Genomic DNA, 55749 nt, shown 5'->3' on the forward strand with positions numbered 1-55749 from the left:
CCGCCGGGCGATTTTTAAGCTAAGAAGTTATTGTCTTCTTAGCTTTTTTTGTATATGATTGTAATAATAACTTGAATATAAATGAAGAGAATTTCATATATAAGTAAAATGTAGTAAAAAAGTTCAGAAAGGGGGAGATGGGTTGATCGACTGGACAGCTTTTTTGGGAGAGAATTTTGATGTAATGGTGTACCGCGTTATATTAGCTACTATATTGTGTGGGTTGATTGGTTTTGAACGTGAGTTAAAGAAACACTCTGCAGGGTTCAGAACACATATATTAGTAGGTGTAGGTGCTTGTGTCATGATGCTGTTATCGGTTTACGGTTTCCAGCCGTACATTACTGATCATTATACAATCCGTTTCGACCCAGCTCGTATCCCCTCATATGTTATAAGCGGAATTGGGTTTTTAGGTGCTGGAACTATTTTAGTTCATGGTATGACAATTAGAGGTTTAACAACAGCAGCATCGATCTGGACTGTGGCCGGTTTAGGTCTAGTAATTGGTGCAGGCATGTATGCGCTAGCTATACTTGCAACATCAGTTGTACTGTTAAGCTTAATCTTCCTGAACTCCTTTGAAAAATTGTTTACTAAACAGAAGACGGCTAATTGGGTGCATTTGCAAGTGACTCAAGAAGTTCATTTAGGTGAAGTACTTAATATATTTGATGAATTTGATCTTCTTATTAAGCGAATGGAAATTGAAAGTGAAGATATACTTCAAAGAAATGTCTATATAGAACTTGAAAAGAACCAAAATTTCAATAAAAATGACCTTTTAGACCGTGTGAGCAAAATTGAAAATGTAACGTATATATTTGAGCGAAATTAACTAGTGACGCCCCTTACGCATAATTATGTGAGGGGTGTTTTTGTCTTAAATTAATGTTAATAAGTTTAAATCAAAATGTTTGCATCATAATAAATTGTGGGTATAATAAAAGTATAGTCAAAGATAGTCAAAGTCAAACTAATTGTTCTTTGATCTTTGTCTTTTTTATAACTGTTTTGAAGGAGGGTAAGCGGTGAGAAATATTTCAGACGTTATTGAAAATTACTTAAAAAAGGTGATTGAATCGAGTAATAGTGATGTCGTTGAACTAAAGCGTAGTGAAATTGCTGACCGTTTTGAGTGTGTCCCTTCCCAAATTAATTATGTTATTAACACCCGTTTTACTTTAGAAAAAGGTTATTTAGTTGAAAGTAAACGTGGTGGTGGCGGATATATAAGAATTATCCGATTAAAACCTAAATCTAATCAAGAGTTAATTAAAGAGATGGATTTAGTTGCTGAGCATCCCTTACCTCAGCAAGCAGCATTTGACTTAGTAGAACGTTTAAAAGAGGAAAACTTAATAACAGAACGAGAGAAGCGACTTATGTTCAAGGTTTTACATCGTGACATATTGGATATACCTTTACCAAAACGCGACCAAGTTCGCTCTAAAATATTTAAAGAGTTGCTAACAACGATAAAAATGTATGGTTGATTGGAGGGTCTATGATGCAATGCCAAAAATGCCATGATCATGAGGCAGCAGTTCATTACACTCAAGTAGTCAATGGTCAAAAAAAAGAAGTGCATTTGTGTGAACAATGTGCTCATGAAGAAGGTTATATGAATTTTACTAATGAAAGTTTGTCACTTCATCATTTTCTTACAAACATGTTTCCTTTCGACCAGGCGGTTAACCAACAACCTAAAGAACAAGTACAGCGGAATCAAGTGATGACATGTGAAGGTTGTGGCTTAACTTATGCCCAATTTAGAAGGAAAGGTAAGTTTGGCTGTAGTCAATGTTATGAAACGTTTGATTCATATTTAAATCCAATTTTTAAACGTGTTCATAGTGGTAATACTGAACATGTTGGTAAAATACCAAAACGAATCGGTGGTCAACTTCATAAACGTAAAGAAATTGATCAACTAAAGAAAGAGTTACAGCAACTAATCGAAGACGAGAACTTTGAAGAAGCAGCTCATATACGAGATCGGATTAGAACGCTAAATCAAGAAATAGATGAGTCAAATAAGGGTGGTGATGCTTAATGTCATTACAAGATTTTATTAACGATGCAATCAGCCCTTGGATGAATAATGAAGGTAATGATTCTGATATTGTGTTAAGTACACGTATACGATTAGCGCGTAACTTAGAACAAGTACCTTTTCCAACAAGTCAAGATCAAGAGTCACAACAGAAGGTGTTACAGCACGTTGAACAAGAGTTTAACGAACAAAGCTATGAGTCATTTAAACAGTTTCAGCTTGTCAAAATAGGTGAGTTAGAACCTATAGAAAAGAGAGTATTAGTTGAAAAGCATCTCATAAGTCCTAACTTAGCAGAAAACACTGAGACAGGCGCGGTGCTTATTTCTGAGAATGAACAAGCATCGATTATGGTTAATGAAGAAGATCATCTGCGAATTCAACTTTATTATCCAGGCTTTGAGTTATCTGAAGCTTTACAACAAGCACAAAAATTAGATGACTGGTTTGAGGAACGCACGCGTTATGCTTTTGATGAGCATAAAGGGTATTTAACGAGTTGCCCAACTAATGTTGGTACTGGTCTTAGAGCTTCAATCATGATGCATTTACCGGCATTAACAATTACTAATCAAATGAACCAGATCGTTCCTGAGATTAACAAGTTAGGGTTAGTCGTTCGCGGTATATATGGTGAAGGGAGCGAGGCTTTAGGTCAGCTGTATCAAATTTCTAACCAAATGACTTTAGGTAAGTCAGAAGAGGATATCGTTGAAGATTTAAAGAGTGTTGTTAAGCAAGTTATCGAAAGTGAGCGAAAAGCACGCGAATGGATTATGCAACAATCGGGTATACAGTTAGAAGACCGAATCTTCCGTTCATATGGAGTTTTAGCTCATAGTAGAATTATTGAATCTAAAGAAGCTGCAAAATGTTTATCCGATGTTCGTTTAGGTATTGATATTGGTTTGATTAAAAACGTATCAAAAAATATCTTAAATGAGCTTATGGTGTTAACTCAACCAGGGTTTTTACAACATTACGCTAAGAAATCGTTACACCCAAATGAACGGGACTGGTTTAGAGCTAACTTAATTCGTGAAAGATTACAATTAGAGCAGTATAAGAATTAGAAGGAGGTCATCAAATATGATGTTTGGACGATTTACAGAACGCGCACAAAAGGTTCTTGCGTTATCTCAAGAAGAAGCCGTTCGATTAGGGCATAATAATATAGGTACAGAACACATCTTATTAGGTTTAATTAAAGAAGGCGACGGGATCGCTGCTAAAGCTTTAAAATCTTTAAATGTAACAGCTGAACAAATCCAAGAAGAAGTTGAACAGTTAATAGGCACAGGCCAAAGTAACCAACAGACGATCCATTATACGCCAAGGGCGAAAAAAGTCATTGAGCTATCTATGGATGAGGCGCGTAAATTAAATCATTCGTATGTTGGAACTGAGCACATTTTGTTAGGTTTAATTCGTGAAGGTGAAGGTGTTGCCGCTCGTGTATTTAACAACTTAGGAGTCAGCTTAAATAAAGCACGTCAACAAGTGTTACAACTACTAGGTAGTAACGAATCAACATCTAACCAACGTCAACAGAAGCAATCTAACAGTGCCAATACACCAACGCTAGATTCATTGGCTCGAGACTTAACGACAGTTGCACGTGAAGGTGGCATTGACCCTGTCATTGGCCGTGGGAAAGAAATTGAACGTGTAATTCAAGTGTTAAGTCGTCGTCGTAAAAACAACCCAGTGTTAATCGGTGAACCAGGTGTAGGTAAGACAGCAATTGCTGAAGGTTTAGCCCAACAAATTGTAAATAACGAAGTACCAGAGATCCTCCGTGACAAGCGCGTTATGACACTTGATATGGGTACAGTTGTTGCAGGTACGAAATATCGTGGTGAGTTTGAAGACCGTTTGAAAAAGGTTATGGAAGAGATTCGCCAAGCTAGAAATATTATTCTATTCATCGACGAGTTGCACACATTAATTGGTGCAGGTGGTGCAGAAGGTGCTATTGATGCATCTAACATTTTAAAACCAGCCTTAGCACGTGGTGACTTACAATGTATCGGTGCAACGACGTTAGATGAGTATCGTAAGTATATTGAAAAAGATGCAGCACTTGAGCGTCGTTTCCAACCAATTCAAGTTGATGAACCAACTCCTGAAGAATCACAACAAATATTAGAAGGATTAAGAGATCGTTATGAAGCACACCACCGTGTAACGATTTCAGATGATGCTATTGAAAGTGCTGTCCGCCTATCTGACCGTTATATTACAGATCGTTTCTTACCAGATAAAGCGATTGATTTAATTGATGAGGCAGCTTCACGTGTAAGGTTAAGAAGTTATACAGCTCCACCAAACTTAAAAGAACTAGAGCAAAAACTAGAAGAAGTGAAGAAAGAAAAAGATGCAGCTGTTCAAAGCCAAGAATTTGAAAAAGCAGCGTCATTAAGAGATAAAGAGCAAAAGTTAAAAGATGAGCTTGCTAAGACGAAAGATGAATGGAAAGAAAAACAAGGGAAAGAAAGTTCTGAAGTGACGTTAGATGATATTGCACACGTCGTTTCAACTTGGACTGGAGTACCTGTATCTAAACTAGCTAAAGATGATAAAGAAAAGCTGCTTAACTTAGAAGAAACATTACACGGTCGTGTCATCGGTCAGGATGAAGCGGTTAAGGCTGTTTCAAAAGCAGTTAGACGTGCACGTGCTGGGTTAAAAGATCCGAAACGTCCGATAGGTTCATTTATCTTCTTAGGGCCAACAGGTGTTGGTAAAACTGAGCTTGCTAGAGCACTAGCTTCTTCAATGTTCGAAGATGAAGATGCAATGATTCGGATCGACATGTCTGAATATATGGAGAAACACGCGACGTCTCGTTTAGTAGGTTCACCTCCAGGCTATGTCGGTTATGAAGAAGGTGGCCAATTAACTGAGAAGGTTCGTACAAAGCCATACTCAGTAATTTTACTAGATGAGATTGAAAAGGCGCACCCTGAAGTGTTTAATATCCTACTACAAGTATTAGAAGATGGTCGCTTAACAGACTCTAAAGGCCGTGTAGTTGACTTCCGTAATACGGTATTAATTATGACATCTAACGTTGGTGCTCATGAGTTAAAACGTCAAAAATACGTTGGCTTTAGCGTAAATGACAATCAACAAGATCATAAACAGATGAAATCTAAAGTAATGGATGAATTGAAGAAAGCGTTCCGTCCAGAGTTTTTAAACCGTGTGGATGAAACGATTGTCTTCCATTCACTTGAAGAGAAGCATATTCAAGAAATCGTGCAACTAATGGTTAAGCAACTACAAGACCGCTTAACAGATAGTGACATTAACTTTACGTTGACCGAAAAAGCAATTAAACAAATTGCAGATGAGGGTATGGATTTAGAGTACGGTGCAAGACCACTACGCCGTTCAATCCAAAAGAACGTAGAAGACTTCTTATCTGAAGAACTACTAAGTGGTACAATTAGTACAGGTCAAGAAGTTAGAATTGATGTTAACGATGAAGGTGAGTTTTACATTGAATCTACAAAACCTCTAGAAAAAGAAACAAGCAAACAGTCATAGTGTTAAACAGCCGGATTGACCTAACTAATCCGGCTGTTTTCCATATTGTGAATGTTTAATCAACCATTAATTTGTATTTAGAAAGGGAGACAACCATCATGGCTAAAGCTAAAGTAATATTTTTCTGCCAAGAATGTGGTTACGAATCACCAAAATGGATGGGAAAGTGTCCAGCATGTCATCAATGGAATACATTAGTAGAAGAAAAAGTTTCTAAGAAATCTGAGCGACATGAAGTGGGAAGTAACCAAACGAGAAAACGTAAAAAGCCACAATCACTTAAGGAAGTTTCATCAAAAGAAGAATCACGTGTAACGACAAACATGGAAGAATTAAACCGTGTATTAGGTGGCGGGATTGTTCCAGGGTCACTCGTGTTAATTGGTGGCGACCCAGGAATCGGTAAGTCAACTTTACTTCTACAACTATCTTCTCAAGTGGCTAACTTAAATATGAATGTTTTATACATATCAGGTGAAGAATCGGAAAAGCAAACAAAGCTTAGAGCAGAGCGGCTTGAGGTTAGTGAAAATGACTTATTTATTATGGCAGAGACGAATTTAGAGTATGTGATTGATGCAATTGATGAAATGAACCCTTCATTTGTCGTCATTGACTCGATCCAAACAGTATATCATGATGCTGTAACGTCAGCGCCAGGTTCTGTTTCGCAAGTAAGAGAATGTACAAGCGCGCTTATGAAAGTGGCTAAGTCAAAAGGAATTCCGATATTTATAGTTGGACATGTGACTAAAGAAGGTGCTATTGCTGGCCCTAGATTGTTAGAACATATGGTGGATACCGTTTTATATTTTGAAGGGGAACGTCATCATACATTTAGAATTTTAAGAAGTGTTAAAAACCGTTTTGGTAGTACGCATGAAATGGGTATCTTTGAAATGAAAGAAGAAGGCTTAGTTGAGGTTAATAACCCATCAGAAATCTTTCTAGAAGAACGTTCACAAGGTGTTGCAGGCTCAACGGTTGTTGCATCTTTAGAAGGTACTAGACCGATGTTAGTTGAAATTCAAGCGTTAATTTCACCGACACAGTTCGGACATTCAAGAAGAATGGCTACAGGGCTAGATCATAACCGAGTTCCTTTACTTATGGCAGTGTTAGAAAAAAGAGCAGGGCTTCTATTACAAAACCAAGACGCATATGTAAAAGTAGCAGGAGGAGTTAAGTTAGATGAACCTGCCATTGACTTAGCTGTTGCAATTAGTGTTGCTTCAAGCTTCCGTGATCACCCGACTAGACCTGATGATGTGTTTATCGGTGAGGTAGGGTTAACAGGAGAAGTAAGAAGAGTAGCACGAATAGAACAACGCGTTCAAGAGGCATCAAAGTTAGGATTTAAACGAATCATTTTACCACGAAAAAATCTTGGTAGTTTTACAGCGCCAGATGGTGTTGAATTAGTCGGTGTTGATTCTGTTCAGGAAGCATTGAAAGAAGGTTTAGGTGAATAGTGTTACAAAACAAAAATATTTGTAACACAATTGACATACAATCTTGAGAAGTGATATAATAATTGCTATTTTATTTTGACGTATTTTCGGTGAGCATGGTATAATTTACAATTATAGTTAAAATCGCTAATTGACTTATGCTCACCGCTTTTTTTGGCGAAACTAGTAAACAGGAGGTGCATAGCGTGTTAAAAAGAATTATTCAGCTATTTATAGTAGTAGCTGGTGGTACGATAGGGTATGTATATTTTCCCGATCTAGCGTCTTTAGCAGGTTTTGAAGAGCCAAGTTGGCTTATTCCGTACATGGGATTAGTGTTAGGTGCAATCATATTATTTATACTAACGTTTTGGGTTGTTGATTATGTTGTTGATTTTCTTAAAATTATTGAAGAAAAACTTGTTAAAGCACCAGTTGGAGATTTATTGTTTGGAAGTTTGGGACTCATTGTCGGGTTAGTTACCGCATTTTTAGTTAATATTTATTTACAAGGGTTTGGTATTCCGCTTGTTTCAGAGATTTTACCGATCTTCGTAACAGTTATTTTAGGTTACTTAGGGTTTCAAGTCGGTTTTAAACGACGAAATGAGTTTATTGGCCTTATTACAAAAGGTCGTAATAAAGAGAAAGAAGCTGCAATGATGGGTGATGCTTCAGAAGATGGAAGCGTACGACCGAAGATATTAGATACTAGTGTTATCATTGATGGTAGAATTGCAGATATTTGTGAAACCCACTTTTTAGAAGGCTCAATCATCATTCCGCATTTTGTATTAGAAGAATTACAACATATTGCAGATTCATCAGATGTGCTTAAACGTAATAGAGGTCGCAGAGGACTAGATATACTCAATCGATTGCAAAAAGAAGTGCCTGTTGATGTTCAGATCTATGAAGGTGACTTTGAAGAAATTCAAGAAGTGGATAGTAAGTTAGTGAAGTTAACGAAACTGTTAGACGGTGTACTAGTAACCAATGATTTTAACTTAAACAAAGTTTCTGAGTTTCAGAATGTAACCGTATTGAACATTAATGATTTAGCAAATGCAGTAAAGCCAGTTGTTTTACCAGGTGAAGAAATGAATGTTCATGTCATAAAAGCTGGTAAAGAAGATAAGCAAGGTGTTGCTTACTTAGACGACGGAACGATGATTGTCGTTGAAGATGGTAAGTCGTTCATTGGTGATGCACTTGATGTTATTGTAACGAGTGTATTGCAAACATCAGCGGGGCGTATGATTTTCGCCAAACCGAAAGCGATGGAAAAAGCGCAATAATATACTTTTAAAGGGCTGACGCCATTCAACTTTTAAATGGTCTTGTCAGTCCTTTCTTATTTATATTTGAAGCCGAGATTATGTGTTTATATTGTTAAATTAGTGTAAAATAGGTGGTACATTAAGAAAGTTTTGCAAGAAGAAAGGGAATATATATGGAGAACTATCAAGCGATTGTATTAGCAGCTGGTCAGGGGAAGCGAATGGGCGTCGGTCATAATAAACAGTTGATCGCTCTAGGGGATCGTCCATTAATTGCACATACCCTTCAAGTGTTCGAAGGTGACCCATGGTGTTCAGCAATTTACCTCGTTGTTCATCCAGATGAACATAACGTTATGAAGGATGTTGTGACAGAGTACGGTTTTTCTAAAGTTGTTAAGTTCGTAAATGGTGGACTTGAAAGGCAGCACAGTGTAAAAAATGCCGTCGACACATTGAGTCAGGATCTCGTCACTTTTGTTCATGATGGTGCAAGACCATTTGTTTCAGAAGGTGAATTACATAAGTTGTATGAAGCGACGGTTTCACATGGAGCTGCATTTTTAGCAACACGTGTGACAGATACTATTAAACAAGTTGAAGGCCATGAAGTGAAGACGTTAGACCGAAGTAAACTTTACCAAGCTCAAACACCACAAGCTTTTACTTATAAATGGCTAACAGAAGCACATGATTACGCAGCAACAAAGGAAATGATAGCAACTGATGATGTGGCACTTTTAGAGTTGATTAATAAAAATGCCGCTGTCGTTGAAGGAAGCTATCATAATTTTAAATTGACGACACCAGAAGATATACAAAAGGCAGAAAATATGCTAAAAATAAATAGTCAAGGAAACTATAAGGAGGACCCTTCATTGTTTCGAATAGGACAAGGTTTTGATGTTCACCAATTAGTAGAGGGAAGGCCGTGTATCATCGGTGGTGTAACAATTCCTTATGAAAAAGGCTTGTTAGGCCATTCAGACGCCGATGTTTTATTACATACAATTGCTGATGCTGCATTAGGAGCGATCGGTGAGGGTGATATCGGAAAGCATTTTCCAGACACTGACCCACAATACGAAGGGTTGGACTCTAAAGAGTTATTACAAGAGGTTTGGGATAAAGTTGAACAGTCAGGCTACACGTTAGTTAATGTAGACTGTACCATTATGGCACAAGCTCCGAAGATGGCCCCATATATAGAAGAGATGAGAAGTACAATTGCTAACCTGTTACAAGCTGACCTAAACCAAGTCAATGTTAAGGCGACAACGACTGAGAAGTTAGGCTTCACAGGACGTAAAGAAGGAATTGCATCACAAGCGGTCATTTTATTACAACAAAGAGCTTAAGTTTTGTACAATATTGATAGGTAGATATAGAAAGGAGAACGACTCATGACGGAAAAAGTAAGAGTACGTTATGCCCCTAGTCCGACTGGGCATTTGCATATCGGAAACGCAAGGACGGCTTTATTTAATTATTTATTTGCAAGAAGTACTGGTGGCGAATTTGTCATCCGTATTGAAGATACAGACCAAAAACGAAATGTTGAAGGTGGAGACATTGGTCAATTAAAATACTTAAAATGGTTAGGGATCGACTGGGACGAGAGTGTTGATTTAGGTGGCGATTATGCACCATATCGTCAAATGGACCGTCTGCATATTTATAAAAAGTATGCCGATGAACTATTAGAAAAAGGTCTAGCTTACAAATGCTATATGACAGAAGATGAACTTGAGCAAGAACGCGAAGAACAACGTGCTCAAGGTAAAGTGCCAATGTATTCAGGTGCTCATCGCGATTTGACGCAAGAGCAAATTGAACAGTATGAAGCAGAAGGTCGTCAACCAAGCCTTCGTATTCGTGTTCCAGCAAACGAAACATATGCGTTTAAAGATATCGTAAAAGAAAAGATCACGTTTGAATCAAGTGATTTTGGTGATTGGGTTATTATGAAAAAAGACGGAACACCAACTTATAACTTTGCGTGTGCGATTGACGATTACTTAATGAAGATTACTCACGTTTTACGTGGTGAAGATCACATTTCAAACACGCCTAAACAGATGATGGTTTATCGTGCTTTCGGTTGGGAAGTTCCAACGTTTGCTCATATGACGTTAATCGTAAATGAAGAACGTAAAAAGTTAAGTAAGCGTGATGAAAGCATTATTCAGTTTATTGAACAGTACGCAGACTTAGGTTATTTACCTGAAGCGTTATTTAACTTTATTACGTTATTAGGTTGGTCTCCTCAAGGGGAAGAAGAGCTATTTACAAGAGAGCAGTTAACGGAGATCTTTGACCCTGAACGGTTATCGACTTCTCCAGCTGTGTTCGACCCACATAAATTAAAGTGGATGAACAACCAGTACATTAAAGAAAGTTCATTAGAACGCGTTGTTGACTTAACGCTCCCACATTTAATTGAAGCGGGCAAAGTTGATGAAGGTATGAATGAGTCAACTCGTCAGTGGGTAGAAGAGTTAATTTCTCTTTACCATAACCAATTAAATTACGGTGCGGAAATTGTTGAGTTGACTGAGTTGTTTTTCCGTAAAGAAATCAACTATAATGAAGAGTGTATGGATGTGTTAAATCAAGAGCATGTTCCTAGTATGCTTGAACACTTTAAGTCAGAGTTAGAGCAATTAGATGAACTAACTCCTGATGATGTAAAAGCTGCAACGAAAGCTACACAAAAAGCAACAGGTAATAAAGGTAAGAAACTTTTTATGCCAATTCGTGTCGCAACAACTGCGCAAACACACGGGCCAGAGTTGCCTAATGCCATTACTTTATTAGGTAAAGAAACTGTTTTACATCGTCTGGAACAATTAATTAATAAATTAAACTATTCGGCATAACATGTTTCAAAGTCGTTAATATAATATACAAAGCGTTGATGAGGAGAAGTAAAACGGATCAAGCTAAATACAGAGAAGGCTACATTCGCTGAGAGTAGCTTTTAGTTTGACGTTTGAAATGCACCTCAGAGCCTTCACTTGAATTGAAGTAGAGTGAAGCGGTTAAGTACCGTTAAACACTTCGAAAGTTGAGAGGGATACCTCTAAACAGAGTGGAACCGCGTTAATTAAGCGTCTCTGTCTATTCCATATAGACAGAGGCGCTTTTATATTGTCATTCACTTATATTCATAAGTCGCCTCCAACTTCATGGCTTTGCATCGTAGAAAAACATAAACAAAGGAGGGATTGTATGTTCAAGTTTTTCAAATTGCTTAAAGATGATGTCGATGTTGTATTTGACCAAGACCCTGCTGCAAGAAGTAGAATCGAGGTCATCTTAACATATGCTGGAGTTCATGCGGTTTGGTCACACCGTGTTGCTCATGGATTCCATAAACGTAAAATGTTCTTTATTGCCCGGGCGATTTCCCAAATTAGCCGATTTTTCACAGGTATTGAAATTCACCCAGGTGCACAAATAGGTCGTCGATTCTTCATCGACCACGGTATGGGGGTTGTAGTCGGTGAAACTTGTGAGATCGGTGATAATGTCACTATTTATCAAGGTGTGACGCTAGGTGGAACAGGAAAAGAAGGCGGAAAACGTCACCCGACATTAAAGGATAATGTTTTAGTCGCAACAGGTGCGAAAGTGTTAGGTTCAATTACGATTGATGAACATTCCAAAATCGGAGCAGGTTCTGTCGTCTTAAAGGATGTTCCGAAATATTCAACGGTTGTTGGAATACCTGGTAACATCGTCGTTAAAAATGGAGTTAAAGTGAAAAAGAACTTAGACCACCATAAACTACCTGATCCTGTTTCAGAGAAGTGTGATCTGTTAGAACAAAAAATTGCCGAACTACAAGCTGAAGTTAAGGAATTGAAAGGAGCTGACCGTCATGACAGTTAAATTATATAACTCTTTAACACGCTCAAAAGAAACGTTTAAACCAATTGAAGAAGGAAAAGTGAAGATGTACGTCTGCGGTCCAACAGTATATAACTACATTCACGTAGGTAACGCCAGACCAGCTATTGTCTTTGATACGATTCGCCGTTACTTTGAGTATGTCGGTTATGATGTTGAATACGTATTGAATTTCACAGATGTCGACGATAAGTTAATTAAAGCAGCAGAAGAAATGGGAGAAGAAGTGCCCGAGATTGCTGACCGTTTTATTAATGCGTATAAAGAAGATGTTGGTGCTCTTCATGTAAAAGAAGCGGTTCATCACCCGAGAGTAACTGAAACGATGGATGAGATCCTGCAATTTATTGAAGGATTAATTGATAAAGGGTATGCCTATGAAGCGGATGGCGATGTTTATTTTAAAACACGTGCGTTCGATGAGTACGGAAAATTATCGCATCAATCAATCGATGACTTGCGTTCTGGTGCACGTATTCAAGTGGGAGAAAAGAAAAATGACCCATTAGACTTTGCACTGTGGAAGCAAGCGAAAGAGGACGAGATTGCTTGGGATAGTCCTTGGGGAAGAGGTCGTCCGGGCTGGCATATTGAGTGCTCGGCTATGGCGAAAAAATATTTAGGTGAAACAATTGATATTCACGCTGGTGGTCAAGACTTATCTTTCCCACATCATGAAAACGAAATTGCCCAATCTGAGTGCATGAATGATCAAACGTTTGCGAATTATTGGTTACACAACGGTTATATCCAAATCGATAACGAAAAAATGTCAAAGTCACTAGGTAACTTTATTTTAGTCCATGACCTAGTTCGTAACCATAATCCTAACGTCGTTCGCTTCTTCATGTTAAGTGTTCATTACCGCAACCCTATTAACTTCAATGGTGAATTACTAGCGAGTGCGAAAAATAGCTACGAACGTATTAAGACGGCATATGACAACTTACAACACCGTCGTGAAGCGAGCATGAACCTAACTAATGATACAGAGCAATGGAAAGAAAAAATTAACCAACATGTCGAAACATTTAAACGTGAAATGAATGATGACTTCAATACAGCTAATGCTATCTCTGTACTGTTTGAGCTTGCTAAAGAAGCTAACATTTACATTGACCAAAAGCAGACATCAACAGAAGTAATTGATTATTTTATGAGTACTTTTGACGAACTAACGTCTGTATTAGGGTTTGAATTAGCAACCGAAGAGCTGTTAGATGAAGATATTGAAGCTTTAATAGAAGAGCGTATACAAGCGAGAAAAGACCGTAACTTTAGTCGAGCTGACGAAATTCGCGACGACTTGGCGAATAGAGGAATTATTTTAGAGGATACACCTCAAGGAACGAGATGGAAAAGGCAATGAGTCAAGATTTAAAACCGCATCTTATGAAGAGTTTGACGCTAGCTTACATGGGAGATGTCGTATATGAAAAATATGTACGAGAATATATTATTCAAAAAGGCGAAGTAAAGCCGCAAGCATTGCACACGTTGGCTGTGTCTTTTGTATCAGCAAAGGCACAGTCATATGTGCTACTTCGTTGGATAGAAGATGGCATGTTAACCGAACAAGAAGAAACGATAGTTCGAAGAGGTCGAAACGCCAAGTCTAATGTCCCTAAAAACACAGACCCACAAACGTATCGATACAGCACTGCGTTTGAAGCATTGATGGGATATTTGTATTTTAACGAAGAGTTTGAACGGTTAGATCACCTTGTATTTCAAGCAATTATGGATATTGAAGAAAGGAGATGAGAGTTGTGAGTGAAGAATGGATTACTGGTAAAAACCCTGTTATAGAAACGTTGAAGTCAGGACGTTCGGTTAATAGAGTGCTTGTGCTGGAGTCGATGAAACCCCAAGTGCAAAAGCAAATTTTTAACATTGCCAAACAACAAGGTGTATACGTACAAAAAGTGCCTAAGCAAAAGCTAGACTCAATAGGAGAACACCACCAAGGTGTAGCAGCCTCTGTAGCGGCTTATGACTATGCTTCGTTGGATGATCTATTTCATATAGCTGAAAAAAGACAAGAAGCTCCTTTCTTTCTTTTATTAGATGAATTAGAAGACCCACACAACCTTGGTTCTATTATGCGAACAGCTGATGCTGTTGGTGCACATGGTATCATTATTCCGAAGCACCGTTCTGTACAACTAACACAAACAGTAGCAAAAGCCTCGACAGGTGCTATTGAACATATTCCTGCCGTAAGAGTTACGAATATGAACCAAACGATAGAAGAACTTAAAGCACGTGGAGTGTGGATTGTAGGAACGGATGCGAAAGGTAAGCAAGATTATCGACAGTCTGAATATGATATGCCAATTGCATTAGTGATTGGTAGTGAAGGTAGCGGCATAAGTCGTCTCGTTGCCAAAAATTGCGATTGGCTTGTCCATATGCCGATGAAAGGTGAAGTAACATCTTTAAATGCTTCTGTTTCAGCAGGAATTCTTATGTATGAAGTATACCGCAAACGTTATCCGATAGGGGAGTAACCACTATGATTGTACTAGTTGTGGATGGTTACAACATGATCGGTGACTGGCCTGAATTAAAAAGATTGCGTGATCATGACCTTGAAGCGGCAAGAAATCGTTTAATAGAAATGCTTGCTGAGTATCAAGCGTATATTGGTCATCGAGTTGTTGTCGTGTTCGATGCTTACACTGTAAGAGATGTCGAGCGCCATTATGATCAATTACAAGTTGAAGTGATCTACACGAAAGAGAAAGAAACAGCAGATGAGAAGATCGAAAAGCTTGTAAAAGAAATTATGAATGTGAAAACAAAGGTGTATGTCGCTACATCCGACTATGCTGAACAGTGGACAATCTTTTCCCGCGGAGCATTAAGAAAGTCAGCGCGAGAATTGTTAATCGAAATTCAAGCAATTGATGTCGATATAAAAAAAGACCTTGAAAAACAAGCAGAATTTCAACCGAAAGCAAAAATCCCATTAAGTGAAGACGTGTTGAAAACCTTCGAAAATTGGCGAAGAGGCAATAAATAGCGAGATTTAGTTGACTGAAAATTCGCAACTCCTGTATAATAACCTTATATTTACACTATTAGTAATATAAGACCTCAGTTTTAATAGAATTATGAGGGGCGTTTAACCTCATGACTTGCTGATGTACGATAGGTCTGGTTCATTACGGGAGGAATCTGTGTGAGTAACAAACAAGAAACGAAGAACCATCCTAATTATTCTCAGTACGAAGATGAAAGGGTAGTTGAGTTTGTTCAAGAAGGCGAAGTACAAGCTTTAGAGTACCTAATTAATAAGTACAGAAGTTTTGTTAGAGCGAAGGCGAGAACGTACTTCTTAATTGGGGCGGATCGTGAAGATATTGTACAAGAAGGAATGATCGGGTTATATAAAGCGATAAGGGATTTTCAAAATGACAAGCAATCTTCATTTAAGATGTTCGCTGAGCTTTGTGTAACACGCCAAATCATAACAGCGATTAAAACAGCGACGAGGCAGAAGCACATTCCTTTAAACTCCTACGTATCATTGGACAAGCCAGTCTATGAGGAAGATTCTGACCGTACATTAATCGATATTATCGCAGAAGATGAAATGTCCGACCCTGAACAATTGCTCATTAACCGAGAGAAATACGGTGACATGGAAATCAAAATGAGAGAATTGTTAAGTGACCTAGAACGAGAAGTATTACACTTATATCTTGACGGCCGTACATATCAGGAAATCTCAGTGTTATTGGACCGTCATGTAAAATCAATCGATAATGCTTTACAACGAGTAAAAAGGAAGTTAGAGCGTTATTTATCAGTTGGAGAGATCTCATTATAAGCCTCTATCCTAATTTGACATAATCATACTAGCGTGGTAGATTATTAAAAGTGATAAAATAGGTGATAAGAAGAGGTAGGACTATGCGTAAAAAGGTCGCATTAGCATGTACAGAATGTAATCAACGTAACTATACAACAGAGAAAACAGCTCAAACCTCTGAACGAATAGAGATTAAAAAGTTTTGTAAAAGGTGTGGTCGGCACACGCTTCACCGTGAAACGAAGTAGTGTCGGTATTGGTGTTAGGGGGGAAAAACATGATTAGCTTCTTAAAAGATGTCAGCCGTGAGATGCGAAAGGTTAGTTGGCCTAAAGGTAATGAGTTAACTAAATATACAATCATTGTTATTATGACGGTTATATTTGTTACTATTTACTTCACTATTGTTGATTTAGGAATAACACAGATTTTAGAGCTTTTCTAAGAGTTTGACGATTGAAAAGTATCATAATGTGATATAATGTTAAAAAGAAAAACCCGCATGGTCGGGTTTTTTATATTGGTTTAAAAATGGTTTTGTTTTAAGACCTTTTATATAAAAATGAGAGTGGAAGTAATAGGAGGGAAGGCATAAAGCCATATTAAATGGAGAAAAATTGGTATGTTGTACACACGTACTCTGGTTATGAGAACAAAGTTAGATTGAATTTAGAGAAGCGAATTGAATCGATGGGAATGGAAGATAAAATATTCCGCGTGATCGTGCCAGAAGAAGAAGAAACAGAAGTGAAGAATGGTAAAAAGAAAACATCAATGAAAAAAGTGTTTCCAGGCTATGTATTAACGGAAATGGTGATGACAGATGACTCTTGGTTTGTTGTTCGTAACACGCCTGGAGTAACTGGATTTGTTGGTTCAACTGGTTCAGGGTCTAAGCCAACACCACTTCTACCAGAAGAAGCGACCTATATCTTGAAACGTATGGGCGTTCAAGATAATGCTCAGGAAATTGATTTTGAACTGAAGGAAACGGTTAAAGTGGTCGATGGACCGTTCGCTAACTTTACAGGAACAATAGAAAATATTGATCTAGACAAACAAAAAATTAAAGTGCATGTTAATATGTTCGGGCGTGAAACACCAGTAGAGCTTGATTTCACCCAGATTGAAAAATTATAATCAATCACTTGCATATTCTGAGGAAAGATGCTAAAATTTTTATGTTTCGTATGGCTTGAAAAAAGCTGTTGTAAATAATGAGTGGGAGGGGCATCACACATGACCCCAGTTACCACATCACGGACTTTAAGGAGGTGTGTCTCGTGGCTAAAAAAGTAGTAAACGTTGTGAAATTGCAAATTCCTGCAGGTAAAGCTAACCCTGCTCCGCCAGTAGGTCCTGCATTAGGTCAAGCTGGTATTAATATCATGGGATTCTGTAAGGAATTTAACGCACAAACACAAGATCAAGCTGGTATGATTATTCCGGTTGAAATTTCGGTTTATGAAGACCGTTCATTTACATTCGTAACCAAAACGCCACCGGCTGCAGTTCTTCTGAAAAAAGCAGCTGGTATCGAATCAGGTTCTGGTGAGCCTAACCGTAACAAGGTGGCTACTGTTAAGAGTGATCAAGTACGTGAGATCGCGGAAACAAAAATGCCTGATTTAAACGCTGCTGACGTTGATGCGGCAGTACGCATGGTTGAAGGTACTGCACGTAGCATGGGTATTACTGTAGAAGACTAATACCTAGTCAGTTCATTGATGCGAAATTGGGTTGCGAATGTATTTTCGCAACCTTTATTACGCCTAAAAGCGATAAGACGTTCAGTGAGGTGTAAAAGCCAATACACACACTGTCTTCGCCTAAAGGCTCGTCATGAACGAGTTGACTTTAGTGGGAGGTTCAACCGTTAAAACCACATTGAGGAGGAAGTTAAAATGGCTAAAAGAGGTAAAAAGTATCAAGAGGCTTTAAAGCTTGTTGATCGTACGCAAGCATATGATGTTAACGAAGCAATTGAGTTAGTGAAAAAGACTACAGTTGCTAATTTTGATGAAACAGTTGAAGCGGCTTTCCGTCTAGGGGTTGACCCTAAGAAAGCTGACCAACAAATTCGTGGAGCGATGGTTTTACCACATGGTACTGGTAAAACACAACGCGTTTTAGTAATTGCTAAAGGCGATAAAGCTAAAGAAGCTGAAGCTGCAGGTGCAGATTACGTAGGCGATCAAGAATACATTGATCAAATCAACAAAGGTTGGTTCGAGTTCGACGTAGTTGTAGCAACGCCTGACATGATGGCTGAAGTTGGTAAACTAGGTCGTGTATTAGGGCCTAAAGGCTTAATGCCTAACCCTAAAACAGGAACTGTAACTTTTGAAATCGAAAAAGCTGTTCAAGAAATTAAGGCTGGTAAAGTTGAGTACCGTGTTGATAAAGCAGGTAACATTCATGTGCCAATCGGTAAAGTTTCTTTCGATGACCAAAAGTTAGTTGAAAACTACGTAGCTATTACAGAAACTTTAGTAAAAGCAAAACCACAAACATCTAAAGGCACTTATATGCGTAACGCTTCTGTCTCATCTACTATGGGTCCTGGAATCCGTGTTGATGTTTCAAGTTACGCTAAAAAATAATTGACTTTAGTATTGTTTATGTTTTATAATAGTTTTGTTGTAAAACTTAATGATAATTATACCGTAGACAGTAGGAGCGGATTCCGCTTAAATATTCCTGCCGAGGTGTGTTAACGTATATTTTGTACAAGTTCGGATTGTGCAATTATGTCTAACCATGCCTCCATGTCTACATGGAGGCATTTTTTGTAGGGCGAAAACACCTAATCGGTATGATGATAAATAACTAGGGGGTGGAACGATGAGCAAAGGTCAAGTACTAGAACACAAAAAGCAACAAGTTGAGATGATCGCTGAAGGTTTTCAAAACAGTAAAACATCCGTACTTGTTGATTACCGTGGCCTAAACGTTGATCAAGTAGGCGAACTTCGCCAACAACTACGTGAAGCAGGTGTAGATTTCCGTGTATACAAAAACACAATGACACGCCGTGCTGTTGAGCAAGTTGGTTTTGAAGAGTTAAACGATGCGTTAGTTGGTCCAACTGCAATCGCATTCTGTGAAGATGATGCAGTGGCGCCAGCGAAAGTGCTTGGACAATTCGCTAAAGAAAACGAAGCACTTGAAATTAAAGGTGGCGTAATCGAAGGTCAAATTGCAACTGTTGATCAGTTGAAAGAACTTTCTGAGCTACCATCACACGAAGGTCTTGTATCTATGCTACTTAGCGTATTACAAGCTCCAGTTCGTAACTTCGCATATGCTACACAAGCAATTGCGGACCAGAAGGACGAAGAAGAAGGCGCTTAATATAGCAGCCTAGTCGAGATTAATAAATAAAAAAACTTAAGGAGGAACTTAATCATGACTAAAGAGCAAATCATTGACGCGGTTAAAGAAATGTCAGTTTTAGAATTAAATGAATTAGTTAAAGCAATCGAAGAGGAGTTTGGTGTTTCTGCAGCAGCTCCAGTAGCAGCAGCAGGTGCAGCAGCAGGTGCTGAAGCTGAGGAAGAGCAAACAGAATTTGACGTTGTATTAGAAGACGCAGGTGCTTCTAAGATCAAGGTTGTTAAAGCAGTTCGCGAAATCACTGGCCTAGGCTTAAAAGATGCAAAAGAGCTAGTTGACAACGCTCCTGGAACAATCAAAGAAGGCGTTGCTAAAGAAGAAGCTGACCAAATGAAAGAACAGCTAGAAGAAACTGGCGCGAAAATCGAATTAAAATAAGTTTATGAATAAGTTAAATAAGCTCGCTGATCTTTTCAGCGAGCTTATGTTTATTGTAAGAATATTTACAAAATCAAATGTAAATGTCTTATCTGATTAGACTTTTCTTCAAGAAGGTGAATGCTCATGAGTGATCACTATTATACTAATAATCCTCAAAAAGAAAGTAATCCATTTCATTTTCAGACTACAATTAATTCTTACAACTTGAATTTCCAAACAGATGACGGTGTGTTTTCGAAAAAGCAAATTGATTATGGTACACGTGTGTTATTAGAGCATTTTGATCCACCGGAGATTGATGGTGACCTTTTAGATGTTGGGTGTGGTTACGGTCCGATTGGAATTGTGTTAGCTAAACGTTTCGAAAATCGAAAAGTAGTCATGGTTGATATAAATGAACGAGCGGTTCATTTATCGAATCAAAACATCGCTATGAATAAAGTTAAAAACGCATTCGCCTATGTGAGTGACGGATTTTCTGGAGTTAAACAAGAAGGTTTAGCATCTATTGTGACTAATCCTCCGTTTCGAGCTGGTAAGGATGTTGTAATTAACATGATCGAAGGAAGTCGCGTAAAGCTCCAAAAAGGTGGAGACTTTTGGCTCGTTGCACAAAAGAAACAAGGAGCGCCTTCCTTGAAGAAGAAGATGGAAGAAGTTTTTGGAAATGCAGAAGTCATTAAACGTGATAAAGGATACTATGTATTGAGATCCAAAAAAATTGACTAGCTATTTTCTGTGTGATAATATTAAAAAATGCCAATAGATACGTTTTGTTGTCAAGTTCTTTTTTTAGAAAGTTTTAAAACGTATATCTTGTTGTTTTTAAACCAATAATGTAAACATTGGGTATTTATAGATATATAGTTTATCATCTTTTCAATAAATTGTATATCCTTTGATTTATAGTTTGATATTACATTTGTCAGTGAGGCAGATGTTCTATATAAGCTTGTGAAACGTTGTGGATCAAGCAAGTTCGGCATGCCTTTGTGTCGAACCGTTTTTAGTAGTTGAGAGAGTTAGATCTCTTTCAGTACTCCATAAGGGTAACTTAGGCTTTCATCATAAGTAGCTGGTGATAATCTAAGTTTTCTTTATATAAATATTTGGTTGTTTGAGGGGTGAAGCAGTTGACAGGTCAACTAGTTCAATATGGTCGACACCGCCAGCGTAGAAGTTACGCTCGAATTAGCGAAGTGCAGGAATTACCGAATTTAATCGAAATTCAAACTGCATCTTATCAATGGTTCTTAGATGAAGGTTTAAGAGAGATGTTTGCTGACATTTCTCCAGTAGAAGATTTCACAGGGAATCTTTCTTTAGAATTCGTAGACTATTCATTAGGAGAACCTAAATATCCTGTGGATGAAGCGAAGGAACGTGACGTGACGCATAATGCACCTCTACGTGTTAAAGTTCGTCTTCTAAACAAGGAAACAGGAGAAGTGAAAGAGCAAGAAGTCTTCATGGGTGACTTCCCGTTGATGACAGATACAGGTACTTTCATTATTAATGGTGCCGAACGTGTAATCGTATCACAACTTGTTCGTTCTCCAAGTGTTTATTTTAATGAAAAGATCGATAAGAACGGAAAGCATGGTTTCACATCAACTGTAATTCCAAGTCGTGGTGCTTGGTTAGAGTTCGAAACGGATGCTAAAGACGTCGTACATGTAAGAATTGACCGTACTCGTAAATTACCGATTACGGTGTTGTTGCGTGCATTAGGTTTTAGTTCAGATGATGAAATTATAGACCTATTAGGCGACAATGAGTATATACGTAATTCCTTGGAGAAAGACAACACTGAGGATAGCGAAAAAGCGTTAATCGAAATTTATGAGCGCTTGCGCCCTGGTGAGCCACCTACGGCCGAGAACGCCAAAAGCTTATTATATTCACGCTTCTTTGATCCGAAGCGTTATGACCTTGCTCGTGTAGGTCGTTATAAAATGAATAAAAAGCTTCATATTAAAGATCGTCTGTTTAACCAAACGTTAGCAGAAACGATTGCAGATGAAGAAACAGGAGAGGTAATCGCTCGTAAAGGCGATAAACTAAACCGTCGCTTGTTAGATAAGTTAATACCTTACTTAGAGCAAGAACAAGATGCTGTGGGCGAAAAGATTATTGAGCCTCAAGACGGCGTTTTAGATGACCCTGTAAAAATCCAATCAGTTAAAATTGTAGACCCTACTGACCCTGATGGTGAAAAGACGTTAAATGTTATTGGTAACGGTAATGTTGATGAAGAAGTTAAGCATATTACTTATGCTGACATTATCGCATCAATTAGTTACTTCTTTAACATTTTACACACTGTCGGAAATACAGATGACATTGACCACTTAGGTAATCGTCGTCTACGTTCAGTTGGTGAACTATTACAAAACCAATTCCGTATCGGTTTATCCCGTATGGAGCGTGTGATTCGTGAACGCATGTCAATTCAAGACACTGAGTCAATCACACCGCAACAATTAATTAATATTAGACCGGTTATTGCATCAATTAAAGAGTTCTTTGGTAGCTCGCAATTATCGCAGTTTATGTATCAAACAAACCCGTTAGCAGAGTTGACGCACAAGCGTCGTCTATCTGCATTAGGACCTGGTGGTTTAACGCGTGAACGTGCTGGTATGGAAGTGCGTGACGTACACTATTCCCACTATGGTCGTATGTGTCCGATCGAAACACCAGAAGGACCAAACATCGGTTTAATTAACTCACTTTCATCTTATGCGAAAGTAAATCCGTTTGGTTTCATTGAGACGCCATATCGTAAAGTGGATCATGAAACAGGTCAAGTAACTGAACAGACAGATTACTTAACAGCAGATGAAGAGGATAACTATATCGTTGCTCAGGCTAACGCACAGTTAAACGAAGATGGTACGTTTGCTGAAGAAGAAGTTATTGCTCGTTTCCGTGGTGAAAACACCGTCGTTTCCCGTGATCAAATTGATTACATGGACGTATCACCGAAGCAAGTTGTATCAGCTGCGACAGCATGTATCCCATTCTTAGAGAACGATGACTCTAACCGTGCACTTATGGGTGCGAACATGCAGCGTCAGGCGGTGCCTTTAATTGAGCCAGAAGCACCAACTGTCGGTACTGGCATGGAATATGTATCAGGTAAGGACTCTGGTGCAGCAATCGTATGTCAACATGAAGGTATTGTTGAAAAAGTAGAAGCAAAAGAAGTTCATGTTAGAAGAATTGAAGTAGTAGACGGTAAAGAAGTAGAAGGTGACTTAGATCGCTATCGCTTCCAGAAATTCATCCGTTCAAACCAAGGTTCTTGTTATAACCAAAAGCCGATCATATCTAAAGGCGACCGCCTGAAGAAAGGTGAGGTTATTGCTGACGGACCATCAATGGATAATGGTGAACTAGCATTAGGTCGAAATGCATTAGTCGCTTTCATGACATGGGATGGTTACAACTACGAGGACGCTGTCATCATGAGTGACCGCCTTGTAAAAGATGACGTATTCACTTCTATTCATATTGAAGAATTTGAATCAGAAGCTAGAGATACAAAGTTAGGACCAGAAGAAATTACGCGTGACATTCCAAACGTTGGTGAGGACGCGCTAAAAAACCTAGATGAAAACGGAATTATTCGTGTAGGTGCAGAAGTAACTGACGGTGACATTTTAGTTGGTAAAGTTACGCCTAAGGGTATGACGGAGCTTTCTGCAGAAGAACGCCTATTACATGCAATCTTCGGTGAAAAAGCTCGTGAAGTAAGAGATACTTCATTGCGTGTACCACATGGTGGTGGCGGTATCGTTCACGATGTGAAAGTGTTCAACCGTGTAGATGGCGACGAGTTATCTCCAGGTGTTAACAAACTAGTCCGTGTTTATATCGTGCAAAAGCGTCGTATTTCTGAAGGTGACAAGATGGCAGGTCGTCACGGTAACAAAGGTGTTATTTCACGTATTTTACCTGAAGAAGATATGCCATTCTTACCAGATGGAACACCTGTAGACGTTATGCTTAACCCGTTAGGTGTACCGTCTCGTATGAACATTGGTCAGGTACTAGAATTACACTTAGGTATGGCTGCACGTGAATTAGGTATTAAAGTAGCTACACCTGTATTTGACGGTGCAAATGAAGAAGATGTTTGGGAAACAATTGAAGAGGCTGGCTTACCGCGAGACGGAAAAACAGTACTTTACGATGGACGTACAGGTGACGCATTCGATAACCGTGTATCAGTTGGTGTTATGTACATGATCAAACTTGAGCACATGGTAGACGATAAGTTACACGCTCGTTCAACTGGACCATATTCACTTGTTACACAACAACCGTTGGGTGGTAAAGCTCAATTCGGTGGTCAGCGTTTCGGTGAAATGGAAGTATGGGCTCTTGAAGCATATGGTGCCGCTTATACGTTACAAGAGCTATTAACAGTTAAATCTGACGACGTAGTTGGTCGTGTGAAGACTTATGAAGCCATTGTTAAAGGTGAGAATTTACCTGAACCTGGTGTTCCAGAGTCGTTCCGCGTACTGATTAAAGAGCTCCAAAGTCTCGGCATGGACGTTAAGATGTTAACTGATGATGAAACAGAGATCGACATGCGTGATTTAGAAGAAGATGAGCAATCTTCCGATCAATTAAACGTTAGTATTGAAAAAAATGAACCTGAAGAATCAACTGAGTAATTAACACTTTTACAATTATTGTTGGAAAAAATAAGGGAGGTAGGCTCCTTGATCGATGTAAATAGATTTGAGTATATGAAAATTGGATTGGCTGCATCGGAGAAAATACGTGCGTGGTCTTATGGTGAGGTTAAAAAGCCTGAAACTATTAACTATCGTACGTTGAAACCCGAAAAAGATGGGCTTTTCTGTGAACGAATTTTTGGACCAACAAAAGACTGGGAGTGCCATTGTGGTAAATACAAACGAGTTCGTTACAAAGGCATTGTTTGTGATCGCTGTGGTGTAGAAGTAACAAAAGCAAAAGTTCGTCGTGAGCGTATGGGGCACATTGAGTTAGCTGCCCCAATTTCTCACATTTGGTATTTTAAAGGTATTCCAAGTCGTATGGGGCTTGTACTTGATTTATCTCCTCGTGCGCTAGAAGAGATTATTTACTTTGCGGCATACGTCGTAACTGAACCTGGCGATACGCCGCTAGAGAAAAAGCAATTGTTATCTGAGAAAGAATACCGTGCTTATTACGATAAATACGGTAAATCATTCCAAGCTCAAATGGGCGCTGAAGCAATCCGCAAACTTCTACAAGATGTCGACTTAGAGGGTGAAGTTGCAGAACTTAAAGAAGAGCTAAAAACAGCTCAAGGTCAACGTCGTACTAGAGCAATTAAACGTTTAGAAGTATTAGAATCGTTCCGTAACTCAGGAAACGATCCGTCATGGATGATTTTAGATGTACTTCCGATCATCCCACCAGAACTAAGGCCAATGGTTCAATTAGATGGTGGTCGTTTCGCGACATCTGATCTAAACGATTTATACCGTCGTGTTATTAATCGTAATAACCGTCTAAAACGTTTACTTGATTTAGGTGCGCCAACAATTATCGTTCAAAACGAAAAGCGTATGCTTCAAGAATCAGTTGACGCATTAATTGATAATGGACGTCGTGGACGCCCAGTTACTGGACCAGGCAACCGTCCGTTGAAGTCGTTATCTCACATGTTGAAAGGTAAGCAAGGACGCTTCCGTCAAAACTTACTAGGTAAACGTGTTGACTATTCAGGTCGTTCGGTAATTGTTGTAGGACCAAACTTGAAGATGTATCAGTGTGGTTTACCGAAAGAAATGGCAATTGAACTGTTCAAGCCGTTTGTTATGCGTGAACTTGTTGAACGTGGTTTAGCTCACAACATTAAGTCGGCTAAACGTAACATTGAACGTTTAAGACCAGAGATTTGGGATGTATTAGAGGATGTTATTAAAGAACACCCAGTGTTACTGAACCGTGCACCAACATTACACCGTCTAGGTATTCAATCATTTGAGCCTGTATTAGTAGAAGGTCGTGCGATTCGCCTTCACCCACTAGTGTGTACAGCGTACAACGCAGACTTTGACGGTGACCAAATGGCAGTACACGTACCGTTATCACCTGAAGCTCAAGCAGAAGCTAGAGTGTTAATGTTAGCAGCTCAAAACATCTTAAACCCTAAAGATGGTAAGCCAGTTGTTACACCTTCACAGGACATGGTATTAGGTAACTATTACTTAACACTTGAGCGTAACGCAGCTCTTGGTGAAGGTAGAGTTTTCACTAATACAGCTGAAGCGTTAACAGCTTATGAAAATGGCTATGTACACTTACACAGTAGAATTGGCTTACAAGCGAGTTCTTTACAAAATCCGAGGTTCACAGAAGAACAAAATAAGAAGATTTTACTTACAACTGTCGGTAAGATCATCTTTAATGAAATTCTACCAAGCTCGTTCCCTTACATTAATGAGCCAACATCATCTAACTTAGAGGTTGAAACACCTGATCAGTATTTTGTTGAGCCTACAGAAGATGTAAAGGAAGCTCTTAAATCTCGTGAGTTAGTGCAACCATTTAAGAAAGGTATTTTAGGTGACATCATTTCTGAAGTCTTTAAGTATTATAAGCTTTCAGAGACATCTAAGATGCTTGACCGTATGAAAGATTTAGGTTTCAAGTACTCAACTAAAGCAGGTATTACAATTGGTGTTTCTGACATCGTTGTATTAGGCGATAAAGAAGTTGTGCTTGAAGAAGCCCAAACGAAGGTTGATAAAGTCTTAAAACAATATCGCAGAGGTTTAATAACAGAAGGTGAACGTTATGACCGTGTTATTGCTATTTGGACTGATGCGAAAGATGTCATTCAAAATAAGTTAATGCATTCACTAGATACCTTGAATCCAATCTTTATGATGAGTGATTCAGGTGCACGTGGTAACGCATCAAACTTCACTCAGCTTGCAGGTATGCGTGGTTTAATGGCTAACCCGTCTGGTAAGATCATTGAACTACCAATCAAATCAAGCTTCCGTGAAGGTTTAACAGTACTTGAGTACTTCATCTCAACTCACGGTGCGCGTAAAGGTCTAGCCGATACAGCGCTTAAGACAGCTGACTCAGGTTACTTAACGCGTCGTCTAGTAGACGTAGCACAAGACGTGATTATCCGTGAAGAAGATTGTGGAACTGACCGTGGTATGGAAGTTGCAACGTTACGTGAAGGCAATGAGATTATTGTTCCATTATTTGACCGTTTAGTTGGTCGTACAGCATTTAGGTCAGTAAATCACCCTGAAACTAATGAAACATTAATTCAGCGTAACGAGTTAATTACTGAAGATATCGCTAAAGCAATTGTAGAGTCTGGTGTAGAAGAAGTAGTGATCCGCTCTGTATTCACATGTAATACACATCACGGTGCTTGTAAGAAGTGTTACGGACGTAACATGGCAACAGGTGAACAAGTAGATGTTGGTGAAGCAGTAGGAATTATCGCAGCACAGTCAATCGGTGAGCCAGGTACACAGCTAACGATGCGTACATTCCACACTGGTGGTGTTGCAGGTGATGACATTACACAAGGTCTACCGCGTATCCAAGAAGTATTTGAGGCGCGTAACCCTAAAGGTCAAGCGTCAATCAGTGAGATTCACGGTACTGTTAAAGAAATTAATGAATTTAAAGATAAGAAAGAAATTGTTATTCAAGGTAATGTTGAGTCGAGAACTTATACAGCGTTATATAATGCGCGTATGAAAGTTCAAGAAGGAGACGTTGTTGCTCCAGGGCAACCATTAGTCGAAGGTTCAATTGATCCGAAAGAATTAATTAACGTTCAAGGCTTGCAAGGTGTTCAAGAGTACTTGCTAAGAGAAGTACAAAAAGTATATCGTATGCAAGGTGTTGAAATCAGTGATAAGCACGTAGAAGTTATGGTTCGACAAATGCTTCGTAAAGTGCGCGTCATTGAAGCTGGTGATACAAACTTACTACCTGGTTCACTTATGGACTTCCAACAGTTCAAGGATGCAAACCACGATGTATTAGTACAAGGTGGTCAACCGGCAGTAGGTAAGCCAATTATCTTAGGTATCACTAAAGCGTCTCTTGAAACTGACTCATTCTTATCAGCTGCATCATTCCAGGAGACAACTAGAGTCTTAACTGATGCTGCAATTAAAGGTAAGTACGATGAATTAATGGGTCTAAAAGAGAATGTTATTATCGGTAAGCTTGTTCCAGCTGGTACTGGTTTAAATCGTTACCGCAATTTACAACCAGAAAAAGAAGAACAAGAAATAGAAGAAGTTGAAGCAGAAGAAGGAACAGAAGAGGTTGCGACTGAGTTGTAATACCTTGAGCACTGTCTTTAGGCAGTGCTCAACCTCTTTTTAATTTATTTATTAAACAGGTTGATCGCACCAATGATTGTACAAAATATCACAGTTTTTATTACAATATTCGTTGACATAAATTATTCTCAGTGATAATATATCAAAGGTGCTTCATTTAACCTTGTTACTTTGGAGGATGAAGAAATGTCTTATGAAAAAGTAGCACAGGCACAAAAGCGATTGAGAATTGGAGCAAAGCAAGTGCTTAAATCCATTAAAAATGGAGAAGTACTAGAAGTCGTTATTGCAGCTAATGCAGAACGGCATGTAACAGATAAAATAGTTAATTTAGCTGAACAACACAATGTCCCTGTCACTGAAGTCGACTCGATGATCGAGTTAGGTCAAGTAAGCGGAATAGATGTTGGCGCAGCAACAGTGGCAATTACAAAGTAGCCTTATGTGCACCATGCATATAAAGTTTCTTTTTTGCCTATTCATGAACCACCTGGATGTGTGGTATTACAAAATTGAAGGGAGGATAATGAAATGCCTACTATTAACCAATTAGTTCGTAAAGGACGTAAAACTAAAAGAGCAGGTTCAGATGCTCCAGCATTAAATAAAGGTTATGACTCTCAAAGAAAGCGTCAAACTGATAACCCTGCGCCTCAAAAGCGTGGTGTATGTACTCGTGTTGCAACAATGACACCGAAGAAGCCAAACTCAGCACTTCGTAAATATGCACGTGTACGTCTATCTAACCAAATTGAGGTTACAGCATATATCCCTGGTATTGGTCACAACCTACAAGAGCACAGTGTTGTACTAATCCGCGGTGGACGTGTTAAGGACTTACCAGGTGTGCGTTATCACATCGTTCGTGGTGCATTAGACACTGCAGGCGTTGAAGGACGTAAGCAAGGTCGTTCTAAGTACGGAACTAAGCGAACAAAGTCAAAGAAATAATTTTAATCAAACAACAAGTGAAGGGAGGATAACCCATGCCACGTAAAGGAGCAGTACCAAAGAGAGATGTACTACCAGATCCGATTCACAACTCAAAGCTAGTTACTCGTTTGATCAACCAAATCATGATCAACGGTAAGAAAGGTACAGCGCAAAAGATTTTATACAAAGCTTTTGATTTAGTGCAAGAGCGCAGCGGTCAAAACGCTATGGATGTATTTGAAGAGGCTATGAAAAATGTAATGCCTGTACTAGAGGTAAGAGCTAGACGTGTTGGTGGTTCAAACTACCAAGTACCAGTTGAAGTACGCCCAGAGCGTCGTCAAGCACTAGGTCTACGTTTCATCGTAAACTATGCTAGACTTCGTGGTGAGAAGACTATGGAAGAACGTCTTGCTAATGAAATTCTAGATGCTGCAAATAATACAGGTGCAGCGGTTAGACGCCGTGAAGAAATGCACAAGATGGCAGAAGCGAACAAAGCATTCGCTCACTATCGCTGGTAATCATTTTAACTTAATTCCAAATAGAGGAAGGAGAAATTGTTATGCCAAGAGAGTTCTCCTTAGACAAGTATCGAAATATCGGGATCATGGCACACATCGATGCCGGTAAAACAACAGCTACTGAACGTATTCTGTTCTATACAGGTCGTATTCATAAGCTGGGAGAGACTCACGAAGGTGCATCCCAAATGGACTGGATGGATCAGGAGCAAGAGCGTGGTATCACGATCACTTCTGCTGCAACAACAGCCCAATGGAATGACCATCGTATTAATATTATCGATACGCCAGGACACGTAGACTTCACAGTAGAGGTTGAGCGTTCGTTACGTGTACTAGACGGTTCTGTAGCATTACTTGACGCTCAGTCAGGAGTTGAACCACAAACAGAAACTGTTTGGCGACAAGCTACTACCTATGGAGTTCCCCGTGTTGTATTCATCAATAAGATGGACAAAATGGGAGCTGACTATCTATACTCTGTAGGTACTTTAGAAGACCGTCTAGGTGCTAACGCGCACCCAATTCAGTTACCAATTGGTGCTGAAGATGACTTCGAAGGAATCATCGACTTAGTAGAAATGAAAGCTTACTTCTATGGAGATGATTTAGGTAACAAAATTACTACTGAGGATATCCCTGATGACTACAAAGATCAAGCTGAAGAGTACCGCACTCGTTTAGTTGAAGCAATCGCTGAATTAGACGAAGATCTAATGGAAAAGTATTTAGAAGGTGAAGAGTTCACAAACGATGAATTAAAGACAGCGATTCGTCGTGCAACTTGTGACGTTGAGTTCTACCCAGTATTAGTAGGTTCAGCGTTCAAGAACAAAGGTGTTCAACTACTTCTAAATGCGGTAATTGATTACCTACCTTCTCCATTAGACGTACCTGCAATCGAAGGTCATAGACCTGACACGGACGAAGAAATCATCCGTAAGTCTGATGATAACGAGCCATTCTCAGCTCTAGCATTCAAAGTTATGACAGACCCTTACGTTGGTAAGTTAACATTCTTCCGTGTTTACTCAGGAACGCTAAAGAGCGGTTCATATGTTAAGAACGCGACTAAGAACAAGCGTGAGCGTGTTGGTCGTATCTTACAGATGCACGCTAATCACCGTGAAGAAGTATCAGAAGTGTTCGCTGGTGACATTGCTGGTGGTGTTGGTCTAAAAGACACAGCTACAGGTGACACTCTATGTGACGAGAAGGACTTAGTAATCCTTGAGTCTATGGAATTCCCTGACCCAGTTATTGCGGTAGCAATTGAACCAAAATCAAAAGCTGACCAAGATAAAATGGCAGTGGCTTTAGGTAAGCTTGCTGAGGAAGATCCAACATTCAAAACTGAAACTAACGAAGAGACTGGTCAGACGATCATTCATGGTATGGGTGAACTTCACCTAGACATTATCGTTGACCGTTTAAAGCGTGAGTTTAGGGTAGAAGCTAACGTTGGTGCTCCACAAGTTGCTTACCGTGAAACATTCCGTGCTTCTGCAGAAGTAGAAGGAAAGTTCGTACGTCAATCTGGTGGTCGTGGTCAATACGGTCACGTTTGGGTTAAGTTCGAGCCTAACGAAGAAGGTGCTGGATTCGAATTCCACGATAAAATCGTTGGTGGTGTTGTACCACGCGAATACATTCCTTCTGTAGGTAAAGGAATTGAAGAAACAATGGAAACTGGTGTAGTTGCTGGTTATCCATTAATCGACATCAAAGCAACTTTATTTGATGGTTCATACCACGATGTAGACTCGAACGAAACAGCGTTCAAAGTAGCTGCATCAATGGCACTTAAAGAAGCGAAAAACAAGTGTAAGCCAGTACTTCTAGAGCCAATGATGAAAGTAGAAATCGTTGTCCCTGAAGAGTACATGGGCGATATTATGGGTGACGTTACTTCACGTCGTGGACGCGTAGAAGGTATGGGTACACGTGGTACCGCATCTGTAGTAGACGCATTCGTTCCACTATCTGAAATGTTCGGTTACGCTACATCATTACGTTCGAACACGCAAGGTCGCGGAACTTACACAATGCACTTCAGCCACTATGAAGAAGTACCAAAATCAATTTCAGAAGAGATTATTAAGAAAAATAGTGGTCAATAATTGATTTTTTCGCTCAAATTTCGTATAAAGGGTATTGTAAGAAGTTATCTTTCGGGTTTACTCGAAAGATAACCTAACAATATAAATACATTAAAAACATTTTTAAGGAGGAAATATAAATGGCTAAAGAAAAATTTGACCGTTCCAAGTCCCACGTAAACATCGGGACAATCGGACACGTAGACCATGGTAAGACGACTTTAACAGCAGCAATCACTACAGTATTACACAAAAACTCTGGTTCAGGTGAAGCTATGGCTTATGACCAGATCGACGGTGCTCCAGAAGAGAAAGAACGTGGTATCACAATCTCAACTGCACACGTTGAGTACGAAACTGAAAACCGTCACTATGCACACGTTGACTGCCCAGGTCACGCTGACTATGTTAAAAACATGATCACTGGTGCAGCTCAAATGGACGGTGCGATTCTAGTTGTATCTGCAGCTGATGGCCCAATGCCACAGACTCGTGAGCACATCCTACTATCTCGTCAGGTTGGTGTACCTGCAATTGTTGTATTCCTAAACAAGTGCGACATGGTAGACGACGAAGAGCTATTAGAATTAGTTGAAATGGAAGTACGTGACCTACTAGGCGAATACGACTTCCCTGGCGATGACATCCCAGTAGTAAAAGGTTCAGCTCTAAAAGCAATCGAAGGTGACGAAGAGTACGAAAAAGCGATCCTAGAATTAATGGAAGCTGTTGATGAGTACATTCCAAACCCAGACCGCGACACTGACAAGCCATTCATGATGCCAGTTGAGGACGTATTCTCAATCACTGGTCGTGGTACAGTAGCTACAGGTCGTGTTGAGCGTGGTCAAGTATCAGTTGGTGACGAAGTGGACATCATCGGTATGGCTGAAGATACAGGTAAGACTACAGTAACTGGTGTTGAAATGTTCCGTAAGTTACTAGACTATGCTGAAGCTGGTGACAACATTGGTGCACTACTACGTGGTGTTTCTCGTGATGACATTAGCCGTGGACAAGTATTAGCTAAGCCTGGTACAATCACTCCACACACTAAGTTCAAAGCAGAAGTTTATGTACTATCAAAAGAAGAAGGTGGACGTCACACTCCATTCTTCTCTAACTACCGCCCACAGTTCTACTTCCGTACAACTGACGTTACTGGCGTTATTCAATTACCTGAGGGTGTTGAAATGGTAATGCCTGGTGACAACGTTGAAATGGACGTTGACCTAATTGCACCAATCGCGATTGAAGAAGGAACTAAGTTCTCAATCCGTGAAGGTGGCCGTACAGTAGGTGCGGGCGTTGTTGCAACAATCGTTGAATAATAACGTTTAACCTATAAAACTGCCGAGTTAATCTCGGCAGTTTTTTTCTTTATGGATCTGAAGTTTGGCTAGGCTTACTCATCTGTTGAATAACTTTAGACAAAATTCGCTGGAAGCTAGCGTATTTTTGTCAGCGCTCAAGCCATACTTTCAACCAATAAAATATCATAAATTCTGAATATTACTGTGAAGGTTGAAATAATTAGATAGGGTTTGTATAATAATTTGAGTGGCGGTGACAGAAATGTAGTGATGACACTTGAAATTTCGTGTGTGATTTACTATAATAAGTAATGTTGCGGTCAAACAAGGCGATGAAGTGGAAGGTTGCTGACACACCCGGCCCCTTTGCCATGGCAAGGTGTGGGGAAATTTCCGCGGAGAATGTCTGTTGAAAAGATAGGCGAAAAAGGAGGGAAAATAATGGCAAATGAAAAGATTCGTATCAGATTAAAAGCTTATGATCACAAGATTTTAGATCAGTCAGCTGAAAAAATCGTAGACACGGCGAAGCGTGCGGGAGCAGATGTTTCTGGCCCAATCCCATTGCCAACAGAGCGCTCTATTTATACAATCTTACGTGCGACGCATAAGTACAAAGATGCTCGTGAGCAGTTTGAAATGCGTACACACAAGCGTTTGATTGATATTTTGAGCCCAACTCCACAAACAGTGGATTCTTTAATGCGTTTAGATTTACCGTCTGGCGTAGATATCGAAATTAAATTATAAATTTTCTAGGAGGTGTAACGGATGGCGAAAGGAATCTTAGGACGTAAAATCGGTATGACACAGCTTTTCTCTGATAATGGAGAGCTAGTACCAGTAACAGTAATTCAAGCTGAAGGCAACACAGTTCTTCAGAAGAAAACAGATGAAAACGACGGCTATGAAGCAGTTCAGATCGGTTTTGCTAACCAAAAGAAAAATAACGTGAAGAAAGCAGAAAAAGGTCATGCTGAGAAAGCAGGAGCTGAACCTAAGCGCTTCGTTCGCGAAGTCCGTGACGCAGAGCTTGACGAATATGAAGTTGGTCAAGAGTTAAGCGTTGATCTTTTTGAAGCTGGACAGTACGTTGATGTTACAGGTACTTCAAAAGGTAAAGGTTATCAAGGTGCAATTAAGCGCCATAACCAAGGACGTGGACATGAGACGCACGGTTCACACTTCCATCGCTCACCAGGTTCAATTGGTGTAATGGGAGCAGCGCGCGTATTTAAAGGTATGAAAGGCGCTGGACAAATGGGTGGAGAAACAGTAACAATCCAAAACCTAGAAGTGGTTAAAGTTGATGCTGAAAACGACCTAATCCTAATTAAAGGAAATGTACCAGGCCCGAAAAAATCTTACGTAAAAATCGAAAGTGCGGTTAAGGCGTAACAATTAACTAACGAAGGGAGGATATGTCATGCCTAAAGTAGCACTATATAACCAATCAGGTTCACAAGTTGGAGATGCTGAACTTGTAGAAAGCGTGTTTGGTATTGAGCCTAACGAGAATGTTTTACATGATGCTGTTATTATGCAGAAAGCAAGCCAGCGTCAAGGAACTCATAAAGTAAAAGGTCGCTCTGAAGTTAATGGTGGAGGACGTAAGCCGTGGCGCCAGAAAGGTACAGGCCGTGCACGTCAAGGGTCAATCCGCTCACCTCAGTGGGTTGGTGGTGGAACAGTATTTGGTCCAACGCCTCGTAGCTACAGCTACAAGCTACCTAAAAAGGTTCGTCGTTTAGCTTTAGTATCTGCATTAGCAACGAAAGTTAAAACAGACGACATTTACGTGTTAGATGAACTAAACATCGACGCACCAAAAACAAAAGAGATTGTTACAATGCTAAACAACTTCAACTTAGAAGGTAAAACTTTAATTGTAACAGCAAATCAAAACGAGAATGTTGAACGTTCAGTTAACAACATTCATGGAGTAGATGTATTATCAGTTGATGAGATCAACGTATTAGATTTAGTGAAGCATGACACGCTGCTTATTACTAAGGAAGCAGCTGATCAAGCAGGGGAGGTGCTTGCATAATGAAAGAACCAAGAGATATCATTAAGCGCCCAGTAATTACAGAACACTCTGCGGATTTAATGGCTGAGAAGAAATATACGTTTGAAGTATCTACTAAAGCTAACAAGACTGAGATCAAAAGTGCTGTAGAAGAGATCTTTAACGTAAAAGTAGAAAAAGTTAACACGTTAAACTTAAAAGGTAAGTTTAGAAGAATGGGCCGTTACGGTGGATACCGTCCTGACCGTAAAAAAGCTATCGTTCAACTTGCTCAAGACAGTGAAGACCTAGACTTTTTCGAAACAGTATAAATAATAAACTTTTAAAAGGAGGGAAAAAAAGATGGCGATTAAAAAGTATAAACCAACCACAAACGGACGTCGTTTTATGACAACATTAACAAATGATGAAATCACGACGTCTACACCGGAAAAATCCCTACTTGCACCAATCAAGAAACGTGCAGGTCGTAATAACCAAGGGAGAATTTCAGTTCGTCATCAAGGTGGAGGCCATAAGCGTAAATATCGTATTATCGATTTCAAGCGTGAGAAAGATGGTATACCAGGACGCGTTGCTACTATCGAATACGATCCAAACCGTTCAGCGAACATCGCATTAGTTCACTATGCAGACGGTGAAAAGCGCTATATTCTTGCACCTAAAGGTCTAAAAGTAGACCAAGAAATTATGTCAGGTGAAAATGCAGATATCCAATTAGGTAATGCATTACCACTTAAAAACATTCCAGTAGGTTCAACAGTCCATAACATCGAGCTAAAACCAGGTCGTGGTGGACAGTTAGTACGTTCAGCTGGTTCACAAGCACAAGTGTTAGGACGCGAAGAGAAGTACGTATTAGTACGTCTTGCTTCAGGTGAGACTCGTCGCATTCTTTCAACTTGCCGTGCGACAATCGGTCAAGTAGGTAACAATGAACATGAACTTGTAAAAGTAGGTAAAGCAGGTCGTAGTCGTTGGAAAGGTGTTCGCCCAACAGTACGTGGTTCTGTTATGAACCCTAGTGATCACCCACACGGTGGTGGTGAAGGACGCGCTCCAATCGGTATGCCGTCTCCAGTTACTCCATGGGGTAAACCTACGCTTGGATATAAGACACGTAAGCGTAACAAGAGTTCAGATAAATATATTGTACGTCGTCGTAAGAAGTAATGGTGGTAAGCAACCCAAACAAGTTGCTTAAACTCGAAGGGAGGTTTATTGATGGGTCGTAGTTTGAAAAAAGGACCTTTCGCGGATGATCATCTGATGAAGAAGATCGAGAAGTTAAATGAAACTAAGGATTCGCAAGTTATTAAAACTTGGTCTCGTCGTTCTACAGTCTTTCCACAGTTCGTAGGACACACAATTGCTGTATATGATGGTCGTAAACATGTACCTGTATATGTAACAGAAGATATGGTTGGACACAAACTTGGAGAGTTCGCTCCAACACGTACTTTCAAAGGTCACTCTGGTGACGATAAGAAAACAAAACGCTAGATGAGAGGAGGTTTGCATGATGCAACAAGCTAAAGCTGTAGCTAAAACGGTTCGTATCGCTCCTCGTAAAGCTCGTTTAGTTATCGATTTAATTCGAGGAAAAGATGTAGGCGAAGCTATCGCAACACTTAAGCACACAAACCGTGCAGCATCACCAGACATTGAAAAAGTTTTAAACTCTGCTATCGCAAACGCAGAGCACAACTATGAATTAGATATTGATAACTTAGTTGTTTCTGAAGCATATGTAAATGAAGGTGTAACACTTAAGAGGTTCCGCCCACGTGCACAAGGTCGTGCGAGCGCAATTAACAAGCGCACAAGCCACATTACAGTTGTGGTATCAGAAAAGAAGGAGGGATAAGTAGTGGGTCAAAAAATCAACCCTAAAGGTCTTCGTGTTGGCGTAATTCGTGACTGGGAATCAAAATGGTACGCTGAAAACGATTATGCTGAACTATTACATGAAGACATTAAAATTCGTGAATATATTCAAGATCGTCTAAAAGACTCAGCGGTTTCAAAAGTTGATATCGAGCGCGCAGCTAACCGTGTTAACATTTCGGTTCACACTGCTAAGCCAGGTATGGTTATTGGTAAAGGTGGTTCAGAAGTTGAAAACCTACGTAACCAACTAAACCATTTAACTGGTAAACGTGTTCATATTAATATCGTTGAAGTTAAGAAGCCAGAATTAGATGCAACTCTAGTTGCTGACAATATTGCTCGTCAATTAGAAAATCGTGTATCTTTCCGTCGTGTACAGAAACAAGCAATCCAACGCGCTATGCGTTCAGGAGCTAAAGGTGTTAAAACACAAGTTTCAGGTCGTCTAGGCGGAGCGGACATTGCACGTGCTGAACAATACAACGAAGGAACTGTACCACTTCACACACTTCGTGCAGACATCGACTATGGTACTGCAGAAGCTGACACTACTTACGGTAAGTTAGGTGTTAAAGTGTGGATCTATCGTGGTGAAGTCCTTCCAACAAAAACTAATGAATAAGGAAGGGGGATCAGCAATATGTTAATGCCTAAACGCGTTAAATATCGTAAGCAACACCGTACGAGCCTTAAAGGTAAGGCAAGAGGTGGAACAGAAGTTTCATTCGGTGAGTTCGGCTTACAAGCAATTGAAGGTGAATGGATTACAAGTCGTCAAATTGAGGCTGCTCGTATTGCAATGACTCGTTATATGAAACGTGGCGGTAAAGTCTGGATCAAAATCTTCCCAGATAAGCCAAAAACAGCTAAACCACTAGAAGTCCGTATGGGTTCTGGTAAAGGTGCTCCTGAAGGATGGGTAGCTGTAGTAAAACCAGGAAAAGTTATGTTTGAAGTAGCAGGTGTAAGTGAAGAAGTAGCTCGTGAAGCATTACGTCTTGCAGCTCACAAACTTCCAGTAAAAACGAAGTTCGTAAAACGTGAAGAAATTGGTGGTGATAGCAATGAAGGCTAACGAAATTAGAGAACTAACCACTGCCGAAATCGAACAAAAAGTTAAATCACTAAAAGAAGAACTGTTTAACCTACGTTTCCAACTTGCTACGGGTCAGTTAGAAAACACTGCTCGTATCCGTGAAGTTCGTAAGTCAATTGCTCGTATGAAAACAGTTGTTCGTGAAAGAGAAATCGGCGCTAATAATCGATAATTGAGAGGAGGTTACCTCAATGGCTGATCGTAATTCTCGTAAGGTGTATAGTGGTCGTGTTGTTTCAGATAAGATGGATAAAACAATTACTGTTTTAGTTGAAACGTATAAATTCCACCCACTATATGGTAAGCGTGTTAAATACTCAAAGAAATTTAAAGCTCATGATGAAAACAATCAAGCTAAAAAAGGTGACGTTGTAAGCATTATGGAAACTCGTCCATTATCAGCAAGTAAACGTTTCCGCTTAGTCGAAATCGTAGAAGAAGCTGTTGTTATTTAATAAATGATCGCTCGGAATAGTTCCGAAGGGAGGTTGTATTTGTATGATTCAACAAGAAAGTCGTTTAAAAGTTGCTGACAATTCTGGTGCTCGTGAAGTACAAACGATCAAAGTACTAGGTGGCTCTGGACGTAAAACAGCTAACATTGGTGATGTAATTGTTTGTTCAGTGAAACAAGCAACACCAGGCGGCGTTGTTAAAAAAGGCGAAATTGTTAGAGCTGTAATTGTACGTTCAAAGAGTGGTGCTCGTCGTAAAGATGGTTCATACATTCGTTTCGACGAAAATGCGGCTGTTATCGTACGTGAAGATAAAAGCCCACGCGGAACTCGTATCTTCGGACCTGTTGCACGTGAACTACGTGAAAACAAGTTTATGAAGATCGTTTCCCTAGCTCCAGAAGTTTTATAATAGAGAAAAAAAGCCTTGTAAGGAGGTGCACGATTCATGCATGTAAAAAAAGGCGATAAAGTAAGAGTTATTTCCGGTAAAGATAAAGGGAAAGAAGGCACAATTCTAGAAGCATTTCCTAAGAAGGATCGTATTGTGGTAGAAGGTGTTAACTATATGAAAAAGCACACACAGCCTTCTCAAGAAAACCCACAAGGCGGAATTTTAAACCAAGAAGCACCAATTCATGTTTCTAACGTTATGCCTATTGATCCAAACACTAATGAACCGACTCGTGTTGGTTATGAAGTTCGTGACGGTAACAAAGTTCGCATAGCTAAGAAGTCTGGTGAACCTTTAGATAAATAGTTCTCGTGATGAAAGGAGGTCTACTTGATGAACGCATTAAAAAAACAATATAAAGATGAAGTTATTCCAAGCTTAATGGAAAAGTTTAATTATGATTCAGTGATGCAAGCACCAAAAGTTGAAAAGATCGTAATCAACATGGGTGTTGGTGACGCTGTACAAAACTCAAAAGCGTTAGATAACGCTGTAGAAGAGTTAGAGTTAATTTCCGGACAAAAGCCAATGATTACAAAAGCTAAAAAATCAATCGCTGGTTTCCGTCTGCGTGAAGGTAACCCAATCGGTGCTAAAGTAACACTACGTGGTGAGCGTATGTACGAATTCCTACACAAGCTTATCTCAGTTTCTTTACCTCGTGTACGTGACTTCCGCGGAATCTCAAGCAAAGCATTTGACGGCCGTGGAAACTACACTTTAGGTGTAAAAGAGCAATTGATTTTCCCGGAAATTAATTACGATAGAGTTAACAAAATACGCGGTATGGATATCGTAATTGTTACAACTGCTGATACGGACGAAGAAGCTAGTGAATTATTAACTCAGTTCGGAATGCCTTTCAGACAGTAACCTTGACCTAAAAGGAGGGAAAATTGTGGCTAAGAAATCAATGATCGCTAAGCAAAAGCGTAATCAAAAGTTTAAAGTACGTGAATATACACGTTGTGAACGTTGTGGACGTCCACACTCGGTCATTCGTAAATTCAAATTATGCCGAATTTGTTTCCGTGAGTTAGCATACGAAGGTCAAATTCCAGGCGTTAAAAAAGCAAGCTGGTAAGCCCATAGCAGGGAAGGAGGTAATGAGAAATGGCAATGACAGATCCAATTGCAGATCTATTAACAAGAATTCGTAATGCAAACATGGTACGTCATGAACAATTGGAAGTACCTGCTTCGAAATTGAAGCAAGAGATCGTTGAAATCTTAAAGCGTGAAGGTTTCATTCGTGACTACGAATATATTGAAGACAACAAGCAAGGCGTACTACGTCTTTTCCTAAAATACGGTTCAAGTGATGAGCGTGTTATTACAGGAATTAAGAAGATTAGTAAGCCAGGGCTACGTGTTTACGCGAAAGCTGAAGAGCTACCTCGTGTATTAAACGGTCTAGGTATCGCTGTTATTTCAACTAGTAAAGGTGTTTTAACGGATAAAGAAGCTCGTCAACAAGCGGTAGGCGGCGAAGTGCTAGCTTACGTTTGGTAATCACTATTGAACAGTCAGGAGGTGTAAAGGAATGTCTCGTGTAGGATTAAAACCAGTAGAAATTCCAAACGATGTAGAAGTAAACGTAGATGGTACTTTAGTTTCTGTTAAAGGTCCTAAAGGTGAACTATCACGTTCAATTCATGAAGATATGAAAGTTAACATTGACGGCAATGTTTTAACTGTTGAGCGTCCAAGCGAAAACAAAAAGCACCGTTCAGTTCACGGTACAACGCGTAGTAACATCGCAAACATGATCGAAGGTGTATCTAAAGGTTTCGAAAAAGCTTTAGAAATCCAAGGTGTTGGTTACCGTGCACAATTACAAGGTCAGAAGCTAGTTGTTAACGCTGGTTACTCTCACCCAGTAGAGATTGAACCTGTAGAAGGTATTGATATTGAGTGCCCATCTAACACTCGTATCCTTGTAAAAGGAATCGATAAGGAACTAGTTGGTGCGGTTGCAGCAAATATCCGCGCAATCCGTACGCCAGAGCCTTATAAAGGTAAAGGTATTCGTTACGAAAATGAGCGTGTACGTATTAAAGAAGGTAAGACTGCTAAATAATTTCCGTTAAAAGACAGAAAGGAGTGACCTAGATGATTACGAAGCAAGATAAAAACGCTACTCGTAAGAAGCGTCATAGCCGTGTTCGTCGTCATTTAACCGGTACATCTGAGCGTCCTCGCTTAAATGTTTACCGTTCAAATAAGCACATTTATGCACAATTGATTGATGATCTTGCTGGTGTAACTGTTGCAAGCGCATCTACAGTTGATAAAGAATTTAAAGGTGAATCAACAGGTAATGTTGATGCTGCGAAACAAGTTGGCGAGTTAGTCGCTAAGCGTGCTGTAGAAAAAGGTTTTAAATCAGTTGTCTTTGATCGCGGTGGTTACTTATACCATGGACGTGTAGAAGCACTAGCTGAAGCTGCTCGTGAAGCAGGATTAGAATTTTAATCAAGTCGTAAAGGAGGGAAAGGCATGAATAAACAAATCGATCCAAGCAAGCTTGATATAGAAGAGCGTGTAGTTACTGTAAATCGTGTATCTAAAGTTGTGAAGGGTGGTCGCCGTTTCCGTTTCACAGCACTAGTTGTTGTTGGTGACAAGAATGGTCACGTTGGTTTCGGTACTGGTAAAGCACATGAGGTACCAGAAGCAATTCGTAAAGCAATTGAAGACGGTAAGAAGAACTTAGTGCGTGTACCTATCGTTGGTACGACAATTCCACATCAAATCCATGGTCAGTTTGGCGCTGGAAACATCTTATTGAAGCCAGCTTCAGAAGGTACTGGAGTTATCGCAGGTGGTCCGGTTCGTGCAGTGTTAGAACTAGCAGGTGTTCAAGACATCTTATCAAAATCATTAGGTTCAAACACTCCAATCAACATGGTACGTGCTACAATCCAAGGCTTAAGCGAACTTAAGTCTGCTGAAGACGTAGCAAAACTACGCGGTAAATCAGTTGAGGAACTGTTAGGATAAGGAGGGATAACCATGGCAAATAAAGTAGAAATTACCCTCACACGCAGCGTGATCGGTCGTAAACAAGATCAACGTGATACAGTAAAAGCTCTAGGCTTAAATAAAATTAGCCAAACAGTCGTTCATGACGATACAGATGCTATTCGTGGCATGATTAACAAAGTGTCTCACTTAGTTGAAGTAAAAGAAGCGTAAGTAACGATTATCGTAAAGAGGAGGTGCTCGACGGATGAAACTTCATGAGTTAAAAAGAGCTGAAGGCTCTCGTAAAAAACGTAATCGTGTAGGTCGTGGAATGTCTACAGGCAATGGTAAAACATCAGGCCGTGGTCATAAAGGACAAAAAGCACGTTCAGGCGGTAACGTACGTCCTGGTTTCGAAGGTGGTCAAATGCCTTTATACCAGCGCCTACCAAAACGTGGTTTTACGAACATTAACCGAAAAGAATATACAATTGTCAATTTAGACACTCTTAATCGTTTTGAAGAAGGAACTGAAGTAACGCCAGAACTTCTATTAGAAACTGGTGCGATCAGCAAGATTAAAGCAGGAGTTAAAGTACTAGGTAATGGTAGCCTAGATAAAAATCTGACTGTTAAAGCTGATAAGTTCTCTGCTTCTGCTAAAGAAGCTATTGAAGCGGCAGGCGGTCAAACTGAGGTGATTTAATGTTCCGCACATTTTCCAATTTATTTCGCGTAGCTGACATTAGACAGAAGATCCTTTTTACCCTTGCAATTTTAATCGTCTTTAGAATCGGTACATTCATTCCGGTTCCATTTGCTGATAGCGATGCTCTAACAATGATGAATGAAGTTAATGCTTTCGGATTCATTGATACATTCGGAGGAGGAGCATTGAGTCAGTTCTCTGTTTTTGCTATGGGAGTTTTCCCATACATTACGGCTGCTATTATTATGCAGTTACTTCAAATGGACGTTGTTCCGAAGTTTACAGAGTGGCGTAAACAAGGTGAAATGGGACGTCGTAAGCTAGCGCAATTCACACGTTATTTCACTGTCGTTTTGGCTTTTATTCAAGCAATTGGAATGTCAGTCGGGTTTAACCACCTTACAGAAGGTTCTTTAATTACAAACCCAACTCCTGTTACGTATTTAACAATTGCTGTTGTATTAACAGGTGGTACAACATTCTTAATGTGGCTTGGTGAGCAAATTACAGAATATGGCGTAGGTAACGGAATATCAATTCTAATCTTTGCAGGTATCGTTGCAGGGATACCAACAGGCTTAAACCAGCTTTACGAGCAATATATCTCAGGAGCTGGAGATCAATTATTTATTAATTTAGCTGTTTTAGGAATCATCACTTTAGTCGTGATCGCTGTAATTGTTGGTGTAATCTTCATTCAGCAAGCACTACGTAAGATTCCAATTCAGTATGCAAAGAGAACAGTTAACCGTTCTCCAGTTGGGGGACAGTCAACACATCTACCATTAAAGGTAAATGCAGCGGGAGTTATTCCAATCATTTTTGCTATTTCGTTTATCATCGCACCTCAGACAATTTCAGGCTTCTTTGAAGGTAACGAATTTGCACAAACGATGGCTTGGGTATTTGATTACACAGAGCCAGTTGGAATGGCAATTTACTTTGCTTTAATCATAGCATTTACGTATTTCTACACGTTTGTTCAAGTTAACCCTGAACAAATGGCAGAAAACCTACAGAAACAAGGCGGTTATGTTCCAGGAATTCGTCCGGGTCAAAATACAGAAACGTATTTGACACGTGTTATGTATCGTTTAACGTTTGTTGGAGCGTTGTTCTTAGCTGTAGTAGCAATCTTCCCTATTATGTTAGGAAGTATAGCGAACTTACCAGCAGCGGTTCAAATCGGTGGAACAAGTCTACTGATCGTTGTAGGTGTAGCGCTTAATACTATGAAGCAGTTAGAGAGTCAATTAGTAAAACGTCACTATCGTGGCTTTATTAAATAGTATGCTCGATTGCTTTGGATTAATGAGAGCGAGGGGAAAGATATGAATCTTATTTTGATGGGACTGCCAGGTGCTGGTAAAGGTACACAAGCAGAAAAAATCGTAGAAAAATATAACATCCCTCATATCTCAACTGGAGATATGTTCCGTTCTGCGATCAAAGAAGGAACGCCATTAGGAAAAGAAGCAAAGTCTTATATGGATCAAGGTGACTTGGTCCCTGATGAAGTAACAGTGGGTATTGTTAAAGAACGTTTAAGCAAACCAGACTGTGAAAAAGGCTTTTTATTAGATGGTTTTCCTAGAACAGTAGCTCAAGCAGAAGCTCTAGAAAACCTTTTAAGTGAATTAAACACTAAACTTGATTATGTATTACATGTTCAAGTTCCAGAAAATAAATTAGTCGATCGTCTAACTGGTCGCCGCATCTGCCCTGAGTGTGGAGCAACTTATCACGTTGAGTTCAACCCTCCTAAGGAAGATGGAAAGTGTGACGTTGACGGTGCAACATTAATGCAACGTGAAGATGATCAACCTGAAACTGTTAAAAATCGCCTGAAGGTAAATATGGAACAAACACAACCATTATTAGATTACTATGGCGATAAAGGCTACCTTGTCGATGTTAATGGCGACCAGCATATTGATGATGTGTTCGTACAAATCGATGAGAAAATCGGAGGCTTAGCTAAATGATCATTCGAAAAACACCACGGGAAATTGAGATTATGCGTCAAGCTGGTAAGATTGTAGCTTTAACTCACCAAGAATTAGCTAAACATATCAAGCCAGGTGTAACGACAAATGAACTGGATGAAATAGCCGAAAAGTTTATTCGTAGTCATGATGCAACACCTTCTTTTAAAGGTTATAACGGTTTCAGTGGTAGCATTTGTGTATCTGTCAATGAAGAGCTTGTACACGGAATTCCAAGTGATCGCGAGCTAAATGATGGTGACATTATTAGTATCGATATTGGTGCTAATTACAATGGCTATCATGGCGACTCAGCATGGACTTACGCTGTTGGTGACATTGATGACGATACGCAAGAATTGCTTGATGTTACAGAGGAGTCTTTATTTAAAGGTTTAGAACAAATTAAACCAGGCAATCGTTTAACAGATATTTCGCATGCAATTCAAAGTTATGTTGAACCATATGGTTATACGATTGTTCAAGAATATGGCGGCCATGGCATTGGCCAAAACATTCATGAAGACCCTCATATTTCAAACTTTGGACCACCCAATAAAGGTCCGCGTTTGAAAAAAGGAATGGTATTAGCGATTGAGCCAATGGTTAATCTAGGCGAACGTTACGTCCGAACATTAGATGATGACTGGACAGTTGTGACAGCAGACAAGAAGTTTTGTGCTCACTTTGAGCATACAATCGCTGTAACAGAAGATGGTTATGAGATTTTAACGAAAGCTTAAGTGAAGGTGATGACGGTTGAACGAAGGAGATTCGGGTTGTCCTAAATTAGGACAGTTAGTGAGGATTAAACGAGGTCGTGAATCAGAACAATATGCAATAATTATTGACTTTGATGATCGGAAGTTTGTTAAGCTAGCAGATGGCGAAAAACGTAAGTTCGATCGGCCGAAGCGCAAAAACCTTCATCATGTCGAATTAATCGATTATGTTTCTCCAGAAGTAGCACGCAGCTTAGAGGAAACTGGTCGAGTCACAAACGGAAAACTTCGCTTCGCAATATCAAAATTTGTCAACGAATCGATGACAGGTTGGAAGAAGGGAGATTCTCTCGATGGCGAAAGACGATGTAATTGAGATGGAAGGAACAGTCCTTGAGACTTTACCTAACGCAATGTTTAAAGTAGAGTTAGAAAATGGACACGAAATCCTTGCACACGTATCAGGTAAAATTCGAATGCACTTCATCCGTATTTTACCAGGAGATAAAGTTACGGTAGAGATGTCACCTTATGATTTATCAAGAGGTCGAATCACATATCGTTATAAATAACGAGAATACTCCGATCTAAAAGGAGGTAGGAAAATGAAGGTAAGACCGTCAGTAAAACCTATTTGTGAAAAATGTAAAGTTATCCGCCGTAAGGGTAAAGTAATGGTAATTTGCGAAAATCCTAAACACAAACAAAAACAAGGATAATTTTTAAGGAGGTGCAATGCACGCATGGCTCGTATTTCAGGTGTAGATATACCGCGTGAAAAGCGTATTGTTATCGCGCTAACGTACATTTTTGGTGTTGGTCATACAACGGCAAGCAAAGTTGTAGAAGCTGCAGGTGTTGATGCAACAACTCGCGTACGTGACTTAACAGAAGAAGAATTATCGAACATTCGTAAAGAAATGGATCAGTACACGGTTGAAGGTGACCTTCGTCGTGAAACGTCTCTTAACATTAAGCGTTTAATCGAGATCGGCTCTTATCGTGGTATCCGTCATCGTCGTGGTCTACCAACACGTGGTCAGAAGACTAAGAACAATTCCCGCACACGTAAAGGTCCACGCCGTACAGTAGCGAATAAGAAAAAATAATTGAACAAAGGAGGTATGCTAGTCATGGCTCGTAAGGGTAATAAAACAACTACACGTAGAAAGCGTCGTGTGAAAAAGAATATAGAGTCTGGTGTTGCTCACATTCGTTCAACGTTTAACAATACGATTGTGACAATTACAGATGATAGCGGAAATGCTATTGCGTGGAGCAGTGCTGGATCTTTAGGTTTTAAAGGTTCTCGTAAATCTACTCCATTCGCAGCACAGATGGCATCGGAAGTAGCGGCAAAGGCAGCTCAAGAAAACGGCATGAAAACTATAGAAGTGGCTGTAAAAGGCCCAGGTGCAGGTCGTGAAGCAGCTATTCGTTCATTACAAGCTGCAGGCCTAGAAATTACTGCAATTGTTGATGTTACACCGGTACCTCACAATGGTTGCCGCCCACCAAAACGTCGTCGTGTTTAATTGGAAGTATATAATTTGTCAACCCGTCTATAATGGGATATGATGGCTTTAAAAAGCTTTGCACGGTTATATGGGGTTTAGTTCCGCGTTTTCCTGCGTGGAACCTACCCGTTTTTTGGAATATCGATGAAAACGATCATCGTTGTTTCGACGTTTTGAAGGAGGGTTTTGTGAATGATTGAAATTGAAAAACCGAAAGTTGAAACGATTGAAGTTAGCGAGAATGCTAAGTTCGGTAAATTTGTTATTGAACCATTGGAGCGTGGGTATGGTACAACAATGGGTAACTCCTTGCGTCGTATCTTGCTATCCTCACTTCCAGGAGCGGCAGTAACGTCTGTTCAAATTGAAGGCGCGTTACATGAATTTACAACATTAGATTATGTTGTAGAAGATGTAACAACGATTATCTTAAATCTTAAAAAGTTAGCTTTAAAGATTTACTCAGATGATGAAAAAACGCTAGAAATTGATGTTCAGGGAGAAGGGGAAGTAACGGCAGCAGACATTAAACATGACAGTGATGTTGAAGTGCTTAACCCTGAATTAAAGATTGCTACAATCACTGGTAACGGTAAGCTTAACATGAGAATTTTCGCAGCGAAGGGTAGAGGTTATCGCCCAGCTGAAGAAAATAAAAGAGATGAGCAACCGATCGGTGTCATTCCAGTTGATTCAATCTTCACACCAGTTGAACGTGTAACGTACCAAGTCGAAAACACGCGTGTAGGTCAAGTTGCAAATTTCGATAAGCTGACATTAGACGTATGGACTGATGGAAGCATTCGCCCAGAGGAAGCTATTTCTCTAGGTGCTAAAGTGTTTACTGAACACTTAAATGTATTTGTTGGCTTAACTGATGAAGCGCAAAATGCGGAGATTATGGTTGAGAAAGAAGAAGACCAAAAAGAAAAAGTGTTAGAAATGACAATTGAAGAACTAGACTTATCAGTTCGTTCTTACAATTGCTTAAAACGTGCAGGTATTAATACGGTACAAGAACTAACACAAAAATCCGAAGAAGACATGATGAAAGTACGTAACTTAGGACGTAAATCCTTAGACGAAGTTAAAAACAAACTTGATGCCCTGAACTTAGGCTTACGTAAAGAAGATTAGTATAAGCATCAGTGAATTCCTAAACAAAGGAGGTTTAAAGGATGGCAAAAGCGAAATTAGGTCGTACGACTGATCAACGTTTAGCTCTTCTACGTAATTTAGCTACTGATTTAATCGTTCATGAACGTATTGAAACGACAGAAACTAAAGCTAAAGAGCTAAAGCCAGTTGTTGAAAAAATGATTACATTAGGTAAGCGTGGCGACCTTCATGCTCGTAGACAGGCAGAGTCATATCTACGTAAAGTAGAAACTGACGAAGAAGGTACTAACGCATTACAAAAGCTATTCTCTGACATTGCTCCACGTTTTGAAGACCGCCAAGGTGGATACACTCGTATTCTTAAACTAGGTGAGCGTAAAGGTGACGGAGCAAGAACAGTGATTATTGAATTAGTTGACTAATTGAATGATTGAAGAAAGAGGGGTGTTCAGATTCCATGTAAAAATGGGAGCTGGGCCCTTTTTTTATGATTAAAGACTACTATTTCACTCTAGTTCAACAATTATAATTATATGATACAATTGATAAAAAGTTATTAGAGGGGTGCTGTTATTGATTCAGTTCGATCAAGTGTCTTTTCAATATAAACCAAATACACCCTATGTACTGAATGACATTAATCTAACTGTTAGCGAAGGTGAATGGGTATCCATTCTCGGACAGAACGGTTCAGGTAAGTCGACAGCAGCAAAGTTAATTAACGGCTTGTTACGTCCAATAGAAGGTCGAGTATTAATCGATGATACCGAAATAACTGATGAAACAGTTTACCAAGTTCGTAGACATGTAGGAATGGTTTTTCAAAATCCAGAAAACCAGTTTGTCGGCACTACTGTTTTAGATGATGTAGCATTTGGATTAGAGAATATCGGCGTTCCTCGTGAAGAAATGATCGACAGAATTGATGAAAGCCTAAAACAAGTCGGTATGCTTGATTATAAAAACCATGAACCAACCCGGCTATCCGGTGGGCAAAAGCAGAGAGTTGCGATTGCTAGTGTGTTAGCTATGAAACCAAAGATTATCGTGTTTGATGAAGCTACATCTATGTTAGACCCAGTAGGTAAAAAAGAGATAATCGAAACGATGCAATACTTACATAAACACTATAAGTTGACGGTTATTATGATTACACACGATTTAAATGAAGCGGCTTATTCTGATCACGTTATTACGCTACATAAAGGGAGAGTCTGGTTACAAGGCACACCACGTAACCTCTTTCAATACGGTGAAAAGTTGAAAGAAGTCGGCTTAGAGCCAACGTTGGTCACGAAAGTGTATCAGTCGTTAAAACGAGAATCTTTTCATATTAAAGAAGAGCCAATACATTTTAAGGAACTGGTGGACGAACTATGGACATTATATTTGAAAACGTAAATTATACATATCAACCGAATACACCATTTAGTCACCAAGCGTTGAAAGACATTTCCTTAGAAATAAAATCAGGTTCATTCGTTGCGGTCGTCGGTCATACTGGCTCAGGCAAGTCGACTTTGTTGCAACATTTAAATGCGTTATTACAGCCAACAAGTGGTCGTTTAGTTTTGGGTAATGTTGAATTACCAGGTGCACATCATGAACAAATAAAAAGTATTAGACAAAGAGTAGGTCTTTTATTTCAATATCCAGAACATCAATTGTTTGAAGAAACAGTAAAAAAAGAGCTGCTATTTGGCCCTAAAAACTTTGGCTTTGATCTAAAACAAGTTGAAACAGAATTAAATGATTCACTACAAGAAGTAGGGCTAGAAGAGTCAGTTCTTGATCGGTCCCCTTTTGAATTAAGTGGTGGCCAAATGAAGCGAGTTGCGCTAGCTAGTATGTTATTAGCGAAACCTCAAGTGCTAGTGTTAGATGAACCAACGGCAGGGTTAGACCCACTAGGTCAAAAAAAGATGATGCAGCTATTTAAGTCGTTACATGAAAATAAGCAACATACCGTTGTTTTAGTAACACATAATATGGATGATGCGATGAGGTACGCTGAGAAGGTCATCGTTTTAAATCAAGGGACAGTAGAATGTGTCAAAAGTCCAAGTGAATTGATACATGAGCGTGATCGTTTAAAGGCAATAGGGCTTGATGTACCTGAGCCTGTAGAGTTTGTTGAGTATATGAAAGCTCGTCTTGGAGTGTTGTGGGAAGAAGAGGATATAAATGAACAAACGATTAGTCGCACGTTAGTTAAGCATTTAAAGGGTGGTGCGACGTCTTGAATCAATCATTAATTATTGGTCAATATGTGCCAGGAGAATCAGTCGTCCATAAAATCGACCCAAGGCTTAAGTTAATCATTATTTTTATTTTTGTGATTGCTGTTTTTATGGCAAACAACATTTGGAGTTATGTGTCTTTATACTTTTTTGTCTTTGCAAGTGTGGCGCTATCTCGTATACCTGTGGCTTATATTTTTAAAGGATTGAAGCCAGTTTGGTGGATTATCATTATAACCTTTATGTTTCACTTATTTATTAATAGTGGAGGAAACGTTATAGTTAGCTTTTTAGGAATAAACGTTTATGAACAAGGTGTATTTCAAGGTGCTAGCATTGCTACGCGATTCTTTTTATTAATCATATTAGCTACGCTATTAACGTTATCAACAACACCTATTGCTGTTACAGATGCAGTAGAGGCGCTGTTAAAACCGTTAAAGAAGGTACGCTTTCCTGTTCATGAAATAGCCTTAATGATGTCGATCTCGCTAAGGTTCATACCAACCTTTATGCAAGAAATGGACAAAATTTCAAAAGCGCAAGCAGCTCGGGGATTAGATTATACTAAAGGTAAACTTAAAGATCGTTTTAAAGCGTTGTTGCCTTTACTCATCCCATTACTCATCAGCTCATTTAAACGAGCGGAAGACTTAGCTTTAGCAATGGAAGCACGGGGTTATCAAGGGGAAGAAGGGCGGACGAAACTACGCCAATTATCATTTAGTAAAATTGATTATATTGTCATTATAAGTTTAATTGTATTTCTTGTAAGCTTTTATATGATTAGAGTGTAAGGAGTAGAATCATGGAACGAATAAAGCTTCATATAGCCTATGATGGAACGAATTTTGCAGGGTATCAAGTACAACATAATCAACGCACAGTTCAACTAGTTGTTGAACGAGCGTTATCGAAGATGCACCGACAAGAAATGAAAGTGTATACATCTGGTCGCACGGACTCTGGTGTTCATGCTAATGACCAAGTCCTTCATTTTAACTCACCGATGACTTTGGACTGTTCGTCATGGCGTAATGCGTTACAAACTTTGCTCCCAAAAGATGTAAAAATTATGCATGTCGAAAAAGTAGATGAATCCTTTGATGCTCGAAAAAGTGCAAAAGAGAAAGTCTATCGCTACCAAATCATTAATCAACGAGAATATGATGTGTTTAAAAGGTTGTATGAATGGCATGTAATTAAGCCGCTTAGCATGGAGAGAATGAGATCAGCGGCAAAGTTAATAGAAGGAACACATGACTTTACAGCTTTTTCTGCTTCTAAATCAAACGTAAAAGGTGATAAGAAGCGGACAATTAAGTCGATTGATATATGGGAAGAGGGAGATGGACGCATTATATTTGAAGTGCGAGGGAACGGTTTTTTAACTCACATGGTGCGTATTATCGTTGGCACGTTAGTTGAGATTGGGTTAGGGAAAAAAGATGAAACCTGTATTACACAAGCGTTAGAAACGTTAAATCGCCAAGTGCTCGGTTTAACAGCACCTAGTCACGGGTTATGTTTATGGAAAGTTATCTACTAAAAACCGAACATTAAGTTTTAAAACAGATATTTTTTTCGGTTTTTAATGAAAATGCCATTGATTGTTACATGAACCATGTTATAATATATGTAAATACGAAATTTAACAACTACATACCCTCATATAATATTGGGAATATGGCCCAAAAGTCTCTACCCGGTTGCCGTAAACGACTGGACTATGGGGAGTAATCTGGCTACAAGGGTGTAGTATATAGTTTTTGAACGTTTATGCAGATTGCTTTCCTCATACGGGAGAGTAGTCTGCTTTTATTTTTTCTCAAGGAGAGGATGACTTAAGTGGAAACAGTTGTCGGTGTCATTATGGGAAGTACGTCAGATTGGGAAACGATGAAGTATACGTGTGAAGTGTTAGAAGAATTAGAGATTCCGTATGAAAAAGAAGTTGTATCTGCTCATCGTACGCCTGAAAAAATGTTTACATATGCAGAGCAAGCTTACGAACGAGGGTTAAAAGTGATTATAGCAGGTGCAGGTGGTGCCGCTCACTTACCAGGCATGGTTGCTGCTAAAACGGTATTACCGGTAATCGGCGTACCTGTTCAATCGAAAGCTTTAAACGGTTTGGATTCATTGTTATCGATTGTACAAATGCCAGCAGGTGTGCCAGTTGCAACTGTGGCGATCGGTAAAGCTGGAGCAAAGAACGCAGGCTTATTAGCCACTCAGCAGTTAGCAGCATTTGACTCATCAATTTATGAAAAACTTAAAAAGTATCGTGAAACAATGAAAGATAAAGTGGAATCTAGTAATGAGGAGCTTCAGTCATGGAACGTATAATCAGGCCAGGGTCAACTATAGGAATTATTGGTGGAGGACAACTTGGACAAATGATGGCTTTATCAGCAAAAGCAATGGGCTTTAAAACCGCCGTTTTAGACCCTACGCCTAACTCACCGACTGCGCAAGTAGCAGATGAACAAATAATTGCTCCATATTCAAGTTTAGAAGCGGCTAAACAGTTAAGAGATGTTGCTGATGTCATTACATACGAGTTCGAAAATGTCGACGTGAAAGTGTTGGAATATTTAGAGCAAGAAGCGTACTTACCACAAGGAAGTCAATTAATTCAAACGACACAAGATCGTGCTTTTGAAAAAGAAGCGATAGAAAAAAGCGGAGCAAAAGTGGCGTCTTATAAACTAGTCGATAATAATAGTGATTTACTAGAAGCTGTCAACGAAATTGGCCTTCCTTCCATTCTTAAGACGAGGCGGTTCGGTTATGACGGTAAAGGTCAAGTCGTGATCGAAACTAATGACAATCTAAATGAAGCAAGCCAGTTATTAGAACAAGGTCCGTGTATATTAGAAGAAAAAATTAATTTTAACCAAGAATTATCAGTGATGGTCGTTAGAAGTACTACAGGTGAAGTTATGACTTATCCAGTTTCAGAAAACATTCACGTGAATCATATTTTGCATCAATCCATTGTGCCAGCGCGAGTGTCTGAGCAAGTTGAAAGCCAAGCAAAAAAAGTCGCTATTGCTGTCGCTGAAACGCTTGGTGTTATTGGTGCTTTAGGTGTTGAATTATTTTTAGGTGAAGATGACACGATCTATGTTAACGAAGTAGCTCCAAGGCCACACAATTCAGGACATTATACGATGGATGCTTGTATCACATCACAGTTCGAACAACATGTAAGAGCGATTTGTGGTTGGGCGTTAGGTAATGGAAAGCTAATGAGTCCTGTCGTCATGACTAATGTATTAGGTCAACATTTAGAGGAAGTCAATCAACAGGTTATAAAATTGCCACAGGCTAAACTTCACTTGTATGGAAAAGCTGAAGCTAAACAAAATCGAAAAATGGGTCATATAAACTTTGTCGGAAACGATGTTAATGATATGTTAAAACAGATCAAACAATTAAACATTTGGAGGGAACAACATGATCGAGCGTTATACACGTGAAGAAATGGGCAATATTTGGACAGAAGAAAACAGGTTTCAAGCATGGTTAGAAGTTGAAATTCTAGCTTGTGAAGCTTGGGCTGAGTTAGGTGACATTCCGAAAGAGGATGTTCAGAAGATCCGTGAGAAGGCGTCTTTTGATGTGAATCGGATTCATGAGATCGAACAAGAAACACGCCATGACGTCGTCGCATTTACGCGCGCTGTATCAGAAACTTTAGGTGAGGAGAAGAAGTGGGTCCATTACGGCTTAACGTCAACAGATGTCGTTGATACAGCTTTATCGTATTTAATTAAACAGTCAAACGATATTATTCGTCAAGACTTAGAACGTTTTTTATCAGTCATTAAAGCAAAAGCTGAAGAGCATAAATATACGATTATGATGGGGCGTACCCACGGTGTTCATGCTGAGCCGACAACATTCGGACTGAAGCTTGCGTTATGGTATGAAGAGATGAAGCGCAACATTGAGCGTTTTGATGCAGCGGCTAAAGGAATTGAAGTAGGAAAATTATCAGGTGCTGTTGGTACATATGCCAATATCGACCCCTTCGTTGAAAAATATGTTTGTGAAAATCTTGGTTTAACACCATCACCAATCTCGACACAAACGCTTCAAAGAGACCGTCACGCTGATTACATGTCAACGTTAGCGTTAATCGCATCTTCTATTGAGAAAATGGCAGTTGAAATTCGTGGTCTACAAAAGAGTGAAACGCGTGAAGTTGAAGAGTTTTTCGCAAAAGGTCAAAAAGGTTCATCTGCTATGCCTCATAAACGTAATCCAATTGGTTCTGAAAATATGACCGGGATGGCACGTGTAATTCGAGGCTATATGACGACCGCTTACGAAAACGTCGCATTATGGCATGAACGTGATATTTCACATTCATCGGCTGAACGTGTCATTATTCCAGACGCTACGATTGCGTTAGATTATATGCTTAGTCGTTTTTCAAGTATCGTTGAGAAATTAACCGTGTTTGAGGACAACATGAAAGCTAATATGGACCGTACATACGGCTTAATCTACTCTCAACGTGTTTTACTTACGTTAATTGATCAAGGTTTCTCGCGTGAGCGTGCTTACGATCTCGTGCAGCCGTTAGCAATGCAAGCATGGGAAGAAGGCGTTTCGTTCCCAGACCTTATTCGCTCAACGGACGAAATTACAAGCTCAATTAACGAAGAAGACTTAGAAGCATGTTTTGATCCAACGTATCATTTAAAAAATGTTGATATGATTTTTGAGCGTTTAGGACTTAAGTAACCGAGTAGGAAAAAGGAGGCATCTCTTTGGAAAAGCGAGCATTGTTGTATGAAGGGAAAGCAAAACAACTATTTGAGACAAATGATCCCAACATTCTTTGGGTTCAATATAAAGATGCTTTGACGGCATTTAATGGGGAAAAGAAAGAACGAGCAAAAGGCAAAGGGCGGTTAAACAACGAAATATCATCCATTTTATTTCACCAACTTTCAACAGCAGGTATTGCAAATCATTTTGTTAAACGCCTTTCTGAAACAGAACAGCTCGTTAAAAAGACATCGATCATTCCAATTGAAGTAGTCGTTCGCAATGTTGCAGCAGGTAGTCTATCAAGAAGGCTTGGCTTAGAAGAAGGGGTGCCATTAAACACTACAATCGTCGAGTATTACTACAAAGATGATGATTTGGGTGACCCTTTAATTAATGAAGATCATATTCAACTTTTAGACTTAGTATCTATGAATCAACTAAATGAAATGAAAGAAATGGCACTAAAAGTGAATGGTTATTTAACAGACCACTTTAAAGTGTGTGACGTCAAACTAGTAGATTTTAAACTAGAGTTTGGGTTTGACGAAGAAGGCAAGTTAATTTTATCAGACGAAATATCTCCAGATACGTGTCGACTATGGGACGTTCATACGAACGAAAAGCTAGATAAAGATGTTTTTCGAGAAGGAATCGGGCAAATTGATCAAGCTTATGAAACGATCTTAAAGCGCTTAAAAGGCGCG

General features: G+C 39.4%; 69 protein-coding genes, 1 pseudogene, 1 riboswitch and 2 other annotated features (1 of these 73 only partly in view). All 70 genes and pseudogenes read left to right on the plus strand.

Translation table 11 applies throughout. From position 1 onward, the window contains the following. Window positions 1–184: 184 nt before the first annotated feature. The gene (locus AHA02nite_RS13175; protein ID WP_170236110.1) at window positions 185–838 is read left to right on the plus strand and encodes an MgtC/SapB family protein; all 654 of its coding nucleotides are present in this window, start codon (window positions 185–187) and stop codon (window positions 836–838) included. Window positions 839–1031: 193 nt separating this feature from the next. Further along, window positions 1032–1496, plus strand: coding sequence for a CtsR family transcriptional regulator (locus AHA02nite_RS13180; RefSeq protein ID WP_146818092.1), 465 nt, complete (start codon window positions 1032–1034; stop codon window positions 1494–1496). Between the two features lie 14 nt (window positions 1497–1510). Further along, window positions 1511–2056 (plus strand): UvrB/UvrC motif-containing protein, encoded by a 546-nt coding sequence (locus AHA02nite_RS13185; RefSeq protein WP_146818094.1) that lies wholly within the window; start codon window positions 1511–1513, stop codon window positions 2054–2056. Continuing rightward, window positions 2056–3129: a protein arginine kinase gene (locus AHA02nite_RS13190; protein ID WP_146818096.1), complete on the plus strand. Its 1074-nt coding sequence runs from the start codon at window positions 2056–2058 to the stop codon at window positions 3127–3129. Before AHA02nite_RS13185 ends, AHA02nite_RS13190 begins: the two co-directional genes overlap by 1 nt. 16 nt (window positions 3130–3145) lie before the next feature. Continuing rightward, a complete protein-coding gene (gene clpC / locus AHA02nite_RS13195) occupies window positions 3146–5608 on the plus strand; it encodes an ATP-dependent protease ATP-binding subunit ClpC (protein WP_146818098.1) in 2463 nt (820 codons plus the stop codon). Between the two features lie 98 nt (window positions 5609–5706). Continuing rightward, window positions 5707–7080 carry a DNA repair protein RadA gene (radA, locus tag AHA02nite_RS13200; protein ID WP_146818100.1) on the plus strand — a complete coding sequence of 458 codons (1374 nt, stop codon included), beginning with the start codon at window positions 5707–5709 and terminating at the stop codon, window positions 7078–7080. A 185-nt stretch (window positions 7081–7265) separates the two neighbouring features. Further along, entirely contained in the window at window positions 7266–8357 is a 1092-nt protein-coding gene (locus AHA02nite_RS13205) for a PIN/TRAM domain-containing protein (protein ID WP_146818102.1), read from the plus strand. A 155-nt stretch (window positions 8358–8512) separates the two neighbouring features. Further along, window positions 8513–9169, plus strand: a pseudogene (ispD, locus tag AHA02nite_RS15325) (2-C-methyl-D-erythritol 4-phosphate cytidylyltransferase); the annotation flags it as partial. A gap of 48 nt (window positions 9170–9217) precedes the next feature. Continuing rightward, entirely contained in the window at window positions 9218–9697 is a 480-nt protein-coding gene (gene ispF / locus AHA02nite_RS15330; RefSeq protein WP_246118872.1) for a 2-C-methyl-D-erythritol 2,4-cyclodiphosphate synthase, read from the plus strand. Window positions 9698–9742: 45 nt separating this feature from the next. Then, the gene (gltX, locus tag AHA02nite_RS13215; protein WP_146818106.1) at window positions 9743–11218 is read left to right on the plus strand and encodes a glutamate--tRNA ligase; all 1476 of its coding nucleotides are present in this window, start codon (window positions 9743–9745) and stop codon (window positions 11216–11218) included. A 26-nt stretch (window positions 11219–11244) separates the two neighbouring features. Beyond that, window positions 11245–11460: a binding site (T-box leader), on the plus strand. A gap of 110 nt (window positions 11461–11570) precedes the next feature. After that, entirely contained in the window at window positions 11571–12233 is a 663-nt protein-coding gene (cysE, locus tag AHA02nite_RS13220; RefSeq protein ID WP_146818108.1) for a serine O-acetyltransferase, read from the plus strand. Beyond that, the gene (cysS, locus tag AHA02nite_RS13225) at window positions 12223–13620 is read left to right on the plus strand and encodes a cysteine--tRNA ligase (protein WP_146818110.1); all 1398 of its coding nucleotides are present in this window, start codon (window positions 12223–12225) and stop codon (window positions 13618–13620) included. The genes cysE and cysS overlap by 11 nt, the downstream gene beginning before the upstream one ends. Then, entirely contained in the window at window positions 13617–14015 is a 399-nt protein-coding gene (locus AHA02nite_RS13230) for a Mini-ribonuclease 3 (protein WP_146818111.1), read from the plus strand. The genes cysS and AHA02nite_RS13230 overlap by 4 nt, the downstream gene beginning before the upstream one ends. A 5-nt stretch (window positions 14016–14020) precedes the next feature. Beyond that, window positions 14021–14761: a 23S rRNA (guanosine(2251)-2'-O)-methyltransferase RlmB gene (gene rlmB, locus AHA02nite_RS13235; RefSeq protein WP_146818113.1), complete on the plus strand. Its 741-nt coding sequence runs from the start codon at window positions 14021–14023 to the stop codon at window positions 14759–14761. Window positions 14762–14766: 5 nt separating this feature from the next. After that, entirely contained in the window at window positions 14767–15276 is a 510-nt protein-coding gene (locus tag AHA02nite_RS13240; RefSeq protein ID WP_146818115.1) for an NYN domain-containing protein, read from the plus strand. 159 nt (window positions 15277–15435) lie between these two features. Next, window positions 15436–16086 carry an RNA polymerase sporulation sigma factor SigH gene (gene sigH, locus AHA02nite_RS13245; RefSeq protein WP_146818117.1) on the plus strand — a complete coding sequence of 217 codons (651 nt, stop codon included), beginning with the start codon at window positions 15436–15438 and terminating at the stop codon, window positions 16084–16086. 83 nt (window positions 16087–16169) lie between these two features. Next, a complete protein-coding gene (gene rpmG / locus AHA02nite_RS13250) occupies window positions 16170–16316 on the plus strand; it encodes a 50S ribosomal protein L33 (RefSeq protein WP_017185259.1) in 147 nt (48 codons plus the stop codon). 29 nt (window positions 16317–16345) lie between these two features. Further along, window positions 16346–16513 (plus strand): preprotein translocase subunit SecE, encoded by a 168-nt coding sequence (secE, locus tag AHA02nite_RS13255; RefSeq protein WP_017185258.1) that lies wholly within the window; start codon window positions 16346–16348, stop codon window positions 16511–16513. A 161-nt stretch (window positions 16514–16674) separates the two neighbouring features. Further along, window positions 16675–17208, plus strand: coding sequence for a transcription termination/antitermination protein NusG (gene nusG, locus AHA02nite_RS13260; RefSeq protein WP_146818119.1), 534 nt, complete (start codon window positions 16675–16677; stop codon window positions 17206–17208). 143 nt (window positions 17209–17351) lie between these two features. Continuing rightward, window positions 17352–17777, plus strand: coding sequence for a 50S ribosomal protein L11 (rplK, locus tag AHA02nite_RS13265; RefSeq protein WP_146818121.1), 426 nt, complete (start codon window positions 17352–17354; stop codon window positions 17775–17777). Window positions 17778–17972: 195 nt separating this feature from the next. After that, a complete protein-coding gene (rplA, locus tag AHA02nite_RS13270) occupies window positions 17973–18671 on the plus strand; it encodes a 50S ribosomal protein L1 (protein WP_146818123.1) in 699 nt (232 codons plus the stop codon). A gap of 43 nt (window positions 18672–18714) precedes the next feature. Next, window positions 18715–18868, plus strand: a sequence feature (ribosomal protein L10 leader region). Between the two features lie 44 nt (window positions 18869–18912). Beyond that, the gene (gene rplJ / locus AHA02nite_RS13275; RefSeq protein ID WP_146818125.1) at window positions 18913–19422 is read left to right on the plus strand and encodes a 50S ribosomal protein L10; all 510 of its coding nucleotides are present in this window, start codon (window positions 18913–18915) and stop codon (window positions 19420–19422) included. Between the two features lie 54 nt (window positions 19423–19476). Then, entirely contained in the window at window positions 19477–19842 is a 366-nt protein-coding gene (gene rplL / locus AHA02nite_RS13280; RefSeq protein ID WP_017185253.1) for a 50S ribosomal protein L7/L12, read from the plus strand. 126 nt (window positions 19843–19968) lie between these two features. Next, window positions 19969–20574, plus strand: coding sequence for a class I SAM-dependent methyltransferase (locus tag AHA02nite_RS13285; protein ID WP_146818127.1), 606 nt, complete (start codon window positions 19969–19971; stop codon window positions 20572–20574). Between the two features lie 404 nt (window positions 20575–20978). Next, window positions 20979–24533 carry a DNA-directed RNA polymerase subunit beta gene (rpoB, locus tag AHA02nite_RS13290; protein WP_146818129.1) on the plus strand — a complete coding sequence of 1185 codons (3555 nt, stop codon included), beginning with the start codon at window positions 20979–20981 and terminating at the stop codon, window positions 24531–24533. Window positions 24534–24581: 48 nt separating this feature from the next. Then, window positions 24582–28205 carry a DNA-directed RNA polymerase subunit beta' gene (rpoC, locus tag AHA02nite_RS13295; protein WP_146818131.1) on the plus strand — a complete coding sequence of 1208 codons (3624 nt, stop codon included), beginning with the start codon at window positions 24582–24584 and terminating at the stop codon, window positions 28203–28205. Window positions 28206–28391: 186 nt separating this feature from the next. Continuing rightward, window positions 28392–28643 carry a ribosomal L7Ae/L30e/S12e/Gadd45 family protein gene (locus AHA02nite_RS13300; RefSeq protein WP_146818133.1) on the plus strand — a complete coding sequence of 84 codons (252 nt, stop codon included), beginning with the start codon at window positions 28392–28394 and terminating at the stop codon, window positions 28641–28643. A 93-nt stretch (window positions 28644–28736) separates the two neighbouring features. Further along, the gene (gene rpsL, locus AHA02nite_RS13305; protein WP_146818135.1) at window positions 28737–29156 is read left to right on the plus strand and encodes a 30S ribosomal protein S12; all 420 of its coding nucleotides are present in this window, start codon (window positions 28737–28739) and stop codon (window positions 29154–29156) included. Between the two features lie 35 nt (window positions 29157–29191). Continuing rightward, on the plus strand, window positions 29192–29662 hold the full coding sequence (gene rpsG, locus AHA02nite_RS13310; protein WP_146818137.1) for a 30S ribosomal protein S7: 471 nt from the start codon (window positions 29192–29194) through the stop codon (window positions 29660–29662). Between the two features lie 41 nt (window positions 29663–29703). After that, window positions 29704–31782: an elongation factor G gene (gene fusA / locus AHA02nite_RS13315; protein WP_146818139.1), complete on the plus strand. Its 2079-nt coding sequence runs from the start codon at window positions 29704–29706 to the stop codon at window positions 31780–31782. A 119-nt stretch (window positions 31783–31901) separates the two neighbouring features. Continuing rightward, window positions 31902–33092, plus strand: coding sequence for an elongation factor Tu (gene tuf / locus AHA02nite_RS13320; RefSeq protein ID WP_146818141.1), 1191 nt, complete (start codon window positions 31902–31904; stop codon window positions 33090–33092). A 423-nt stretch (window positions 33093–33515) separates the two neighbouring features. Next, complete coding sequence (rpsJ, locus tag AHA02nite_RS13325) at window positions 33516–33824, plus strand: 30S ribosomal protein S10 (RefSeq protein ID WP_146818239.1); 309 nt, start codon at window positions 33516–33518, stop codon at window positions 33822–33824. A 21-nt stretch (window positions 33825–33845) separates the two neighbouring features. Further along, complete coding sequence (gene rplC / locus AHA02nite_RS13330; RefSeq protein WP_017185241.1) at window positions 33846–34472, plus strand: 50S ribosomal protein L3; 627 nt, start codon at window positions 33846–33848, stop codon at window positions 34470–34472. A 28-nt stretch (window positions 34473–34500) separates the two neighbouring features. Further along, on the plus strand, window positions 34501–35124 hold the full coding sequence (gene rplD / locus AHA02nite_RS13335) for a 50S ribosomal protein L4 (protein WP_146818143.1): 624 nt from the start codon (window positions 34501–34503) through the stop codon (window positions 35122–35124). Continuing rightward, window positions 35124–35414 (plus strand): 50S ribosomal protein L23, encoded by a 291-nt coding sequence (gene rplW, locus AHA02nite_RS13340; protein WP_146818145.1) that lies wholly within the window; start codon window positions 35124–35126, stop codon window positions 35412–35414. Before rplD ends, rplW begins: the two co-directional genes overlap by 1 nt. 31 nt (window positions 35415–35445) lie before the next feature. Continuing rightward, window positions 35446–36276 carry a 50S ribosomal protein L2 gene (gene rplB / locus AHA02nite_RS13345; protein ID WP_146818147.1) on the plus strand — a complete coding sequence of 277 codons (831 nt, stop codon included), beginning with the start codon at window positions 35446–35448 and terminating at the stop codon, window positions 36274–36276. 51 nt (window positions 36277–36327) lie between these two features. Further along, a complete protein-coding gene (gene rpsS, locus AHA02nite_RS13350; protein WP_017185237.1) occupies window positions 36328–36606 on the plus strand; it encodes a 30S ribosomal protein S19 in 279 nt (92 codons plus the stop codon). A gap of 19 nt (window positions 36607–36625) precedes the next feature. Next, entirely contained in the window at window positions 36626–36970 is a 345-nt protein-coding gene (rplV, locus tag AHA02nite_RS13355; RefSeq protein WP_017185236.1) for a 50S ribosomal protein L22, read from the plus strand. Window positions 36971–36973: 3 nt separating this feature from the next. Further along, on the plus strand, window positions 36974–37615 hold the full coding sequence (rpsC, locus tag AHA02nite_RS13360) for a 30S ribosomal protein S3 (RefSeq protein ID WP_017185235.1): 642 nt from the start codon (window positions 36974–36976) through the stop codon (window positions 37613–37615). Window positions 37616–37633: 18 nt separating this feature from the next. Beyond that, window positions 37634–38068 (plus strand): 50S ribosomal protein L16, encoded by a 435-nt coding sequence (gene rplP, locus AHA02nite_RS13365; RefSeq protein ID WP_146818149.1) that lies wholly within the window; start codon window positions 37634–37636, stop codon window positions 38066–38068. Then, window positions 38058–38261 carry a 50S ribosomal protein L29 gene (rpmC, locus tag AHA02nite_RS13370; RefSeq protein WP_146818151.1) on the plus strand — a complete coding sequence of 68 codons (204 nt, stop codon included), beginning with the start codon at window positions 38058–38060 and terminating at the stop codon, window positions 38259–38261. Before rplP ends, rpmC begins: the two co-directional genes overlap by 11 nt. Window positions 38262–38280: 19 nt before the next feature. After that, window positions 38281–38544 carry a 30S ribosomal protein S17 gene (gene rpsQ, locus AHA02nite_RS13375; RefSeq protein WP_017185232.1) on the plus strand — a complete coding sequence of 88 codons (264 nt, stop codon included), beginning with the start codon at window positions 38281–38283 and terminating at the stop codon, window positions 38542–38544. 43 nt (window positions 38545–38587) lie between these two features. Then, the gene (gene rplN / locus AHA02nite_RS13380) at window positions 38588–38956 is read left to right on the plus strand and encodes a 50S ribosomal protein L14 (protein WP_017185231.1); all 369 of its coding nucleotides are present in this window, start codon (window positions 38588–38590) and stop codon (window positions 38954–38956) included. 36 nt (window positions 38957–38992) lie between these two features. Continuing rightward, the gene (gene rplX / locus AHA02nite_RS13385; RefSeq protein ID WP_017185230.1) at window positions 38993–39304 is read left to right on the plus strand and encodes a 50S ribosomal protein L24; all 312 of its coding nucleotides are present in this window, start codon (window positions 38993–38995) and stop codon (window positions 39302–39304) included. A gap of 27 nt (window positions 39305–39331) precedes the next feature. Then, entirely contained in the window at window positions 39332–39871 is a 540-nt protein-coding gene (gene rplE / locus AHA02nite_RS13390) for a 50S ribosomal protein L5 (protein WP_146818153.1), read from the plus strand. 25 nt (window positions 39872–39896) lie between these two features. Next, a complete protein-coding gene (locus AHA02nite_RS13395) occupies window positions 39897–40082 on the plus strand; it encodes a type Z 30S ribosomal protein S14 (protein WP_017185228.1) in 186 nt (61 codons plus the stop codon). Window positions 40083–40111: 29 nt separating this feature from the next. Then, window positions 40112–40510 carry a 30S ribosomal protein S8 gene (gene rpsH, locus AHA02nite_RS13400; RefSeq protein ID WP_017185227.1) on the plus strand — a complete coding sequence of 133 codons (399 nt, stop codon included), beginning with the start codon at window positions 40112–40114 and terminating at the stop codon, window positions 40508–40510. 31 nt (window positions 40511–40541) lie between these two features. Continuing rightward, the gene (rplF, locus tag AHA02nite_RS13405) at window positions 40542–41078 is read left to right on the plus strand and encodes a 50S ribosomal protein L6 (protein WP_017185226.1); all 537 of its coding nucleotides are present in this window, start codon (window positions 40542–40544) and stop codon (window positions 41076–41078) included. 32 nt (window positions 41079–41110) lie between these two features. Further along, on the plus strand, window positions 41111–41473 hold the full coding sequence (gene rplR, locus AHA02nite_RS13410; RefSeq protein ID WP_146818155.1) for a 50S ribosomal protein L18: 363 nt from the start codon (window positions 41111–41113) through the stop codon (window positions 41471–41473). A gap of 24 nt (window positions 41474–41497) precedes the next feature. Beyond that, window positions 41498–42001, plus strand: coding sequence for a 30S ribosomal protein S5 (gene rpsE / locus AHA02nite_RS13415; RefSeq protein WP_146818157.1), 504 nt, complete (start codon window positions 41498–41500; stop codon window positions 41999–42001). A gap of 12 nt (window positions 42002–42013) precedes the next feature. After that, on the plus strand, window positions 42014–42196 hold the full coding sequence (gene rpmD / locus AHA02nite_RS13420; RefSeq protein WP_146818160.1) for a 50S ribosomal protein L30: 183 nt from the start codon (window positions 42014–42016) through the stop codon (window positions 42194–42196). Between the two features lie 34 nt (window positions 42197–42230). Continuing rightward, on the plus strand, window positions 42231–42671 hold the full coding sequence (gene rplO, locus AHA02nite_RS13425) for a 50S ribosomal protein L15 (RefSeq protein WP_146818162.1): 441 nt from the start codon (window positions 42231–42233) through the stop codon (window positions 42669–42671). Beyond that, the gene (gene secY, locus AHA02nite_RS13430; RefSeq protein WP_146818164.1) at window positions 42671–43963 is read left to right on the plus strand and encodes a preprotein translocase subunit SecY; all 1293 of its coding nucleotides are present in this window, start codon (window positions 42671–42673) and stop codon (window positions 43961–43963) included. The genes rplO and secY overlap by 1 nt, the downstream gene beginning before the upstream one ends. Before the next feature lie 42 nt (window positions 43964–44005). Beyond that, window positions 44006–44659, plus strand: a complete 654-nt coding sequence (locus AHA02nite_RS13435) for an adenylate kinase (protein ID WP_146818166.1) — start codon at window positions 44006–44008, stop codon at window positions 44657–44659. Further along, on the plus strand, window positions 44656–45402 hold the full coding sequence (map, locus tag AHA02nite_RS13440) for a type I methionyl aminopeptidase (protein WP_146818167.1): 747 nt from the start codon (window positions 44656–44658) through the stop codon (window positions 45400–45402). Before AHA02nite_RS13435 ends, map begins: the two co-directional genes overlap by 4 nt. 16 nt (window positions 45403–45418) lie before the next feature. After that, on the plus strand, window positions 45419–45757 hold the full coding sequence (locus AHA02nite_RS13445) for a KOW domain-containing RNA-binding protein (protein ID WP_146818169.1): 339 nt from the start codon (window positions 45419–45421) through the stop codon (window positions 45755–45757). After that, entirely contained in the window at window positions 45735–45953 is a 219-nt protein-coding gene (gene infA, locus AHA02nite_RS13450) for a translation initiation factor IF-1 (protein ID WP_017185218.1), read from the plus strand. The genes AHA02nite_RS13445 and infA overlap by 23 nt, the downstream gene beginning before the upstream one ends. Window positions 45954–45986: 33 nt before the next feature. After that, window positions 45987–46100: a 50S ribosomal protein L36 gene (gene rpmJ, locus AHA02nite_RS13455; protein ID WP_003156543.1), complete on the plus strand. Its 114-nt coding sequence runs from the start codon at window positions 45987–45989 to the stop codon at window positions 46098–46100. A 24-nt stretch (window positions 46101–46124) separates the two neighbouring features. After that, window positions 46125–46490 (plus strand): 30S ribosomal protein S13, encoded by a 366-nt coding sequence (gene rpsM / locus AHA02nite_RS13460; protein ID WP_146818171.1) that lies wholly within the window; start codon window positions 46125–46127, stop codon window positions 46488–46490. A 24-nt stretch (window positions 46491–46514) separates the two neighbouring features. Next, window positions 46515–46916 carry a 30S ribosomal protein S11 gene (gene rpsK / locus AHA02nite_RS13465; protein ID WP_146818173.1) on the plus strand — a complete coding sequence of 134 codons (402 nt, stop codon included), beginning with the start codon at window positions 46515–46517 and terminating at the stop codon, window positions 46914–46916. Between the two features lie 174 nt (window positions 46917–47090). Continuing rightward, complete coding sequence (locus AHA02nite_RS13470) at window positions 47091–48035, plus strand: DNA-directed RNA polymerase subunit alpha (protein WP_017185215.1); 945 nt, start codon at window positions 47091–47093, stop codon at window positions 48033–48035. 41 nt (window positions 48036–48076) lie between these two features. Further along, window positions 48077–48439 carry a 50S ribosomal protein L17 gene (gene rplQ, locus AHA02nite_RS13475; protein WP_146818175.1) on the plus strand — a complete coding sequence of 121 codons (363 nt, stop codon included), beginning with the start codon at window positions 48077–48079 and terminating at the stop codon, window positions 48437–48439. 142 nt (window positions 48440–48581) lie between these two features. Continuing rightward, window positions 48582–49418: an energy-coupling factor transporter ATPase gene (locus AHA02nite_RS13480; protein ID WP_307724931.1), complete on the plus strand. Its 837-nt coding sequence runs from the start codon at window positions 48582–48584 to the stop codon at window positions 49416–49418. Next, complete coding sequence (locus AHA02nite_RS13485; protein ID WP_146818179.1) at window positions 49394–50260, plus strand: energy-coupling factor transporter ATPase; 867 nt, start codon at window positions 49394–49396, stop codon at window positions 50258–50260. The genes AHA02nite_RS13480 and AHA02nite_RS13485 overlap by 25 nt, the downstream gene beginning before the upstream one ends. Beyond that, on the plus strand, window positions 50257–51054 hold the full coding sequence (locus AHA02nite_RS13490; RefSeq protein WP_146818181.1) for an energy-coupling factor transporter transmembrane component T family protein: 798 nt from the start codon (window positions 50257–50259) through the stop codon (window positions 51052–51054). Before AHA02nite_RS13485 ends, AHA02nite_RS13490 begins: the two co-directional genes overlap by 4 nt. Window positions 51055–51065: 11 nt before the next feature. After that, window positions 51066–51806, plus strand: a complete 741-nt coding sequence (gene truA, locus AHA02nite_RS13495; RefSeq protein ID WP_146818183.1) for a tRNA pseudouridine(38-40) synthase TruA — start codon at window positions 51066–51068, stop codon at window positions 51804–51806. Between the two features lie 99 nt (window positions 51807–51905). Then, window positions 51906–52007, plus strand: a riboswitch (purine riboswitch). A gap of 98 nt (window positions 52008–52105) precedes the next feature. After that, entirely contained in the window at window positions 52106–52606 is a 501-nt protein-coding gene (gene purE, locus AHA02nite_RS13500; RefSeq protein WP_146818185.1) for a 5-(carboxyamino)imidazole ribonucleotide mutase, read from the plus strand. Continuing rightward, on the plus strand, window positions 52594–53742 hold the full coding sequence (gene purK / locus AHA02nite_RS13505) for a 5-(carboxyamino)imidazole ribonucleotide synthase (RefSeq protein ID WP_146818187.1): 1149 nt from the start codon (window positions 52594–52596) through the stop codon (window positions 53740–53742). Before purE ends, purK begins: the two co-directional genes overlap by 13 nt. Next, a complete protein-coding gene (gene purB / locus AHA02nite_RS13510) occupies window positions 53720–55015 on the plus strand; it encodes an adenylosuccinate lyase (RefSeq protein ID WP_146818189.1) in 1296 nt (431 codons plus the stop codon). The genes purK and purB overlap by 23 nt, the downstream gene beginning before the upstream one ends. A gap of 26 nt (window positions 55016–55041) precedes the next feature. Next, window positions 55042–55749, plus strand: the 5' portion of a protein-coding gene (gene purC / locus AHA02nite_RS13515) for a phosphoribosylaminoimidazolesuccinocarboxamide synthase (RefSeq protein ID WP_146818191.1). Its footprint extends 15 nt past the window's final position; only the first 708 of its 723 coding nucleotides appear in the window; the start codon lies at window positions 55042–55044; its stop codon lies off the right edge, out of view.

Origin of the sequence: Alkalibacillus haloalkaliphilus (assembly GCF_007991275.1) — a bacterium.
GTDB lineage: Bacteria > Bacillota > Bacilli > Bacillales > Alkalibacillaceae > Alkalibacillus > Alkalibacillus haloalkaliphilus.

What these genes read in the sequence shown, in the direction of transcription:
- AHA02nite_RS13175 (WP_170236110.1), top strand. Translation starts at nt 185, where the DNA reads ATGGTGTACCGCGTTATATTAGCTACTATATTGTGTGGGTTGATTGGT.
- AHA02nite_RS13185 (WP_146818094.1), top strand. Translation starts at nt 1,511, where the DNA reads ATGCAATGCCAAAAATGCCATGATCATGAGGCAGCAGTTCATTACACT.
- AHA02nite_RS13190 (WP_146818096.1), top strand. Translation starts at nt 2,056, where the DNA reads ATGTCATTACAAGATTTTATTAACGATGCAATCAGCCCTTGGATGAAT.
- clpC (WP_146818098.1), top strand. Translation starts at nt 3,146, where the DNA reads ATGATGTTTGGACGATTTACAGAACGCGCACAAAAGGTTCTTGCGTTA.
- radA (WP_146818100.1), top strand. Translation starts at nt 5,707, where the DNA reads ATGGCTAAAGCTAAAGTAATATTTTTCTGCCAAGAATGTGGTTACGAA.
- gltX (WP_146818106.1), top strand. Translation starts at nt 9,743, where the DNA reads ATGACGGAAAAAGTAAGAGTACGTTATGCCCCTAGTCCGACTGGGCAT.
- cysE (WP_146818108.1), top strand. Translation starts at nt 11,571, where the DNA reads ATGTTCAAGTTTTTCAAATTGCTTAAAGATGATGTCGATGTTGTATTT.
- cysS (WP_146818110.1), top strand. Translation starts at nt 12,223, where the DNA reads ATGACAGTTAAATTATATAACTCTTTAACACGCTCAAAAGAAACGTTT.
- AHA02nite_RS13230 (WP_146818111.1), top strand. Translation starts at nt 13,617, where the DNA reads ATGAGTCAAGATTTAAAACCGCATCTTATGAAGAGTTTGACGCTAGCT.
- AHA02nite_RS13240 (WP_146818115.1), top strand. Translation starts at nt 14,767, where the DNA reads ATGATTGTACTAGTTGTGGATGGTTACAACATGATCGGTGACTGGCCT.
- rpmG (WP_017185259.1), top strand. Translation starts at nt 16,170, where the DNA reads ATGCGTAAAAAGGTCGCATTAGCATGTACAGAATGTAATCAACGTAAC.
- secE (WP_017185258.1), top strand. Translation starts at nt 16,346, where the DNA reads ATGATTAGCTTCTTAAAAGATGTCAGCCGTGAGATGCGAAAGGTTAGT.
- nusG (WP_146818119.1), top strand. Translation starts at nt 16,675, where the DNA reads ATGGAGAAAAATTGGTATGTTGTACACACGTACTCTGGTTATGAGAAC.
- rplA (WP_146818123.1), top strand. Translation starts at nt 17,973, where the DNA reads ATGGCTAAAAGAGGTAAAAAGTATCAAGAGGCTTTAAAGCTTGTTGAT.
- rplJ (WP_146818125.1), top strand. Translation starts at nt 18,913, where the DNA reads ATGAGCAAAGGTCAAGTACTAGAACACAAAAAGCAACAAGTTGAGATG.
- rplL (WP_017185253.1), top strand. Translation starts at nt 19,477, where the DNA reads ATGACTAAAGAGCAAATCATTGACGCGGTTAAAGAAATGTCAGTTTTA.
- AHA02nite_RS13285 (WP_146818127.1), top strand. Translation starts at nt 19,969, where the DNA reads ATGAGTGATCACTATTATACTAATAATCCTCAAAAAGAAAGTAATCCA.
- AHA02nite_RS13300 (WP_146818133.1), top strand. Translation starts at nt 28,392, where the DNA reads ATGTCTTATGAAAAAGTAGCACAGGCACAAAAGCGATTGAGAATTGGA.
- rpsL (WP_146818135.1), top strand. Translation starts at nt 28,737, where the DNA reads ATGCCTACTATTAACCAATTAGTTCGTAAAGGACGTAAAACTAAAAGA.
- rpsG (WP_146818137.1), top strand. Translation starts at nt 29,192, where the DNA reads ATGCCACGTAAAGGAGCAGTACCAAAGAGAGATGTACTACCAGATCCG.
- fusA (WP_146818139.1), top strand. Translation starts at nt 29,704, where the DNA reads ATGCCAAGAGAGTTCTCCTTAGACAAGTATCGAAATATCGGGATCATG.
- tuf (WP_146818141.1), top strand. Translation starts at nt 31,902, where the DNA reads ATGGCTAAAGAAAAATTTGACCGTTCCAAGTCCCACGTAAACATCGGG.
- rpsJ (WP_146818239.1), top strand. Translation starts at nt 33,516, where the DNA reads ATGGCAAATGAAAAGATTCGTATCAGATTAAAAGCTTATGATCACAAG.
- rplC (WP_017185241.1), top strand. Translation starts at nt 33,846, where the DNA reads ATGGCGAAAGGAATCTTAGGACGTAAAATCGGTATGACACAGCTTTTC.
- rplD (WP_146818143.1), top strand. Translation starts at nt 34,501, where the DNA reads ATGCCTAAAGTAGCACTATATAACCAATCAGGTTCACAAGTTGGAGAT.
- rplW (WP_146818145.1), top strand. Translation starts at nt 35,124, where the DNA reads ATGAAAGAACCAAGAGATATCATTAAGCGCCCAGTAATTACAGAACAC.
- rplB (WP_146818147.1), top strand. Translation starts at nt 35,446, where the DNA reads ATGGCGATTAAAAAGTATAAACCAACCACAAACGGACGTCGTTTTATG.
- rpsS (WP_017185237.1), top strand. Translation starts at nt 36,328, where the DNA reads ATGGGTCGTAGTTTGAAAAAAGGACCTTTCGCGGATGATCATCTGATG.
- rplV (WP_017185236.1), top strand. Translation starts at nt 36,626, where the DNA reads ATGCAACAAGCTAAAGCTGTAGCTAAAACGGTTCGTATCGCTCCTCGT.
- rplP (WP_146818149.1), top strand. Translation starts at nt 37,634, where the DNA reads ATGTTAATGCCTAAACGCGTTAAATATCGTAAGCAACACCGTACGAGC.
- rpmC (WP_146818151.1), top strand. Translation starts at nt 38,058, where the DNA reads ATGAAGGCTAACGAAATTAGAGAACTAACCACTGCCGAAATCGAACAA.
- rpsQ (WP_017185232.1), top strand. Translation starts at nt 38,281, where the DNA reads ATGGCTGATCGTAATTCTCGTAAGGTGTATAGTGGTCGTGTTGTTTCA.
- rplN (WP_017185231.1), top strand. Translation starts at nt 38,588, where the DNA reads ATGATTCAACAAGAAAGTCGTTTAAAAGTTGCTGACAATTCTGGTGCT.
- rplX (WP_017185230.1), top strand. Translation starts at nt 38,993, where the DNA reads ATGCATGTAAAAAAAGGCGATAAAGTAAGAGTTATTTCCGGTAAAGAT.
- rplE (WP_146818153.1), top strand. Translation starts at nt 39,332, where the DNA reads ATGAACGCATTAAAAAAACAATATAAAGATGAAGTTATTCCAAGCTTA.
- rpsH (WP_017185227.1), top strand. Translation starts at nt 40,112, where the DNA reads ATGGCAATGACAGATCCAATTGCAGATCTATTAACAAGAATTCGTAAT.
- rplF (WP_017185226.1), top strand. Translation starts at nt 40,542, where the DNA reads ATGTCTCGTGTAGGATTAAAACCAGTAGAAATTCCAAACGATGTAGAA.
- rplR (WP_146818155.1), top strand. Translation starts at nt 41,111, where the DNA reads ATGATTACGAAGCAAGATAAAAACGCTACTCGTAAGAAGCGTCATAGC.
- rpsE (WP_146818157.1), top strand. Translation starts at nt 41,498, where the DNA reads ATGAATAAACAAATCGATCCAAGCAAGCTTGATATAGAAGAGCGTGTA.
- rpmD (WP_146818160.1), top strand. Translation starts at nt 42,014, where the DNA reads ATGGCAAATAAAGTAGAAATTACCCTCACACGCAGCGTGATCGGTCGT.
- rplO (WP_146818162.1), top strand. Translation starts at nt 42,231, where the DNA reads ATGAAACTTCATGAGTTAAAAAGAGCTGAAGGCTCTCGTAAAAAACGT.
- secY (WP_146818164.1), top strand. Translation starts at nt 42,671, where the DNA reads ATGTTCCGCACATTTTCCAATTTATTTCGCGTAGCTGACATTAGACAG.
- AHA02nite_RS13435 (WP_146818166.1), top strand. Translation starts at nt 44,006, where the DNA reads ATGAATCTTATTTTGATGGGACTGCCAGGTGCTGGTAAAGGTACACAA.
- map (WP_146818167.1), top strand. Translation starts at nt 44,656, where the DNA reads ATGATCATTCGAAAAACACCACGGGAAATTGAGATTATGCGTCAAGCT.
- infA (WP_017185218.1), top strand. Translation starts at nt 45,735, where the DNA reads ATGGCGAAAGACGATGTAATTGAGATGGAAGGAACAGTCCTTGAGACT.
- rpmJ (WP_003156543.1), top strand. Translation starts at nt 45,987, where the DNA reads ATGAAGGTAAGACCGTCAGTAAAACCTATTTGTGAAAAATGTAAAGTT.
- rpsM (WP_146818171.1), top strand. Translation starts at nt 46,125, where the DNA reads ATGGCTCGTATTTCAGGTGTAGATATACCGCGTGAAAAGCGTATTGTT.
- rpsK (WP_146818173.1), top strand. Translation starts at nt 46,515, where the DNA reads ATGGCTCGTAAGGGTAATAAAACAACTACACGTAGAAAGCGTCGTGTG.
- AHA02nite_RS13470 (WP_017185215.1), top strand. Translation starts at nt 47,091, where the DNA reads ATGATTGAAATTGAAAAACCGAAAGTTGAAACGATTGAAGTTAGCGAG.
- rplQ (WP_146818175.1), top strand. Translation starts at nt 48,077, where the DNA reads ATGGCAAAAGCGAAATTAGGTCGTACGACTGATCAACGTTTAGCTCTT.
- AHA02nite_RS13485 (WP_146818179.1), top strand. Translation starts at nt 49,394, where the DNA reads ATGGACATTATATTTGAAAACGTAAATTATACATATCAACCGAATACA.
- truA (WP_146818183.1), top strand. Translation starts at nt 51,066, where the DNA reads ATGGAACGAATAAAGCTTCATATAGCCTATGATGGAACGAATTTTGCA.
- purK (WP_146818187.1), top strand. Translation starts at nt 52,594, where the DNA reads ATGGAACGTATAATCAGGCCAGGGTCAACTATAGGAATTATTGGTGGA.
- purB (WP_146818189.1), top strand. Translation starts at nt 53,720, where the DNA reads ATGATCGAGCGTTATACACGTGAAGAAATGGGCAATATTTGGACAGAA.